This window comes from bacterium, from assembly GCA_030647005.1.
Taxonomy (GTDB): Bacteria; Patescibacteriota; Patescibacteriia; order JACPHY01; family JACPHY01; genus JAUSKG01.
Genome location: JAUSKG010000034.1, coordinates 1 through 57,671, shown reverse-complemented (window position 1 = coordinate 57,671; position 57,671 = coordinate 1). Strand labels below are relative to the sequence as shown.

At 62.7% G+C, this 57,671-nt stretch carries 44 protein-coding genes, 2 tRNA genes, 1 rRNA gene and 1 pseudogene (1 of these 48 running past the window's edge); 31 read left to right on the top strand and 17 right to left on the bottom strand.

The annotated features are described in order from the left end of the window. The 3 genes from Q7S96_05015 to Q7S96_05005 all read right to left on the bottom strand — a co-directional run. Nucleotides 1–254: the beginning of a hypothetical protein gene (locus Q7S96_05015; GenBank protein MDO8463594.1), read on the bottom strand. 511 nt of this gene lie to the left of the window's left edge; 254 of the gene's 765 nt are visible here — the first part of the coding sequence; the start codon lies at nt 252–254; its stop codon lies off the left edge, out of view. Nucleotides 255–434: 180 nt separating this feature from the next. Beyond that, entirely contained in the window at nt 435–1,847 is a 1,413-nt protein-coding gene (locus Q7S96_05010) for a hypothetical protein (GenBank protein ID MDO8463593.1), read from the bottom strand. Nucleotides 1,848–2,067: 220 nt separating this feature from the next. After that, entirely contained in the window at nt 2,068–3,789 is a 1,722-nt protein-coding gene (locus tag Q7S96_05005; protein MDO8463592.1) for a hypothetical protein, read from the bottom strand. Nucleotides 3,790–4,154: 365 nt separating this feature from the next. Between Q7S96_05005 and Q7S96_05000 the strand changes: the two genes are divergently transcribed. The 8 genes from Q7S96_05000 to Q7S96_04965 all read left to right on the top strand — a co-directional run bounded on the left by Q7S96_05000 (nt 4,155) and on the right by Q7S96_04965 (nt 18,577). Next, nucleotides 4,155–4,985: an undecaprenyl-diphosphate phosphatase gene (locus tag Q7S96_05000; GenBank protein MDO8463591.1), complete on the top strand. Its 831-nt coding sequence runs from the start codon at nt 4,155–4,157 to the stop codon at nt 4,983–4,985. A gap of 19 nt (nt 4,986–5,004) precedes the next feature. Next, nucleotides 5,005–13,026 (top strand): CARDB domain-containing protein, encoded by an 8,022-nt coding sequence (locus Q7S96_04995; protein MDO8463590.1) that lies wholly within the window; start codon nt 5,005–5,007, stop codon nt 13,024–13,026. A gap of 57 nt (nt 13,027–13,083) precedes the next feature. Next, complete coding sequence (locus Q7S96_04990; GenBank protein ID MDO8463589.1) at nt 13,084–13,548, top strand: hypothetical protein; 465 nt, start codon at nt 13,084–13,086, stop codon at nt 13,546–13,548. 369 nt (nt 13,549–13,917) lie between these two features. After that, nucleotides 13,918–14,169, top strand: a complete 252-nt coding sequence (locus Q7S96_04985; protein MDO8463588.1) for a hypothetical protein — start codon at nt 13,918–13,920, stop codon at nt 14,167–14,169. A gap of 49 nt (nt 14,170–14,218) precedes the next feature. Then, a complete protein-coding gene (locus Q7S96_04980) occupies nt 14,219–14,593 on the top strand; it encodes a hypothetical protein (protein MDO8463587.1) in 375 nt (124 codons plus the stop codon). Nucleotides 14,594–14,729: 136 nt separating this feature from the next. Further along, a complete protein-coding gene (locus Q7S96_04975; GenBank protein ID MDO8463586.1) occupies nt 14,730–17,399 on the top strand; it encodes a DUF5667 domain-containing protein in 2,670 nt (889 codons plus the stop codon). Between the two features lie 116 nt (nt 17,400–17,515). Next, nucleotides 17,516–17,914, top strand: coding sequence for a hypothetical protein (locus Q7S96_04970; GenBank protein ID MDO8463585.1), 399 nt, complete (start codon nt 17,516–17,518; stop codon nt 17,912–17,914). A 168-nt stretch (nt 17,915–18,082) separates the two neighbouring features. After that, the gene (locus tag Q7S96_04965) at nt 18,083–18,577 is read left to right on the top strand and encodes a hypothetical protein (protein MDO8463584.1); all 495 of its coding nucleotides are present in this window, start codon (nt 18,083–18,085) and stop codon (nt 18,575–18,577) included. Between the two features lie 98 nt (nt 18,578–18,675). On the opposite strand, the gene Q7S96_04960 is transcribed toward Q7S96_04965, so the two are convergent. Beyond that, nucleotides 18,676–19,581, bottom strand: coding sequence for a hypothetical protein (locus Q7S96_04960; protein ID MDO8463583.1), 906 nt, complete (start codon nt 19,579–19,581; stop codon nt 18,676–18,678). A 109-nt stretch (nt 19,582–19,690) separates the two neighbouring features. Here Q7S96_04960 and Q7S96_04955 point away from each other — a divergent pair, with 109 nt between their 5' ends. The 9 genes from Q7S96_04955 to Q7S96_04915 all read left to right on the top strand — a co-directional run bounded on the left by Q7S96_04955 (nt 19,691) and on the right by Q7S96_04915 (nt 25,677). Further along, complete coding sequence (locus tag Q7S96_04955) at nt 19,691–20,560, top strand: UTP--glucose-1-phosphate uridylyltransferase (protein MDO8463582.1); 870 nt, start codon at nt 19,691–19,693, stop codon at nt 20,558–20,560. Nucleotides 20,561–20,711: 151 nt separating this feature from the next. After that, nucleotides 20,712–22,181 (top strand): extracellular solute-binding protein, encoded by a 1,470-nt coding sequence (locus Q7S96_04950; protein MDO8463581.1) that lies wholly within the window; start codon nt 20,712–20,714, stop codon nt 22,179–22,181. 50 nt (nt 22,182–22,231) lie between these two features. After that, the gene (locus Q7S96_04945) at nt 22,232–22,801 is read left to right on the top strand and encodes a pilin (GenBank protein ID MDO8463580.1); all 570 of its coding nucleotides are present in this window, start codon (nt 22,232–22,234) and stop codon (nt 22,799–22,801) included. 246 nt (nt 22,802–23,047) lie between these two features. Continuing rightward, nucleotides 23,048–23,407 carry a hypothetical protein gene (locus Q7S96_04940; GenBank protein ID MDO8463579.1) on the top strand — a complete coding sequence of 120 codons (360 nt, stop codon included), beginning with the start codon at nt 23,048–23,050 and terminating at the stop codon, nt 23,405–23,407. 102 nt (nt 23,408–23,509) lie between these two features. Continuing rightward, nucleotides 23,510–23,914 carry a pilin gene (locus Q7S96_04935; GenBank protein ID MDO8463578.1) on the top strand — a complete coding sequence of 135 codons (405 nt, stop codon included), beginning with the start codon at nt 23,510–23,512 and terminating at the stop codon, nt 23,912–23,914. A gap of 83 nt (nt 23,915–23,997) precedes the next feature. Then, complete coding sequence (locus Q7S96_04930) at nt 23,998–24,453, top strand: hypothetical protein (GenBank protein MDO8463577.1); 456 nt, start codon at nt 23,998–24,000, stop codon at nt 24,451–24,453. Nucleotides 24,454–24,457: 4 nt separating this feature from the next. Further along, nucleotides 24,458–24,844, top strand: a complete 387-nt coding sequence (locus Q7S96_04925) for a hypothetical protein (protein MDO8463576.1) — start codon at nt 24,458–24,460, stop codon at nt 24,842–24,844. A gap of 1 nt (nt 24,845) precedes the next feature. Next, nucleotides 24,846–25,232 (top strand): hypothetical protein, encoded by a 387-nt coding sequence (locus Q7S96_04920; GenBank protein MDO8463575.1) that lies wholly within the window; start codon nt 24,846–24,848, stop codon nt 25,230–25,232. Between the two features lie 22 nt (nt 25,233–25,254). Continuing rightward, on the top strand, nt 25,255–25,677 hold the full coding sequence (locus Q7S96_04915) for a hypothetical protein (protein ID MDO8463574.1): 423 nt from the start codon (nt 25,255–25,257) through the stop codon (nt 25,675–25,677). 64 nt (nt 25,678–25,741) lie between these two features. Here Q7S96_04915 and Q7S96_04910 read toward each other — a convergent pair whose 3' ends face one another. Both Q7S96_04910 and Q7S96_04905 read right to left on the bottom strand, forming a co-directional pair. Then, nucleotides 25,742–26,290, bottom strand: coding sequence for a hypothetical protein (locus Q7S96_04910; protein MDO8463573.1), 549 nt, complete (start codon nt 26,288–26,290; stop codon nt 25,742–25,744). Beyond that, nucleotides 26,287–26,757 (bottom strand): hypothetical protein, encoded by a 471-nt coding sequence (locus Q7S96_04905; protein ID MDO8463572.1) that lies wholly within the window; start codon nt 26,755–26,757, stop codon nt 26,287–26,289. The genes Q7S96_04910 and Q7S96_04905 overlap by 4 nt, the downstream gene beginning before the upstream one ends. Before the next feature lie 408 nt (nt 26,758–27,165). Here Q7S96_04905 and Q7S96_04900 point away from each other — a divergent pair, with 408 nt between their 5' ends. Then, a complete protein-coding gene (locus Q7S96_04900) occupies nt 27,166–28,947 on the top strand; it encodes a DUF2079 domain-containing protein (protein MDO8463571.1) in 1,782 nt (593 codons plus the stop codon). A gap of 22 nt (nt 28,948–28,969) precedes the next feature. On the opposite strand, the gene Q7S96_04895 is transcribed toward Q7S96_04900, so the two are convergent. From Q7S96_04895 to Q7S96_04875, 5 genes are read right to left on the bottom strand one after another with little or no spacing between them, the layout of a single operon-like run. Beyond that, nucleotides 28,970–30,304: a hypothetical protein gene (locus tag Q7S96_04895; protein MDO8463570.1), complete on the bottom strand. Its 1,335-nt coding sequence runs from the start codon at nt 30,302–30,304 to the stop codon at nt 28,970–28,972. Further along, nucleotides 30,288–31,583 carry a bifunctional glycosyltransferase/class I SAM-dependent methyltransferase gene (locus tag Q7S96_04890; protein MDO8463569.1) on the bottom strand — a complete coding sequence of 432 codons (1,296 nt, stop codon included), beginning with the start codon at nt 31,581–31,583 and terminating at the stop codon, nt 30,288–30,290. Before Q7S96_04890 ends, Q7S96_04895 begins: the two co-directional genes overlap by 17 nt. A gap of 3 nt (nt 31,584–31,586) precedes the next feature. After that, a complete protein-coding gene (locus tag Q7S96_04885; protein ID MDO8463568.1) occupies nt 31,587–33,314 on the bottom strand; it encodes a hypothetical protein in 1,728 nt (575 codons plus the stop codon). Next, nucleotides 33,311–34,165, bottom strand: a complete 855-nt coding sequence (locus tag Q7S96_04880) for a glycosyltransferase (protein MDO8463567.1) — start codon at nt 34,163–34,165, stop codon at nt 33,311–33,313. Before Q7S96_04880 ends, Q7S96_04885 begins: the two co-directional genes overlap by 4 nt. A 14-nt stretch (nt 34,166–34,179) precedes the next feature. Beyond that, on the bottom strand, nt 34,180–35,790 hold the full coding sequence (locus Q7S96_04875; protein MDO8463566.1) for a hypothetical protein: 1,611 nt from the start codon (nt 35,788–35,790) through the stop codon (nt 34,180–34,182). A 56-nt stretch (nt 35,791–35,846) separates the two neighbouring features. Here Q7S96_04875 and Q7S96_04870 point away from each other — a divergent pair, with 56 nt between their 5' ends. Together Q7S96_04870 and Q7S96_04865 are read left to right on the top strand one after the other, a co-directional pair. Next, entirely contained in the window at nt 35,847–36,491 is a 645-nt protein-coding gene (locus Q7S96_04870; protein MDO8463565.1) for a hypothetical protein, read from the top strand. Nucleotides 36,492–36,586: 95 nt separating this feature from the next. After that, nucleotides 36,587–37,927: an FAD-dependent oxidoreductase gene (locus Q7S96_04865; GenBank protein MDO8463564.1), complete on the top strand. Its 1,341-nt coding sequence runs from the start codon at nt 36,587–36,589 to the stop codon at nt 37,925–37,927. A gap of 519 nt (nt 37,928–38,446) precedes the next feature. Here the strand turns inward: Q7S96_04865 and Q7S96_04860 are convergent. From Q7S96_04860 to Q7S96_04840, 5 genes are all read right to left on the bottom strand, one after another. Further along, nucleotides 38,447–38,521 (bottom strand) — tRNA-His (locus Q7S96_04860). Nucleotides 38,522–38,544: 23 nt separating this feature from the next. After that, nucleotides 38,545–38,616: transfer RNA gene (locus Q7S96_04855), tRNA-Arg, on the bottom strand. A 251-nt stretch (nt 38,617–38,867) separates the two neighbouring features. Continuing rightward, the gene (locus tag Q7S96_04850; protein MDO8463563.1) at nt 38,868–39,323 is read right to left on the bottom strand and encodes a hypothetical protein; all 456 of its coding nucleotides are present in this window, start codon (nt 39,321–39,323) and stop codon (nt 38,868–38,870) included. A 112-nt stretch (nt 39,324–39,435) separates the two neighbouring features. Then, nucleotides 39,436–39,942 carry a hypothetical protein gene (locus Q7S96_04845; protein ID MDO8463562.1) on the bottom strand — a complete coding sequence of 169 codons (507 nt, stop codon included), beginning with the start codon at nt 39,940–39,942 and terminating at the stop codon, nt 39,436–39,438. Nucleotides 39,943–39,994: 52 nt separating this feature from the next. Beyond that, entirely contained in the window at nt 39,995–40,969 is a 975-nt protein-coding gene (locus tag Q7S96_04840) for a tyrosine-type recombinase/integrase (GenBank protein ID MDO8463561.1), read from the bottom strand. A gap of 169 nt (nt 40,970–41,138) precedes the next feature. On the opposite strand from Q7S96_04840, the pseudogene rpsO reads away from it, so the two are divergent. The 9 genes and pseudogenes from rpsO to Q7S96_04795 all read left to right on the top strand — a co-directional run bounded on the left by rpsO (nt 41,139) and on the right by Q7S96_04795 (nt 51,060). Further along, a pseudogene (rpsO, locus tag Q7S96_04835) lies at nt 41,139–41,399 on the top strand (30S ribosomal protein S15). Nucleotides 41,400–41,546: 147 nt separating this feature from the next. Next, on the top strand, nt 41,547–42,089 hold the full coding sequence (locus tag Q7S96_04830; GenBank protein ID MDO8463560.1) for an NYN domain-containing protein: 543 nt from the start codon (nt 41,547–41,549) through the stop codon (nt 42,087–42,089). Nucleotides 42,090–42,199: 110 nt separating this feature from the next. Further along, the gene (locus Q7S96_04825) at nt 42,200–44,485 is read left to right on the top strand and encodes a polyribonucleotide nucleotidyltransferase (GenBank protein ID MDO8463559.1); all 2,286 of its coding nucleotides are present in this window, start codon (nt 42,200–42,202) and stop codon (nt 44,483–44,485) included. Between the two features lie 278 nt (nt 44,486–44,763). Then, nucleotides 44,764–45,003: a hypothetical protein gene (locus Q7S96_04820; protein MDO8463558.1), complete on the top strand. Its 240-nt coding sequence runs from the start codon at nt 44,764–44,766 to the stop codon at nt 45,001–45,003. Nucleotides 45,004–45,143: 140 nt separating this feature from the next. Beyond that, nucleotides 45,144–46,289 (top strand): hypothetical protein, encoded by a 1,146-nt coding sequence (locus Q7S96_04815; GenBank protein MDO8463557.1) that lies wholly within the window; start codon nt 45,144–45,146, stop codon nt 46,287–46,289. A gap of 813 nt (nt 46,290–47,102) precedes the next feature. Then, on the top strand, nt 47,103–47,435 hold the full coding sequence (locus Q7S96_04810) for a TraR/DksA family transcriptional regulator (GenBank protein MDO8463556.1): 333 nt from the start codon (nt 47,103–47,105) through the stop codon (nt 47,433–47,435). A gap of 21 nt (nt 47,436–47,456) precedes the next feature. Next, nucleotides 47,457–47,951, top strand: coding sequence for a signal peptidase II (locus Q7S96_04805; GenBank protein MDO8463555.1), 495 nt, complete (start codon nt 47,457–47,459; stop codon nt 47,949–47,951). A 68-nt stretch (nt 47,952–48,019) separates the two neighbouring features. Continuing rightward, a complete protein-coding gene (locus Q7S96_04800; GenBank protein ID MDO8463554.1) occupies nt 48,020–49,486 on the top strand; it encodes a hypothetical protein in 1,467 nt (488 codons plus the stop codon). 41 nt (nt 49,487–49,527) lie between these two features. Next, on the top strand, nt 49,528–51,060 hold the full coding sequence (locus tag Q7S96_04795) for a hypothetical protein (GenBank protein MDO8463553.1): 1,533 nt from the start codon (nt 49,528–49,530) through the stop codon (nt 51,058–51,060). A gap of 44 nt (nt 51,061–51,104) precedes the next feature. Here Q7S96_04795 and Q7S96_04790 read toward each other — a convergent pair whose 3' ends face one another. Then, complete coding sequence (locus Q7S96_04790; protein MDO8463552.1) at nt 51,105–52,559, bottom strand: hypothetical protein; 1,455 nt, start codon at nt 52,557–52,559, stop codon at nt 51,105–51,107. A gap of 166 nt (nt 52,560–52,725) precedes the next feature. Here Q7S96_04790 and Q7S96_04785 point away from each other — a divergent pair, with 166 nt between their 5' ends. Both Q7S96_04785 and Q7S96_04780 read left to right on the top strand, forming a co-directional pair. Beyond that, the gene (locus tag Q7S96_04785; protein ID MDO8463551.1) at nt 52,726–55,029 is read left to right on the top strand and encodes a hypothetical protein; all 2,304 of its coding nucleotides are present in this window, start codon (nt 52,726–52,728) and stop codon (nt 55,027–55,029) included. Between the two features lie 545 nt (nt 55,030–55,574). Further along, nucleotides 55,575–57,671 (top strand): 23S ribosomal RNA (locus Q7S96_04780); the annotation flags it as partial.

Genomic DNA, 57,671 nt, shown 5'->3' with positions numbered 1-57,671 from the left:
ATCGAGGTGCCGATGAGCATCGCGAGCGGGAACACGACCCAGAAGTCCGCGGGCGACCTCCATGCCTTCGCGTCGCGCCACGCGCGCGGTGCCGTCGCGACGACGGTGCGCCACTCGTAGGAGAGGTAGCCGACGGCGCCACCCGCGATGATGCCGATCCACCAGAGTGCTACCTGTACCTCGAGCGCCACGAGCGAGCCGACGCCCGCTCCGAGTGCGCTCGCCAGGAATACTTTTCTGCTCTCGCGTTCCACGGTACACCTCCTCAGATTGTGTTGTGAACGAACGCGGATGCGCCATTCGACGCACCACGTTCCACCGTATCAGTGATGGGCGCGATGGTCAAGGTGCGTCCCCGTCATGGAGAACGCCCCGATCCGTTGGGATCGGGGCGTCAATCGTGAGGGGAGTTCAGGAGCGCGGGAGGAGGCCGGTCATCCTGCGGGCGTTTCGTGTGGCGCGGTGTCGTCCGCGCGGATCATGGTCTTCGCACCTTGCGTGAGGATCTCTTCCGGGAGCTCACGGAGAAACGCGATGTAGCGAGCGCGCTCGCCGCCCCAGGGGAGCTCGAGTAGGGTGTTGAGCTGGGTCTGCGCCGTGAGTCGGAGCTCTTTGAGCTGGTCCGACCACGTTTGGAGCTCCTCGTTGGTGCGGTCGCCCTGGTGGAACGCGGTGTTGAGCGCGCGGGTGTCGCGCGTGTGCCGCAGGACCATATCCTTGAGCTGCTCGATGATGGCGTCGCACGCACCCGTGGCGCTCCCCATTTCTGGGGGATCGCTGCGGGCCGGCGCCTCGGGTGGCGGCGCGATGTCGGAGAGCACGCCCGGGCACGCGGTCTCGATCTCGCGCACGAACGTCGCGGTGAGCTCGAGGAGGAGCTGCCGGAGACCCCGGAGCACGTCACCGTGGTGCGCGAGCAGCTGCTGGTCGGCGTCCGGATCGAGGGATGATCCGGTCACCTGCATGATCGCGACGATGTCGTGGTGGAGCACCACACGCAAAGTCTGTGCGATACTGCGGTCCTTGAGTATTCCGTCGTGTCGGAGGTGCTCGATATCGGACCAGTTGAATAGGAGCGACGGCGCGACTCGGACGGGAGTGCTCGTGTCCTCCGGCGTGGAGGAGAGCCGTAGGAGTGCAGCGTACAGCAGTGGAACGGCGGTCACCGCACGAACGCGCGAGAGGATGTCCCAGCAGGCGCGGTCCACGAGGAGCTCGTCGAGTTCCCAGCAAGCAAGCATCACCTCGCGAGATTCGGCAGGGGACGTGGGGACGTCTTCGCGCCGGTGCTCGCGGAGCTCGTGGTACACGCGCTCGAGGCACTCCAGGACGTTTCGGAGGTTCTTGCCGGTGAGCTCATGCCCCCAACCACCGTCGTCTCGCGGGAGTCCTCCCTCGCACGCGAGTGCACCGTAGAACGCGACGAGTCGTGTGAGCGTCCCGAGGTTCTCTGGTTGCGGTCCTTGCCCAAAAACATCGGACGGACGGGCGATGAGCGGGCATACGTGCTTCGCGAGCGTCAGGCGCGCCGTCCGACGCACGTCTTCATCATGTTCCGGTCCTTTCAGGGGACTCTCGCACCCGATGTCCGTGAGGAACGCGATGATTGCTTCGCGAGCGTCCCTACCCTCCTGTGTGTCGCGCCGCGCCCATCTCCCGTGCTCGCCGGTCGCGAGTACGACGCCCTGTACGAGTCCGCGCGCGGCATGTCCCGACGTGCGGAAGTCGGCGAACTCGCTGAACAGGTATATGAGACCCTCGCCAGCTGCGCGCCGACCCTGCTGCGCATTGCGCCACGGCCGTTCGCGTAGTACCTTTTCGATCCAACCCTCAACTCGAGTACTCATGGTGCGCTCCTCGCTCCTTCTCCGCATCGCCGTTCTCGGGCAGTGCCTAGGAGCATGTGCAATGAACGCCGCGCGCGGCCCTCGTTGGGCAGCGTGCGGTGTGATGCGCCCCATGCGCATCACCAGCGAGATCGTAGCACGACGGCGCGGTATCGTCAAGTGCTGCGTGTCCAAATGAGAAGCGCTCCGACGTGATGTCGGAGCGCGGGGGTGTGGGACGCTACGTGCGCGTCACGGTGAGGTAGTGGGCGGCCCGGAGGATGGCCGATGCTTGGAGGAGGTCGAGCGTGCGTTTCGGATGGAGGGCCTTTTGGTATTGTTCTCGGACCACCGTCCAGACAGCGGGAGCGATGGTGATGGCGGTGCTGCCGGCGGGCTGCACGCACATGGCATTGCCCGCCGCGACGAAAGAACTCACGGGCACCAGTGCCAGGACCGTTTCCGCGATGTCGTCCCAGGATGCGGCGACAACCGCAGCGACTTCCGGCACGCGTCGGTCGAGCTCCTCCTTCCCGACGATTTCGGTGAGCGTCGCGTAGGTCGCGAGGAGGTCCAGTGGCGATGCCGTGCTGTGCGTCGAAGCGAGGAACGTGGCGGCGAAGGCGAGGCGCTCCTCGCTCAGTGTGACGCGCGATGCGAAGCCCGCAACATCGAGCCACTTGAGCCTCCACGCATCGTACCAGAAGTCGTTGTTCAATGCGTCTTCCTGGAGGAGCCGGAGAAACGCAGGCCATGCGTACGCGTAGTCCGTCAGGCGGGACCACGCGATGATTTTCAGCGACGTGAGCGCGGTGAGCTCGTGGCGACGAAAGCCCGAGCGAGCGTCCACAGCGTAGTTCACGCATCGCGCGAACGCCTCGTCATCGAGGAGCGCGCGGAGCTCGGTGACGAGCGGCGGCAGGTTTTCCGTCCAGAGCGCCATGCGTTCCTCGAACGTGGGCGGGAGGAGTGCGGGCGGCTCGGCGACCGCGTGCGGGTGCTCTCCCGATTCGATGCGCGGAGGCGTCTCCGATGGTGGCGCGGTGCCGGTGATGATGCCCGGGTGCACATCCTCTATATCGGACACGAGCATCGCAGCGAGCCTGCCGATGACCTCGCATTGGCTGGTTGCGATGAGGAGGGCAACGAGGTCATCACGGAGGTCTTCATGATGGGACGCGATGAACGCATGGTCCGTGAGCTGGCCATTGCGACGGAGCAGCTCGACTTCCCACCACGGGAACTGCAGTGGCGGGAGGTGGTATCGTGCGATGCTCTGCACCGCGCTGTAGAGGTCAGGGACCGCCTCGATGGCGCGCACATGCGCGAGGGAGTCCCACCAGCGCTGGGAGGAGAAGAGCGTATTGAGCCAGCGCATGGCGTGGAAAGCGTCTGCCTCGACGTTTGTATCCGAGGAGGGGTGGCGGTAGTGCCGCCGCAGCTCTTCGTACGCACGCTCGAGCATGTCGCAGACGATGCGCTGCTCCGGTTCGGAGAGCTCCGAGACGTACACGCGGCCACTCCCGGCAAACGGTTGCGCGCTGTAGAACGAAGCGAGCGTCACGAGTGTCTGGAGGTGCTCCGTCCCCTGCACGAGGATCGGCGCAATGCGCGTTGCGAGCGTCTTGCGCGCGATCCCGCGCGTCAGGCCCGACTCCCTGGAGTTCGGTAGTTCGCTGCCGATGTCGCAGAGGAACTCCACGATGGCGAGGCGCAGGTTGCGTCCCGTCATGGTGGAGAGATTTCTCCCCGCAGCGTCCGCGGTGATGTCAATGCGCTCGATGAGATCGCACGACTCGATTTCGCTCGTCTGCGGGTCTGCGAATCGCGCGAAGAACTCCGTGAGTCCGCTGGGGCGCTCGCGTCTCTGTGCGTCATGCGGCGGCCGCCAGGGGCGCTCGCGGAGGGCCTCCGTGAGGTCGGTGTAGGAATCGGGTGCTGCGTACCTGCATGGCTCTGCCATGGGTTCCATCCTTTCGCTCTGTGCCACCGCATCGCGGTAGCACTGTTGGAATGAGCCGAGTTCCAGCCGATGCGCGCTGCGCATCGCTACATGCAAGGTACCAGGTTGTCGTCCGGTTGTCAAGCGTCTGTGGTAGGATGGATATCCTAATCCAATATGTTTCGTCATCTCGACCCCGTTCGACTCGCGGACTCGCTCAGGGCAGGCTCCGCAACAGAGAGCGGAGAGATCTCTCTGGTGTGAAGTTTTCCCATAGAACGTGAGATTTCTCGGCTTCGTTCGCCCGCGCGCTCACTCCGCTCGAAATGACGAGAGGGAGATGCAGCGTGTAAAACAACGCGAGGGAATCTTACAGATGAATTCCTATGCTCGAAGCACTCGTGCTCGGTGCCATTCAGGGAATGACGGAGTGGATCACGATCTCCTCGGACGGGATGATCGTGCTCGCGCGCACGGTGCTCTTTGGCCACACGGATGTGCGGGAGTCCATTGACGTGGCACTCATGCTCCACTTTGGGACGATGGTTGCGGCCATCGTGTACTTCCGGCGGGATGTCGGCGAGCTCCTGCGGGAGCTCGGGCGTGTCATTACGCGTCGGGAGCGAGGCGCGTCTCGAGACCTGCTCTGGTTCCTCATCGGGACAACGCTCATCTCCGGTGCGCTCGGGCTCGTGCTCCTCGAGGGGTTTGGCCGCGCGATCCAGGTGATTGGCTCCACGAGCGGCGCGGCGACGATTCGGGTGATCGTGGGTGCGATCGGGGTGTTCCTCATCGCCACGGGCGCCATGCTCCTGTCCGCGCGCAAGCGGCAGGCCGCGGCGGTGCCGCGTCAACGGATCACGCTGTTCGACACGGTGCTCCTCGGGGTCATGCAGGGATTTGCGGTGCTCCCCGGGCTCTCGCGCTCCGGCCTCACGATCATGGCGCTCCTCCTCCGGAAGTTCGATGGGCAGCAGGCGCTCCGCCTGTCGTTCCTCATGTCCATCCCCATCGTGTTTGCGGGGAACCTCGTGCTGCTCCGCAACGGCGCACCGTTCGATGCGACGCTGCTCTGGGGCCTCCTCACCTCGTTTGCGTTCGGGATTGCGACGATCCACGCGTTCATGGCGTTCACCCGTCGCGTGAACCTCGGCGTGTTCGTCATCGTCATCGGCATGCTCACGATTATCGCCGCTCTTCTCTCGCGTGTGCTATGATGGAGATGAAAAATACGCTATGGATAAGCTCACCGTCGTGCGCGCGCGACAGGCAGTGCTGACGTTCATCGCAGCGTTCGTATTGCTCGTCCCGAGCGCAGCACACGCGGCTGCCGGCCTCACGCCGGCGAGCCGTTTTTATTTCTTCGATCTCACGTTCGAGCGCGTCGCGCTCGCGCTGACGATCAATCCGGAGAAGAAGGCCGCGCGTGCGCTCCGCTACGCACAGGAGAAGGTGGAGGAGGCGCAGGTGATCGCGGAGCGCGCACCGGAGCGTGTGCTCGTCGTGCAGGTGATCGCGCAGCGATATGTGCAGCTCGCGCAGGAGCAGGCCGATGTATCGGGAGTGGATGGCACCGCCGATGCGATTGATGCGGCGGTGACGACGCAGCTCGCGCAGCAGACCCGGGTGTTTACGTCCATCGCGGCGCAGCTCACCGCACCGGAACAGGGCGGCGATGCGGATCGCTCGGTCATCGCCGAACAGATTCTCGATCGTCTCGCATCCGTGCCAACACCGGCTCTTGCGCAACCGGAATCCGCACCCACCGCGACCGCGCCACCCGCGCCGGTTCCCGTCCCCGTCTCCACGCCAGCTCCGTTCGCTCCGCCTGCGCGCGTATCGAGTGGTGGAGTTGATGCGGTGCCGGTGGTGACACCCGCTCCCGAGCGAGTGCTCGAACGCACGATCCCTGTTGTCTCGGGCGTGCCAGAACAGGATGCTTTTGCTCCGGCACCATCCGTCCCCGATGCGGTTGCGGCCCCGGGAGTGGAAGCAGCAGCCCCGGCATTCGTCGGTGTTGCCGTGCCGGCTCCCGATCCGCCGCGTGGTTTTTTTGGACGGGTCGCTGCGCGATTGCGTCCGGCAAGCGGTACGCCGACCGTCACTCCCGTTCCGGTGTCGCCATCGGAAGTGCCACAAGCACCATCGTGCCCGGGATTCACCAATGATACTTGTGGTGGAATGTGCGGTGACGCGAACGAGCGTTGCGTTCGTGACGCGACGACCGCGGCGACGTGCTACGCGTGCGTCGTTGCGTGCGAACCGGACGAGTTTACCTCCTACGATCAGTGTGCGCAGGCGTGTGGCACCCTGCACACCATCACGACGCGCAATGGCAGCGATGGGTTGTTCTGTTGCAGCTGCGGGCCGGAGATCGTTGCCGCGCCTGAAGACGTGCCGGTTGTGGTGTCGCCACCTCTTTTGGAAACGCCCGATGACGTCGTGCTCCTCCCTCCTGAGGATGGCGAGCCGATTGCGCCACCACCAGAGGATGTGTCTGAGCCGGAACCCGAACCACAGCCCGATCTCATTGCTGAGTCCTACGACATCACGCCGGAACGTGCGATGATGGTGTACCGCAACGTCGGCGGTACGATTGCTGATGCGTACCAAGTACTGTTCCAATGGGTGAACGCGGAGGGTGCGGTGCAGGATGCCGTTGCGATGGTGCGCGTCGGCAGTGCTGCCGGCTCCTCCACGTTTGTGGACGCGGCAACAACGACCGTCGAGCGGACGCGTGGGCGCATGTTCAAGCGCGCGGAGCCGTTGTTGCTGAGCGCGTTTCTCGCCGATCGTCCGGCGGATGCAACCCTGCTCCAGATGGTCCTTGACGAAGGAGGTGCGATTGCCGAGGCGAACGAGGAGAACAATACGCTTGCGATCCCGTTTGCACTCCCCAATCTCCAGATCATCGCACCCACCATTGCCGATGGCGCGCTCACCTTTTCGTACCACAACACCAGCGCGACCGTCATCATGACGCCGTTTGCCATCGAGCTCCAGTGGCTCGACGCTGCGGGTGGGCGCCTCGGTGCGCCGCGCTCCATTGCGGTGGAACACGTTGCGCCGTTCGAGCGGGTCACCCTACGCTCCGCGCACGCCGTCGCGTCCTACACCACCGGTCGCATGTTCTCGACTGCACACGATGAACCGCTCGCGACGTACCTCGTCAACCGTCCGGCGGGCGCGACGCAGTTTCGCATCGCGCTCGATGCGGGTGCGGTACTCCTCGAGGAGACACGAGACGACAACGCGGCGGTCGTGCACCTCCCGCTCCCCGACCTCGCCATCACGGAAGCGGGTTTTGTCGGCGGTGATGCCGGTGCGTTTGCGGCACGGGTCTCCAACATCGGCACGACGCGCATCGGGAGTGCATTCCACGTCGCATTCCAGTGGTTGGACGGGGAACGCCAACCGCTCGGTTCCCCACGCTCCATCGCGTACCCCGCACTCGATGCCGGTGCGACGACCGGCATCTCTTCGGCAACGTCCACGGTATCCTACCGGAGCGGTCTGCTCCGGAGCATGGAGACACAGTCGCTCGCCGCGTTCCTCACCGACCGACCGGATGGCGCGGCATTCCTTCGGGTCGCACTCGACAGCGCAGGGACGCTCGACGAGTCCGATGAGTTGAACAACATCGCGGTGCTCGACGCACCCGCGCTCCCGCCGCCCCCGCCGCAACCATCCGCACTCGCAGACCTCACCATCGTGGGTGCATCGCTCACCGCGGACGATCTCGTCTTCACCGTGCAGAATGACGGCGCAGGCGCAACGGATGGCGCGCGCGTGCGCGCGGACATCGTGTGGCGCACGGCAGATCGGCAGGCGACGGGCCAGCGCTACTTCGTGGACCTCGCGCCGATCGTCGCGGGTGGACGCATCACACTCCATGCGCGTGATGTGCAGGTGTCGTACGAGTTCCGGGGCGGGTGGTGGGGTCGCACGCAGGTCTCGACGATCGCCCTCACCGAGGTGCTCCGGATGCCACCGCGCGATGCGACGCACCTCCACCTCACGCTCGATCCGGACCATGTGATTCGCGAGACGAACGACGGGAACAACGCGGTGCTCCTCGAACGTCCGCGCGCCGATCTCCGCATTGCGGACGCGCACCTCGTGGATGCATCGCTCACGTTCGCGGTGGTGAACGATGGGCCGGGCATCACGGGCGGTGATGTCTCCGTCGGCCTCCTCTGGCTGGACGGCAGCGGCACTCCCATTCCCGGCGGCGAGCGCGTCCTCACGATGCTCCCCATTGCACCTGGAACATCCGCGCGCATGAGCGCGGCCGATACGATGCTCTCCTTCGCCTACGCCAATCATCGTCCCCAACCATCGAGCCAATCGCTCGCGCAGTTCCTCCAGCAGCGACCGAGCACCGCAACCGCACTCCGCATCACGGCAGATGTGACGGATGCAATTCCCGAGCGGGATGAGGAGCACAACATCGTCACCCTGCCGCTCCCGCTGCCGGACCTCCAGCTCGTTGCCGCAGCAACCGGCATCGAGGCGAGCGGCGACACGTTCCGTATCACCATCGCAAATCGTGGTGCAGCGCGCGCCACGCCCGCCACGCTCACGCTCCAGTGGGTGGATGCCGCCGGCGGGGTACTCGGCACGCCGACCGTCACCCGCGGGACGGGCTTCCTCAGCCCCGGGGCCACCGAAGTTCGCACCTTGCGCTACGACGGGTACGGGTACGATGAGCGCTCGCTCGCGTTGTCGCCGACGGGGGCTGCGGCACTCCGCGTGACGATTGATGCGGGCAATGCCATCGCGGAGTCCTCGGAGGAGAACAACAGCGCGGACGTTGCTGCGCGACGGAAACTCGCAGACCTCGTTGTGCGCGACGTTGCCGTCACGCGCGACGGCGCGACGTTCACGGTGACGAATGTCGGCGACGCGCCCGCCGGAGATCGTGAGGGACGCATCCGCATCGCAGTGCACTTTGCCGGTTCGTACGGTCGGTACTGGTTGGACACCGCCGCGCTCGCATCTGGTGCATCGCGGACGTTCACCGCAGCAACCACCACGCTCACGTCACCTCTGTGGACCGCGACCGGTCTCGCACAGGAGCAGACACCCTTGGCGGGCCTCCTCGCCGATCCGCCAGCGAACGCGAGCGGGCTGGAGATCACCGCTGATCCTGAGCATGTGCTCCGCGAGCACGATGAGCAGAATAACACCGCGCGCGCGGCACTCGTCATCGTGCAGCAGCCCGATCTCGAGTTCGGCGAACCTGCGCTGGGCATGGACAGCTTCTCGGCGACGCTCTGGAACAAGGGGAAGCAGGACGTCCAGGCATTCGTGTGGGAGTTCGCGTGGCTCGATGCGGAAGGCACGGTCGTGGGCGCGTCGGTCCGCGTGGACGGGCCGCAGCTCTCCTCGCGCAGTGGCCGTTCGATCATCATCGAACGCGGTGTGGGTCGCGCGGGCGAGCTGCTCGCATCGCCGCCGGATGCGGCGCGCACGCTCCGCGTGACGATGGATCCGGATCATGCAATCGCGGAGAAGAACGAGGAGAACAACCGCGTGACCTTCGATCGTCCGGACCGGAGCGCGCTGCCGGATCTCACGATCACCGGTGTCCCCAAGCTCTTCACGAATGCCGACGGTGATATCTATGGACTCGATGTCCGCAACGTCGGCGAGATTGCATCACCCGTGTTCTTCTGGTCTATGCAGTGGGCCGATGCTTCCGGTACGCTCCTTGGCGCGCCGTACATCGGTCGCGGTGACGGTCTCCAGAAGCAGTTTCTCCACCGCTACCAGCTCCTCTTCGCGTACAAGGACTCCGGCTACGGCCCCGAGGTGCAGTTCTTCAAGGACCCGCCCGCGGGTGCAACGCAGATTCGGTTTACGGTTGATCCGGCGGGCAAGCTGACGGAAGCGGACGAATCGAACAATACCTTCGATGTTCCCTTTGCCGGTGCGCCGCTGTCGGATCTCAAGGCGAATCTCATCAGCGTGACCGACGACGAGCGACTCATCGTGAACATGCAAGTGGAGGGAACAGTTCCCGCGCCGGCGTACACGTGGGAGCTCGCGTGGTTGGACGCCTCCGGTGCGCGCATTGCTGTACCACCGTACCGCCAGCCGCACGATGCGCAGCGCGCGGGGAGCTTCTACGCCATGATGAGCGACGTCGGTGATCGGACGGGGACACCGCGGCCGTTTGGTGAGTACGTGCTCGATCCGCCAACAGGTGCCGCAGGTATCGAGCTCATCGTGGACCCGGACAACCGGATCGCAGAGGAGCGCGAAGACAACAATCGTCTTACGTCGGACCGATGGCCGCTCGGGGTCGCCGATCTCGCCATTGCCGATGCCGCACTGACGGATGCGGGACTACGACTCGTCGTGCGTAATGACGGTGCCGTGCGCACGGTGGGTACGAGTGCGACGATTGCATGGCTCGATCGTGATGGCACCGTTCTTGCGGAAGAGACGCGGGACTTCATGGGGCTCTCCCGCGGCGCGGCGAAAGACCTGGGGACCATTGGTTGGACCGGATACTACGCAAACTTCATCGCCGCGCCTCCCGTGCACGCGATGCAGTTGCGCATCGTGGTGGATCCGAAGGACGCGGTGACAGAAGCCAACGAGCAGAATAATGCCCGCGTGCTCACGCGCCCGGTCGTGGCACCAGAGCCGGAACCGGAACCAGAACCCGAGCCGGAACCCGAACCAGAACCGGTCACCATCGGGCCGGACCTCGTGATGGTGCGTGTCGTTGCGTCACCTGCCGTGCCGATGACCGGGCAGGCGGTGTCGTTTACGGCGACGATCCGGAATAGCGGATCGGCGGATGTTGCGGCGACGACTGCGTGGTTGGTTGTGGATTTGAACAATGACGGTGTTCCGGATGCCTTCCCGTCCACGGAGGCACTCCCGACGCTCGCGAAGGCGGCGGAAGGAACCATCACGTGGGCCGACGCTTGGGAGGCCACGTCCGGCAACCACGCGTTCGAGGTGTGCATAGATGTCAATAAGGAGATCGCGGAGTCCGATGAGTCGAACAACTGCAAACAGGTGACCCTCACGATTGCGCGTCTGCCCGCGGAGACGGCGACGCGCATCGCATCGCGCGCGCGGGATACCGTCGGCACGATACTCGGTGCGCTCACTGGCGCGACGCAGGTAGGTGCGGCCGCACTCCCGGACCTCCTGCTGTCCTCCGCAGCGTGGGAGGAAGATGGTACGCTCGCGTTCGTCGTGCGCAATGACGGGGACGCGGAGGCACCGTCGTCCACGCTCCAGCTCGCGTGGGTGGATGACCGTGTGGTTCCTCTTGGTGCGGTGCGTACACTCACCCTCCACGCGCTCGCCGCAGGCGATGCGAAGTCGCTCGGGACCGGCCTACTCTCCGTCACCTACCGCGAGCGGTTCCTCCTCATCTTCACGCGACATCGGACGGAGAATCTCGCGGTATTCCTCGCGCACCCGCCAGCGGGCGCCACACACCTGCGCATCGTCGCGGACGGTGATGGTCGCATTGCCGAGCAGCATGAGCTCAACAACGTCGCGACGCTCCCGGTTCCGGTGGCGAGTGTGCAGGCGGAGCAGCCGCCGCTCCCCAACCTTCGCGCCGTGTCCGCGACGTATGCGGACGACGCCCGCGCCGTCACCGTCACGGTCGTGAACGATGGCGCGGCAATCGGTGACATCGGCGTACCGTTGTCGTACTGGTTCACCTGGACCGACACGCTTGGGCTGTCCGTAGGTGCGGTGCGGTTCTGGCACGATGCGCCCGCGCAAGCGTTCGCGCCCGGAGATCCACAGACGATTACCTTCGCAGGTGACCTCGGCGCGACGTTCTTCCCGCACCGTGGGAGCGGCGCGGGGCAGACCTTCCCGCAATTCCTGCGCACCGTGCCGAGCGGGGCGGTGGAGCTCCTCATCACCGTGGATGGGCCAAACGCAATTGTTGAGGTGAACGAGTCCGACAATGACGTCACGATCACCATTCCCGAGGAGGCCGAGGGTCGCATACCGGAACCCGCAGTGCCTCCACGCGAGCCGACCATCGTTGACGAGCCCGAGCTGGTGACGGATGTGCCTGAGGAACCGAGCAGCCCGAAGGAGGCAGGAGTCATCACACCGGATATCGCGCCAGTCGCGGAGCGCACGCCGGTGGTGCGCGTCGCGCCGCTCGCGGTGACGGCGACGGTTGATCCGGCATCCGGTCCCGCGCCGCTCTCCGCAACCTACCACGCGGCGATCACCGGCGGTCGCAAGCCGTACACGGTCTCCTGGCGTTTTGCAGACGGCGTCGTTGGTGCTTCGCCGACCATCCAGCGTCGGTTCGATGCCGGCGGGCTCATTGCCGCCACCGTGCAGGTACGCGATGCCGACGGGCGGGAGGCACAGGCCCGCACGACGCTCGCGGTGTTCGAGCCGGATCGTCCGGTGGATCTTGCCATCCTCGACCTCAGCGTGGACGAGAGCGGCGCGCTCCGCATCATCCTCACGAATCGCGGTGGTGTGATCAGTCCCGCGTTCACCTGGCGGCTCCAGTGGCGGGGTGGGAGCGGGCTGCCGCTTGGGCAGCACTACCTGCGCACGCAGGATGCCCTCGAACCGGACTGGCGGTTCCAGATGACGTCCGCGATTCCGGACACCGTCGGCCTCCCGCGGCCGCTCGGCGTCTACGCGACCACCCCACCGGAAGGCGCGGCGATCCTCGAGCTCACCGTTGACCCGAACGATGCCATCGCGGAGCTCGATGAGCTGAACAACCGCGCGGTGCTGAGTGCCTGGCGCAGCATGGTTGGGCTCAATACGATGCCGGTTGCACACGCGGGCGAAGATCAAACCGTGCGCGATGACGATGGCGACGGAGTGGTCACCGTCACCCTCGATGGATCGCGCTCGCGTGATGCAGACGGGTCCATCGCGCGCTTGCGCTGGCGCGTCGGTCGGGAGTACATCGGCTCCGGCGCGCAGCTGGAGTACGCCGCGCCGATTGGAACGACGTCCGTCATCCTCGAAGTCGTGGACAACGGTGGCGCATCAGCGGCGGACACCGTGCAGATCATCGTGGAGCCGTCATCCCCCAAAACCTCCGATGCCCGCGAGACGGATGTCGTAGCGGTCGCAGACGCACCGGAATCAGTCGGCATCACCGCCATCATCCCATCCGCATGGGCCGACATCGCGCGTTCTTTGACGCTCCCGCGCCAGCTTCAGGGGGAGCCCGGATGGGAGGGGGTAAACCCCTCCCCTACGGAGACGCATAACGCGACGATGGAATGAACTCCTCCCCTCCGAAGTAACGGCGTAGGGGCGGGTTTTATACCCGCCCGCGTGAGTATGGCGTCTCAGCGCAACTACGTGGCGAGCAATCGGATTCGGGAGGTGGACTTCCGCGCATCACGGGAGGCGCGCGCACTCGCGAAGCAGATCCTCACGGGACCTCTGGAGACCGAACATCGGCAGCGCGTCGCACAAGAGCTGTGCGACGCGCTGTGCGACGGGGCGGCGATGGACATCATCGCCCGCGTGACGATATCCGACGCGCACCAGTACCACAAGAAGCGCGGCGGGCGGACGGTGTTCAAGCAGTACGGGTACTACAAACCGGCAACGCGCTACGTATACATCACCAATCGTACCGCCGTGCGCGGCCAGCTCCTCGCGGCAAAGACGTTCCTCGACACGCTCCTCCACGAGTGGGTCCACCACTACGACAGCGTGCGCCTCGGCCTGGATTCCATCCACACGAGCGGGTTCTACGCGCGGCTCCAATCGCTGAAAGCCACGCTGCGCATTCGGTGAGCGCTGTCATTGCGAGGAGTCCGCGACGTGGAAATCCCGGTCATGCAGTGCACCCGGCTTTCACCTTGTACACGGCATGGCCGGGATTGCCGCGTCACTCGCGGACTCGTTCCTCGCAATGAAAGGAACATGGCACTCCATCGCTGTCATTGCGAGGAGTCCCCGATCGAAGCAATCCCGGTCATGCAGTGCACCCGGCTTTCACCTTTGTGCTGGTATGACCGGAATTGCCACGTCGCGGACTCCTCGCAATGACAGAGAATCGTGGACTCCCTCGCAATGCCGCAACGATTGACACCGCGCGTGTGATGTGCTACGGTTGACACTGCGGACTTTACCGCAGGTTCCCTGAGGAACAAGGGAGGCACCATGTCGTGGTTTGCGATGTTTGGTATCTTCACATGGGTGTGGGCACTGGTAGCGTGGGAGATCTACTGGGTGCGGCGGTACTGGTCAAAAGAGGATGGGCCCGAGCGGTTCCTCTTCCTGGTGATCGCTCCGATCATCGCGGTCAACGCGGTCGGTATCATCGCCATGCTCGCGCTGCTCCTCTGCGCGCCGTTCATCGAGCTATTCTTCGATCTCGGCTACTTCTCCACACTCCCGATCGGGAACGGGTAGGAGTACGCTCTGAGGAGACGGGGCTGTCCTTTCCAGAGGGAGGTGGACCATGTTCCAGAGTGCAACGACGCGGGATGACCCCCCGCTCACCGAAGTGGAAGAAGCGGTGCTCGAGCGACTGTTCGATCTCGCCGGCGCGGTGACGGAGGACGAGATCGCGACGTGGTTCAGCGAGGATTTCGTACGCCTGCTGCCCGCACTGCGCCGCTGTCGTATGCGCAAGCGCATCGCCGAGTGCAACGACTACGATCGTCGTGCCGCAGTCGCTATCTCGCGGCTCGTGAGCGACGAGCAGCGGATTCTCAGCGCGCTCGTGGCGCGGCACCCCCACACGCGGTTCTTCGGGTTTGATGAGGCACCGCGCCTGAGGCGTGCGTGCGAGCTCGCAGCGTTGCGCGCACCGCCCACGCCGAGCAATGCATGACGATTCGAGCGGACTCCTCACGGAGTCCGCTCTTCATGTTCTTCGTCTTGACGGGGAAAGTGTGGTATACTAGAGGAAAGACAAACATCACTGCCTGGGGATAGCGCACCGCGCGATCGTCCCGGCGACCACATCTATGCAGGGAACTCGCGACGTATACGCAGGCGGCCTCCACACGAGTTCGGGCGCGCTCCTCGTTTTCGCTACGACGCTCGCCGTAGCGTTTTTTATTGGCCTGACGGTGGTTGCTCCGCCTGCGCACGCACAGGAGCCGGATGCTCCGGCGGCGGAGACGGCGGATGAGAGCGCAGCGGTCGAGGCCGCCGTTGATGCCGCACTCGAGGAGGCGGCGACTGCGGACATTCCCGAAGCGGTGACGAGCGATGCCGAGGTCAGCGCGGCAGACCTCGGTGCTACGGATGCGCGCGTGCTCCAGGACAGCCCGCTCTATGCATCAAAGCGGCTCTGGCGCGGGTTTCGGACCGCGATGACGTTCAATCCGGTCAAGAAGGCCGAGCGCAAGTTTCAGTACGCCAACCAGGAGCTCGCGGACGCGCAGAAGCTCGCGGAAGATCGCGGCGGCGACGCAGGTGCGTTCGCTGACGTGGAGCGTGCCATGCGTCAGGCGCAGGATGGGATGCGGGAGATCGCGGCAGATGCACAGCAGCTCCGCGAGCGGAAGGATCGCGATCCGGAAGCGGTGGAGCGGTTCCTCGATCGCGTCGCGAATACCTCGTTCACGCAGCAGAAGGCGATGGAGCGCATTGCCGAGTACGCGCCGGAGGAGTTCCGTGCGCAGATCGCCGAGCGTCGCGATGGTATCCTCGAGCACGTGGGAGGTGTCATGGGCGGCGTTGATGATCCCTCGCTCCTCCGCGGGCGATTCGAGCGCGCGCTCGAGAACCAGCGTGGTGGCGAGTTCAGGAACTTCAAGAGCGTCGAGGTCCTCAAGCAACTCGAGCAGCAGGTGCCGGAGCAGGCCCGCGAGGCCATCCGCGCGGCGCAGGAGCACGCGGTGTCCCGCATGGCTGAGCAGATCGAGGAGGATCCTGAACGCTTCGGCAACTACGTTGAACATTTGTCCGGCGATGCGGTGCGGCACTTCGAGATTCTCGACGACGTGCGCACGACGCGAGACCTCCCGCCGGCATTCCTCAAACAGATTGACGCGATGAAGGCGAAGGCCGTGGAGAAGTTCAACACGGAGTTCTCCGGAGCGAGCGAGGGTGCGCGCGAGCACCTCCTCCGCAGGTTCGAGGAGGGTGACACGACAGCCGTGCGTGTCGCTGAGCAGTTCAAGCATTTCGTGCCGCCGGAGGTGCGCGCGGAGATCGAGCGGCGTGAAGATACATCCATCGAAAAGTTCAAAGCGCAATTCGCCGGTACGACGACCGCAACGGGTGAAGCGGCAGAGGCGGTCGCCGGTGAAGCGCAGCAGCTCATGCGGAAGCTCCGCGAGAATCCGGAGCCCACGGATTTCATCCTGCTGCAGAAACTGGAGGAGAAACTCACGCCGGAGCAGCGCGCGTTCGTCCAGGGATTGGAGCGCGAGGGCACGGCGCAGTTTGAGCGTCAGTTCCGCGAGGGCGGTGAGCAGTTCCTCGATCGGTTCGTGGACACGAGCGCCCCGCAGTCGCTCGAAGTACTGGAGGGGTTGCGTGCGCGCGGCGTTCCCGGACTCGGCATTGACCGCGCCATCGCGGTGCAGCGTCAGCGATTCCAGGAGCACCTCAACGACCTCGAGAATCCCGAGATCCTCGGGCACATCAAGGAGGCCATTGAGCTTGACCCGAATCTCAAACAGCAGTTCGAGGCAGGCGATCCATCGTTCTTCATGAGGATCGGCGAGCAGCGCGAGGAGCTCATGCGGAAGGGTGCGGAGCGACGGATGGAACTCGAAGTGAAGATGCGAGAGGCGTTCGAGGGTACGGAGGGGGATATTCCGGAAGACATGGGACTCCCGCCCGAGGCCATGGAGGAGTTCAAGCGCCGTCGGGAGGATTTCCACCGCGCGATTGAGGGCGAGGGCGTGCCGCCGGAGTTTGCACCGGGTTCGTTTGGTACGCCAGGGTTTGATCGCGCACCAAAGCCGCTCGACGGTGCACCGCCATTCGAGTTCCGGGAGCGCGATGGCGCTCTCGAAGCCGAGTTTCGCCGCGAGGGGCGCATGCCCGAGCAGTTTGGTACGGACCCCACTTCCCCGCCGTCGCCAGGTGCATCGGAGCGATTCCGCGCGCTCATCGAGGAGAAGCGTGAGGAGCTCTCCGGCGAGCAGCCGCACGATCCGTCGCGTCCGTACCTGCCGTTCACGCCCGATGGGCGGCCGAGTTTCGGCAACGATTTCCGTCCCAATGGGGTTGGGTCTGATGGACAACCGCTCATGGGACCGAACGGGAAGCCGATGCTCTTCCGACCACAGGGTGAGGGCGACGCGAGCCCCCCACCGGAACCGCGTCACGACGTGGAGACAGCCGTTCCGGCGAGACCCGTCGGCGATGAGCCGCAAAAGTTTGATTCGTTCGTCGCCCCGCCGGAACCGCGTATGCGAAAGGACGACCTCCGGGGATTCCGTCCATCGGAACCGCAGCAGCCCGTCGAGATGCGCCGCGAGGTTCCGTTCGAGCGGTTCATCGAGGGCCGCGGGGACGGAAGTCGCCCCGAGCCCCCGCGTTCATTCGATGCACCGGATGCACGCGGCCCGGCTGGCGGTCCCGGTCCAGGACCAAACGCTGGCGAGCAGCACGCACCCGCATCACCGCTCGGCATCCTCGCACCCCTCAAAGTTATTGCCGCGCTCGTGCCGTAGCCCGTAATTTTTGGTGCTCCCGCACCAGCTTCGGAGACGAGTACGGTCCATCCTTGACACATTTCGGACGGCACGGTACGGTGGTGGCATAGCCCTTTTAATGGAGGAAACAGTCCATGCACGAACGATTGCGCACGGCGGAGATCATACGACTCCGTGGCGCGATTGCTGCGGGATCCCTTGACTACCGCACCGTGCACCGCAAACTTGCGGAACTTCTCCTGGAAGATGGCAAGCACCTTGCAGCAGCACAAATGGCGATCGCCGCAGCAGACCTCGCTTGGGCCATCCGGCCCGCACCCGAGGTGCTCGACACGCAGGAGCTCATTGCATTCGCGCAGCGCGTGGCACCGAAGGACGATTTTGGCATACGCCGCGCATGCCAGCTCCGTGAGGAGCTCATCACCCGCCTCCTTGAGGATGTCGAGCACACGCTCCCGCCCACCGATGGGACGTTCGCGTCCCATTGCACCGTCATCGCAGCAGTGCGGCCACTCAGGATCGTTTCCACGTAGCCGTCCATCGCCCTCCATTTCCATCGTCCCTCCTGTCCATCGCCCATCCTGCGGCACCGCTTGCTCACCCTCGAGCCCACTCGAGGGTTTTACTTTGTACGAGCCCTTGACACCACGGAACAAACAGTGCTACGGTGGTGGCGCACCTTTCCAGAGAGGAGGTCGTGCATGGGAGTCGTCATTTATCTCGCGCAGCGCGCAGCGGAGCTTTTCGAGCTCGCCTCCACTCATCGGAGACGCGGCGCATACCGTGATGCGCTCCAGTGTCTGCAGATGGGGATCCGATGTTTTCCGGCGAACGAATCGTTCCTGCTCTACGCCGCCGCGCTCGAGTGTGATCTCCATACACGTCTCACCGCGGGTTCGTTCCTGTGCGATCGCATCTGCGTCGCGGTGCGTGAAGGCATGTTGGTGCGCGATCTCGAGCAGCCCATTCGGGAATGCATCACCGCGTATTTCGATGCCGATGGGTGCGAGGGCGCGGAGATGGTGACGCAGGTGATCGCCGGTATGGTGGAGTGCCACGAGAGCACGATCGCCGCGATCCTCGTGTTCGGCTACGCGCCGGAGCACCTCGTGCGCGAGTCGGTGGTGCTCCAGCGACGACTCGCGGAGTGCTACGATCGCGCGCAGCGGCGCTCGCGCCTCCGCATGGTGCCGTAGGATGGCACATCCAACAGACGACCCCGCTCTCGCGGGGTCGTTTCTCTGTGTTTCTGGTTTGTCCCTCCGAAGCTGGCGCGGGAGCGCCGAAGATCGTTTTAGCTCGCGAGCGGCAGCGCGCGGTCGCTCGCATCGAGCAGTCGCTTCGCGAGGATATCGTTGATCGCATCGAGTGCCGCGCGCTTGTACCACGCGTCGTCCTCGAGGACGATCGCGGCGAGTCGCGCCTGGTTCGTCGCGTGCGCGCGCACGAAGGTCTCGCGGAGGTTGTACGCGCGGGAGATCTCCGCCGGCTGCATCGTTGAACGCTTCACGCGGTCCTCGTGCTTCGTGACACCCTTCGCGTACATGTCGCGGATGGCCTCGAGCTCGCCGGTGCCCATGCGCTCCCACTCGGTGAGCGTGGACTCCGGGATGGGACTCCGCTCCACCTGGCCGCGCACCATTTCGAGCGCGGCAATCGCGAGCTGCTTGAACGCGCGATCCTCGGCGATGATGCGCTCCATCGTCGCCGCATCGTCCATGTCCTTCGCGCGCGTGAACGCATCGCGTCTGCCCTGGATGTTTGAGATTTTTTGCGGTTCGACCGCCGTCCCCGCGCTCAGCTCGCGGAGGATGCGTTCGTACCCCTTTGCGGTCTGCGCGAGCATCGTCGGGCCGTGGTGCTCCCACGCCTGGAGCCGTTCGGCAAACTCCTTTGCCTCGCGCGCCTTGTGGATGCTCGTTCCGGCGTTGGGCGGTGTGATCTCCGTTGGTTCGATCGCTTCCGCCGCGTCGGTCAGCGTCGTGTCCTCCGCGTCGTCCCGTTCGCGCTCCGTCAGTGTGACGTCAAACCCGGGCGGAACGATATCCACGGCATCAATGTCGGGCTCCGTGAGCTCGGCGATGCCGAGGATTTCTTCGAGTTCTGCGGCGATGTCATTGCCGCGTGCGGCCGGGCGTTCACGGCGTGTCCGCTCCGGTTTCGGCTCCTGGTGACGATCAAATGGGAGGATCGACGGCATAGGGTGGGCGTGCATGATGAGCGACTCGTGCGCGGGGTCTCCTTTGCGCTATACTATACCATAGAGGATGGGGACACACGAGCTCCCCGCATTTCGTCACATACGCTCCATGTCCATCCGCAAGGCCATCATTCCTGTCGCCGGACTCGGCACGCGATTCCTGCCCGCGACGAAAGCGCAGCCGAAGGAGATGCTGCCCGTCGTTGATCGTCCGATTATTCAGCACATCGTGGAGGAGGCGGTGGCGGCGGGCATCCGCGAGATTATTTTTGTCACCGCCATCGGCAAACGCGCCATCGAGGACCATTTCGACCGCAACTTCGAGCTCGAGTACCGCCTGGAGCAGCAGGGCAAGCGCGCACTCCTCAAGGAAGTCGCGCGGATCGGTCAGCTCGCCTCGTTCGCGTTCGTCCGCCAGTCCAAGCCGCTCGGCGACGGTCACGCCATCCTCTCCGCGCTCCCGTTCGTGGACGCGGACGAGCCGGTCGCGGTGCTCTTTGGCGACGACATGATCGTCGCGGAACGCCCGGGGATCGCGCAGCTCATAGATACCCACGACGCGTACGGTGGATCGGTCATCGCTGTGACGCAGGTTCCGCGGCGCGAGACACACCAGTATGGTGTCATCGCGGGAACGCCCGCGGGCGATCGCGTCCATGCTGTTGAAACGTTCGTCGAGAAGCCCCACCCCGCGGACGCGCCGTCGCGCTTGGCGGTTATTGGACGGTATGTCGTCACGCCGGACGTCCTCCGGATCCTCACGCGCCAGCGCGCGGGGAAGGGCGGTGAGATCCGACTCGCAGATGCGTTCATCACCGCACTCGACCGCAGCATCCCAATTTTCGCGCGTGAGATTGACGGCGATCGGTACGACTGCGGCAACCCGCTCGGGTTCCTCTCGGCGAACGTCGCACTCGCGCTCAAGCACCCGGAGCTCAAGAAGGATTTTCGACGATTCCTGAAGAAGACATTAGCGTAGCCCATTTTGCAAAACCTCATGACCATGTCATTGCGAGTCCACGAAGCAATCCCGGTCATCACCGGAAGGATGCGTATACTGTTGTTGTCGGATTGGTGCGCCGATGACCGGGATTGCCACGTCGCGGACTCCTCGCAATGACACACTTAGTATGCAACACAGACAAGAACAAAGAGGCAGCTGGTCACGGCTCCGTGCGATTGCGCTCATCGCCGTGTCCGTAGTGTTCCTTGGCGCCGGGTGCGTGCGGGACGCGATTCCGCAGGAGGTCGCAGCGCGGCTTCGGCCGGTCAATCTTGTCTGGTGGGGGGTCAATGAGACGAGCGATGACGTGCGCCCGCTCATTGACGCGTACCGGCAGATTCACCCGCATGTGCAGATCACCTACCGGAAGCTCCGGCTCGATGAGTATGAGACCGCACTCCTCGACGCGCTTTCCGAGGGCGACTTCGCCGGACCGGACATCATCTCGATTCCCGCGACGTGGACGCGGCGGTACCAGTCGAAGCTCCTCCCCGCGCCGTCCGTCGTCACCATGCCGTTTGTCACGCTCACGGGTACAGTGCGCAAGGAGCAGGTGGGCGAGCTCCGCGCGACAACCACGCCCAACCCGCAGACGCTCCGCGACCTCTTCCTGGACGTCGTCGTGTCGGATGTCGTGCTCCCGCGCGAGGGGGGAGATGCCGTCTACGGTCTGCCACTCTACGTGGATACGCTCGTGCTCTACGCGAACCGTGACCTCTTGAACGCGGGGGGTATTCCGGTGCCTGCAAAGACCTGGGCAGAACTCCAGCAGCAGGTGCCGCGTCTCACGCGCGTCGCTGCGGATGGCGCGATCCTCCAGTCCGGCGTCGCGCTCGGGACGATGGGGAACGTCCCGCGGTCGTTCGATATCCTCTCGCTCCTCATGATGCAGAACGGGACGCAGATGATCGCGCGCGGCGTGCCGTCGTTCCACCTCCTACCGGCGGGCATCACGGGACGCACGTCGCTGCCGGCGGCAGACGCGCTCGCGTACTACGCGGATTTCGCCAACCCGAACAAGCTCGTCTACTCGTGGAACGATGACCAGCCCGACGCGCTTGAGGCGTTCCTCCAGGGGAAGGTGGCGTACTTCTTTGGCTACAGCTACCACCGTCCGATCATCCGCAGCCGCGCACCGCAGTTGAATCTCTCGGTGAGTGCGGTGCCACACATTGCCGCCGCCGTAGACCCGCAGACCGGGAGCGTTATCGGGAGTGATGTCGTGCCGGGTGGACAGGGTGCGGCAATTACCTACGCGGATTTCTGGCTCCAGGCGGTCTCCGAGCGCACGAGTGCCCCGAACGAGACGTGGGACTTCCTCACCTACATCACGACGCAGCCGCAGGTGACGCGTCGGTTCCTCGAGCAGGCCAAGCGTCCCACCGCACTGCGATCGCTCGTGGGCGAGCAGCAGCAGGACGTTGACCTCAAGGTGTTCGCAAACCAGCTCCTCACCGCGCGGACGTGGTACCATGGAAAGAACGCGGAGGGTGCGGAGCAGGCGTTCGTGCAGCTCGTCCGCGATGCGTATTCGGATACCATTGAAATCAACCGCGCGCTCCAGCTCGCCGCGCAGAAGATTCAGCAGACGCTGTGATGATGCCTAGAACGTCATTTCGACCGAGTCCGCGAGTGGAGAAATCTCATATGCTGCGACGCCTGCTGACGCTTGCGGTGATTGCTTCGCTCGCGACGCTCGTCGTCGCGCCGCTCGCGGTGTGGGCGCAGGGCGTGGATACGGATCGGAAGCGCGCGACCGTCGCGGTGCAGAATACGGAGGGCGAGTGGGTGAACGCGAGCGAGCCGACGGGGCAGTGCCGCGCGCGGTTCGATGCGCCCACCGAGGAGAATCCGCGACCGATACTCTTCACGAGCGCGAACTGCTTCTGCTACGGGAACTGCGTGCTCGCGGACTTCGTGGTCATCGTCGTGCAGGTTTCCAAGTTTATCTTCGGCATCTCCGGATCGCTCGCGCTCCTCATGTTCACGATCGGCGGGTTTCTCTGGGTGACCTCAGCCGGCAGCGCGGAGCAGGTAAAGAAGGGGCGCGAGACGCTCGTCCACGCGACGATCGGCATCGTCATCATCTTTGGCGCGTGGCTCCTCGTGAACACCATCCTCGGCGCGCTCACCGGCCAGCTTGGAGCAACCACGCCCGCGAAGCTCTTCACTGGTGACTGGGCAGTAGAGTGGTCCACGCTGCCAAAGACGGAGTGAGTTGATCACCCCCCCCCTGTCATTGCGAGGAGCGAGTCCGCGAGCGACGCGGCAATCCCGGTCATACCGATACCAGGTGCGAGCTGTATGGTGTAGCGGAGGCCTTCAGGCCTCCATCCGGCCGTTCGTTGTAGGCGGATTGGTCGCGGGTAGGCGGATGGAAACCTAAAGGTTTCCGCTACGCCCCCATTGTGACACTTGTACACAGCCACGTAGAGTTCATGGTATACTAAGAATGTGCTGCATATGATTCTGTGGATGCGTGCGAAAGTGCTGTGGATGATGGCGGTGGCGGCACTCGTTCCTGTTGCGGCTCATGCAGCGGGCACAACCGCGAGTACAACGTCCCTCGAGAACCCGATCGGTACGTCGTCCATCGCGGTGCTCATCGGGAACGTCATTCGTGCGGGATTTGGGCTCGTGGGCTCCATCGCGCTCCTCATGTTCATCTACGGCGGGTTCCTGTGGTTGACCTCTGCCGGGAGTCCTGAAAGAGTGAAGAAAGGGAGGGATGTCATGGTGTGGGCGGTGCTCGGGATTGCGGTCATGTTCACCGCATACGCCGTCACCACCTTCATCATCTCGCGACTGGGGTCTGCTTCGTGAGTATTGGTTCCATCATAACCACGCATTGTTAACAGGCACGCGTCGTCGTCCCGCGATCTCCAGGAGCTCGCCCGAATCGGCTCAGTGCCACGTATCGCTTCTATGCACATCGCATCACTGCGCAATCGGAGTACTCTCCGGAAGGTTGCCGCCACTGCGGTCGCCGCCGGAGCTGCAACGGCACTCATGTTGCCGCATGCAGTCGGTGCCGTCGGCACACTTGACATTGGCATCAATGAGGTCGGGAACACGATCCAGCTCGGCACGCGCGATGTCCGTTCGACGGTTGCCTCGATCATCAACGTCGCCATGGGACTCCTGGGCATCGTTGCAGTTGTCATCATCCTCGCGGGCGGATTCCTCTGGATGACCGCAGGCGGTGAAGAGACCAAGGTGACCAAGGCGAAGCAGCTCATCTTCTCCGGCATCATCGGCCTTGCGATCATCCTCTCCGCATTCGCCATCGCCAAGTTCGTCATCAACTCCCTCGTCACTGCGACGACCTAAGATCACCGTTTCGTATCGCGCGATCGGAACGCGCCCCGATCAAGATCGGGGCGCGTTCCTCGCTCTCCAAAAACGTTCCCGCTATGCGTGTTCGCGCAACCGCCATCGCCACCGCAGTACTCCTCGCCACGCTTGGCGCGACGGTGTTCTTGCCGCCTGCTGTCTCCGCTCAAGCTTCTGTATCTGTAGCACCGTGCACCTGTCCGGAGCTAGGCGCAGCGGGAGAAGCAGCTCGCGCAACGCTTTCCGCGCGTTGTCTCGCGGAGTGTGGGCTTAAGGATAGCGCAGCAAAGGCGGTGCTCGGTGAAGCGCGTCCGCTCGAGGTCATCGTTGGTGCTGTCATCTACAACGTACTCTCGCTCGTCGGCGTCGCGTTCCTCATCCTCATGATCTACGCCGGTATCCGCTGGATGACCGCCCAGGGCGCGCCCGACCAGGTGAAGAAGGCCCAGGACATCATTAAGGCCGCCATCATCGGCATCATCATCATCGGCCTCGCCTTCGCCGCAACGGCGTTCGTACTGAGCATTTTTGCGTGAGCGTATGCGCACCATAACGCGCTACGGCATCGGGATCGTCACGGGGGCGGTACTCATCGTGCAGCCAGTCGTCGCGCGAGCGGCGGGTGTGTTTGATGAGGCACTCAAGAAGTTTTTAGAACTCGATGTTACACGGAGAGCTCAGACAGACATTGATTTTGTTATCGCGGATATCATCCTCACCGGCCTTTCGCTCGTAGGCGTGATATTCTTTGTGCTCATGATCTACGGCGGATTTCTCTGGATGACCGCACGCGGGGATTCCCCGCAGATCGAGAAGGCGAAGCAGACCATCACCAGCGCCATTATCGGACTTGCAATCACACTCGGCGCGTATGCGATTGCGTACTTTGTCGTGCAGGCCATTGAGGCCGCTTCGGGGATCTCGTAGTATGCGGAAACACCTACGGCACTTTCTGCTTGCACTGGTGATGTTCGGTATGGTGCCCGTGCGTGTGTATGCTGGTTCGATACTGGAACGCCTGCAAGACGTAGGAGCGGAAGCTGGGTGGGGAGGCGTGATCACGGACAAGTTTTCCCTGGCGGTATTCATTGGCCAGATCGTCATGGCCGCCATCTCATTGCTTGGTGTCATTTTTTTCGTGCAAATGGTCTACGCGGGTTTCCTCTGGATGACCGCGCGCGGAGAGGCACCGCAGGTTGAGAAGGCAAAGGAGACGATTCGCCGCTCCATTATTGGTTTGGCAATCGTACTCGCCGCATGGTCGCTCTCCTTCTTCATCATTGACCGTCTTGTCGCTGCGTCTGGCGTGGTGTAGTGCTGCAGCAACCTCCTGACGTATGCACGCACCACAGCACACACATCTGGGAATGCGGATGATACGGACGGTCTGCGCGAACATCTTCGTGTGGTGCGCGGTGTTTGCGGTTCTTCCCTCTATCGCGGTGGCATCCCTTAAAGACGATATCAAGGAACAGCGTCAGCAGATCGGTCTTGGTGCCGGATACATTACCGATCCCTCCTCGCCTATCATCCTTGTCACACGGATCGTCAACGGGTTGCTCCAGCTCGTTAGTATTATCTTCTTTGGACTCGTGGTGTATGGCGGATTCCTCTGGATGACCGCAGGGAGCGAAGAGACCAAAGTGACCAAGGCGAAGGAGACCTTCAGTCGCGCACTCATTGGGTTGGTAGTCACGCTCGCCGCTTTTGCAATCTCAGCGTTCGTTTTGAGTCGCGTGAGAACAGCAACGAGTGGATAGCTACGGTTATGCATGAAGAGACACCCCCCGAGATTGGGGGGTGTCTTCTATCCTACGGTATAATTTACTGGACGAAATTGCAGGTGCCTTGGCCAAGTCGTACACGCGCAACGCCAAGATTTTCATCCATGGTGAGCGGAACCTGGCGACGTCCGTGGCACTCGCCAACCTTCACGCCGGTTGGAATTGCACCGCCCGGAACGTGCACGGCGTTCGTGAGTGTTGCCTGGATGGTGTGCAACCCCGGGCGGTGGAGCAAGATGTATACTCTGCTCTTGGGCCAGAGGATGGGTCCGCGGTGTGAGTGGAGCTCGACCGGCCGATTGTCCACGAACAGCTCGGTGATGGGGAACGTTGAGCCGTTCCACACCTCCAGGCACATCGCCCCCGTACAAAACTCCTCGCGCGAGTCAATGTCCCCGCGGAGCGGCGGACGTGTGTGGAGCTCGGTCGCGGTCTGCGCAGGAGCCGGCCGCTGTGCGAGCTGCGCCGTGAGCGTGGCGTTCCGGGCTTGGATGCCAGCGAGCTGCAGGCGGAGCTTCGTGAGTTCCTGCTGGTTTGCGGTCCCGCACGCCGTGAGGAGGAAGACGACAATGACCATGAATCGCATCATCGCGCCGCCTCGCTTCGCTCGAACTCCTGCGCGAGTTGCGCGCAGACGTCAGACCATGTTCCCGTCGCGCACTCCGTGAGCGTTTGGACGAGCTGCGCGTCCTGCGTGGGGAGGCCCATCGCCTGTCCGTTCGCCTGGAGTCCACGGATGTGGTCGGCGAGGATGCCGATGGACGCGTAGACATCCGCGAATTGGTGCTGGCTGGATGCCATCTCCGCGCCGACGAGTCGCAGGGACTGCACGTATGCGGCATCCGCGCGCGCCCACTCGATGTCGCGGATACCGGCCGCGAGCAGCTTCCATTGCGCACCCGGGTTTTCGGTTGAGGGGAAGTACCCGGAGTCCGAATGGAACTCCGCGTACCCGTTCGCCGCTTGCGGCGAGACGATCCGCGTGGTGCCACACGCACTCCCAATGAGCACTGCGATGCAAGTCACCACGATGGTGTGTGGTTGAATCGTGAACATCTCCGTTGCTCCTTTCTCCGTTATCCCGAGGGATGACGTGACGAGGTATCTCACGCGCTACAATATGGGTGTTGGTACTTGGAAAGGTGCCATTCCCAATGCTCCATTCTGACGCATCAGGATGTCTCACCGTAGCAGAAATATGCTACATTGTCAATAGGGTTTGACAGTTTGATGGAGAATATCAAGATTAATGCTCAGTTAACAGTAAAATGGACTCTGCACCACAACCACACTTCTGTCATTGCGAGGAGTCGGCGACGCGGCAATCCCGGTTATACCAGTACAAGGTGAAAGTCGGGTACCCTGCACGACCAGGATTGCCGCGTCTCTCGCTGACTCGTTCCTCGCAATGACAGCACCGTAGGGGAGGGGTTTACCCCCTCCCGTCCATCGTCAGCGCGACCTATGACACAACCTCATCAACATGATGCAGATGCTCCATGGATGACCATCACGTTGCGCCGCCTCGCGCTCGCGGGCATGATCGCGCTCTTCACGCTCGCGGTGAGCGCGGTGGGTTTCTTCAAGTATCGGTACCTGCTCTACAACGGGCTCGACCTCGCGATCTACACGAACGTGCTCGCGAACCTCGCGGCCGGCAATGGGTGGTGGTCGGACATCCAGCAGCACAGCTACCTCGGTGATCACGTGGAGCCCGTGCTACTCTTGCTCATACCGATCTTCCGGGTGTGGTCGGATGCGCGGCTCCTCGTCATCGTGCAGGCACTCGTGCTCGGACTCACTGCGGTGCCAGTGTACGCGTTGCTCCGTCGGTCACGATGGTCACTGCTCCTCACCGCGCTCTGGCTCGGGAATCCGCTGTTTTGGAACGCCGCACTCTTCGAGTTCCACGCGCTCGCGTTCGCGCCCGTTCTCCTTTTGAGTGCGGGGTACTTTTTCCTGCAACGTCGCTTCTTGCCGTTCATCCTGTTTCTCATACTCGCGCTGTTCGTACGGGAGGACATCGCGCTCATCGCGATGATGTTTGGGGTGGTGGCGATTGTTTTACGATTTTCCTCCTTCTCCTCACGCCTCTGTCATTGCGAGCCAAGTCCGCGAGGCGTGGCAATCTCGGCCAATGCGCGTGACCGTTGCGTAACCCCTATGACCGGGATTGCCGCGTCGCGGACTCCTCGCAATGACAGCAAGAAGTGGTACTGGATGCTCTTACCTCTCCTCCTGGGCATCGCGTGGTTCTCCATCGCAACGCGCATCGCGGCAGTACATAGTCCGGCGGGCGCGTACCCGTTCCTCGTGTACTACGGATGGCTCGGCGAGTCGTTCGGTGAGGTGATCGTGAACACCATTGGACATCCCGTGCTCGTTGCGCAGCACCTCCTGCGTCTCTCGAATCTCGATTTCGTACTCGGGCTTCTTCTTCCGTTTTTGTTCCTTCCGTTCCTCGCGCCCGCGTGGTTTCTCCTCGCGTTGCCGCCGGCGGCCCAGGTGCTCCTCACGGCGAGCGGCGGCTCCAACCTCATGGTGCAGATGCACTACGGGCTCCTCTTTGTCCCCGCGCTCGTGCTCGCCACACTCCGCTCCCCCCTCTTCCAGAGGGGGGATACAGGGGGGTGGTATGGAGGCCGCGTCGCTACATTCTTCGGACACTGGTTCCCGCTCCCACACCGCGCTGCGATGATGCTTGGCGTGAGCGCATATATCGCCGTCGCGTTTCTTCTCGGCCCATTCCCAGGCATCGCACGCGCCGCGGTCTTCGGTGCAACGGATACGCAGCGCGTGCAGGCGCAGGCCACGGATGTGCTCCTCGCCGCAGTACCCGACAACGCGGTCATCTCCGCGAGCGCGTCCGTCATCACGCGCGTCGCCGCGCGTCGCGGCACGACGTACCTCCCGAACGCTGCACTCGGCCAGCAGCAGTACGCGTTCGCGCCGTATGTGCTTCCGTCCCAAACGACGCACGTCCTCGCAGTCATTGCGGACATGGCGGAGGAGTACACCGCGCTCCTCCACGTTTCCTGGACCAAGCCCTACGCCGCGGACGCGCCAGCACGGTTGGCGCGTCTTCTCGAGGATGGCGGGTTCCGCGTTGCTGCGGAGCGCGATGGCGTGTTCCTCCTCGCGCGCGGCGCGGACGGCCCCGCACCCCCGCTCGAACTCTTCACGCCCGCAGAGCGCATCACGCACCGCATCATCGGGCCGCTGCGCGAGGTAGAGGCGGCACCTTAGAGCACGATGCCGGTCATGTCCTTCAGAAATGTATCGTGAGAAAGAGGTTGAGCGCAGCACTGCAGATGATGAGGATCCTTGCGAAAGCAGGGAGGCGGTAGTTGTGGAACGATGCAAGGAGTACGAGAAAGAGATACGGAAGGAGGTCAAGCATATAGCGCGGTCCGACCTGCGTCCATCCCGGCCAGTAGTACAGGAGGAGTAACAGGAGGATGGGAACAACGGTCATCGCCGCCAGGCGCACCGAGCGCTCCTCGCGAAGTGATTGTCTCGTTTTCCTTGAGAACAGGTAGAGGAAGATGGGTGCCGTCACAAAGAAGCTCACGCCCGGGTCTCCGACGGTGACGTACGGTGCGGTGAGGTGGTACGTTCTTCTGGAGCTCGTTGCAATGGGAAGCGTGACAGGATCCAATGACCTGACGAAGTAGTAGTAGAGATTCGTCGGAATATTCTCGATACGGAAGAGGCCGTAGTGCAGCAACTCGTAGCGGTCCTCGGCGGTTGCGGTGCTCGCATTGGCTAAGCGGTAGCCGTTTTCGAATATCGTCCCAAAGCGGACAGCATTGTATCCGAGGAGCAGCACGCCCGCGAGGAAGATGGGTACGAGAAGCTGTGCGAGGGAGACGTACTGTTTTCGGGATGGGAGACGACTGCTTTGGAACAGGATATCGCCCACGAAGAAGAGCACGCCCACACCCGCAGTCACTCTACTTGCAAAAACGAGTGCGCACGCGATGCCAATCATCCACCACCGTCTCCTGCCAAGCCATTCCTGGATTGCGAAGAGTGTAAAGAACACCGCGATGGCCTGAACGAAGTACCAGCTGTGTGATACGAACGCAACGAGGTGGTACGTTGAGGCAAAGACAAATGCGAATGCGAGCCACAGCGCATCTCGATGCGAGTATGACCAGTGCCGTGCGATGGAAACGCAGAGCATGAAAATCCCCAGTGTGAGGAAGAATTGGAGATATCCCTGGAGGAAGAATCCATGGAACACACTCGCAACGTGGACAAACGGCATGAGCAGGATCGCTGGAAGTGGGCTCAGTGGCCAGTAGTACCGTCCGTGGATGAAGACCGTATCAATGAGGGTTTCTCCGGGTGCGTCAAAGAATGGATTGAGAAAATAGGCGACACCCTGGAGGAACGACTGTGCGAGGTGCGCGAACTGTTGTTGTGAAGTGATGGAGAAGTTTGTATGGAGCGTCACAAAGAAGAGTGACAGGATGCTGACCGCGAGCACGATGATCTCGACGAACATGCGTGGAGGTGTCCCCCTGCGGAAGAGTCCGGGGAGGTACCGGTCGGCGCGAGTTGAGAGATGTGCGAAGAATCCTTTAGCGCGTTGCAACATAGCAGCAGTTGTATCCAAAGAGGAACGGCCGTACTCGGACGGAGGAATATCCCGCTCGCCGGAGCATCTCGTGGAGCTCGCGGGGATGGAAGAGTGTTTTATGTTCCTCAATCTCATGGGCATCAATGAGGCGAAGGAACGCAAGGAGGTGGAGTATGGGTTGCGCTCGCGGTGTTGGAGTGGTGAGGATGAGGCATCCGTTGTTCTTGAGGAGTGTTCGGCATTCGTGTAGGAAATGATCCGGGTCATCGAGATGCTCAAGGACAGCAAGCGCAATGATGGTGTCAAATGTCTCGCCGTCCAATTGCGCCACCATTTGCTCGGCTGGAGTGCGGAGGATGCGGACATTCCGGTACTGTGCAGGACGGACATCAGGATCAACGCCTGTGTACGTGGAAACCCGTGTGCGCAACTTCCATGCGAGCGATGCTTGTCGTCCGCAACCGACATCGAGTACGGTTGCGGATGCGTGCGGCGCGAAGACGCGCCAGAGCGCTCGTTCCCGCCATGCGCGGATGCAGAGATCTAAAGGACCGTAATGGAGATCGGACACTCTGTACTTCACGAGTAATAGCACTGCTCGAACGCCATCCCGCACACGAATCTTTTTTCCCTCATGGTACGAGCGCGGCGTGTAGGTGATGGAAACCTCCGGGATGGTGATGCCGAGCGTCGCGATTTTTGCCGTCACCTCGATTTCGGTGCCAAAACCGTGCTCTCGGAGATCTAGGAATGTATAGAGCTGCGTATTGATGAGCTTATAGCACGTTTCAACATCGGTGAGACGTTGTCGAAACAGGAGGTTTGTCAGAAGGGTGAGTATGCGATTGCCCCAGAGGAACGTCTTACTGGAGCACGCATTCACGATGTCCTTGTCGCGAGACCCGTAGATGGCGGGGGCATGAGTCAGATGCGCTGCAGTGACGAGTGTCTGGATGTCCTGCGGATCATATTCGAGATCGGCATCCTGGATGATGATGTAGTCCCCATGTGCATGTTCCAGCGCAGTGCGGATGGCGGCACCCTTGCCGCGGTTTGTCGGATGCGTGAGGAGGCGAATCGAACCGTCACAACGGGCATCCGCAAGCGTGTGCGTGATCCACTCTCGTGTTCCGTCAGTTGATCCATCGTCAACAAAAAGGATACTTTTTTCAATCTCGTTGTTATCCACCGCGAGGCGCAAGCGTACGAGCGCATCGTAGATGCGTGCGATGGTGCGTATCTCATTGAAGCTCGGGACGATGATGGTTATTGTTCTTATGGGAGATGGGAAGCGCATACGTTATCGGGGTGTTTCTTCGGTGGATGGTGGCGCGAGCTCGTAGACCTCGGCGCCGTCGTTCGCGTATGCGAGGTGCACCCCCGGGAGATCTGTGGGATGGAGCACCCATACATCGCGATGGGTATCGGTGACGAGAAAATAGCGGACGTTGAGATTGCGCAGGAGCAGCAGTGCATCAGCGGGTGACATCCGCGCCATGAGGATATCCAGAAGTGCTGCGCGTTTCACCGTGGCGTTTGTCGTCTCGTGCATGTGTCCGTACGCAACGGGCCGCGCGGCGTATCGCGGAACAAAGTACCCATCAATACTTGCCGCGACGGTCGCGTCGCGTTCGTCCGCGTGCGCGCGGATCCAGTGCATTGCGTCAATGGTGGCATTCGGGTAGAAGAAGTAATACAGGAATGTGGGGGTGTGTGCATTGCGCGGATCGTACCGGAGGAGGTCCGCGCCAACGACGGTGATTGGCGACAGCGCGAAGACGACGATCGCGGTGATCGCGCCCGTGAGCCGCGTCCAGCCGTACCGCGCGATGGGCTGCGGGAGGTGCGCGCGCAGCGTCGCGAGGATCGCCGCGAGCGCTGGCGTACCCGCGAGCACGAGCGCAACCTGAAATCCCTCGCTGAGCTTGCGCTGCCATGGGAACGGCGTGACAAGGAGGACCACATTCGCCACGAGCCACGCGATGAGGAGCCGATCGGTGCGTGTCATCGTGCGCAGACGTAGAACGATTCCCGCAGTGGCGAGCGGAATGAGCGCGCCGTAGCTGATGAGGACGACCCACCAGCGCGGCATCGGGAGGATGTTTTGTCGAAGGTGCCACACGGTGATCGGGTCTGCGTGGATAAGCCAGAGTTGGTACGCAATCGCTGGCGCACCCATGAGGAGTACGACCACCGTGAGTGCCACGAGGCGCTTCGGGATGCGTCGCGCAACGATTGTTTCGATGGTGATCCATGCGGCGAGTACACCGAAGATCGTCACGACGTAGTACGGCTGCATGTGAAAGAGCGCGAGTGCCGCGATGCCGGCGAGCACGGCATCGCGGATGTGGCCGGACAGCGCGTAACGGTACCCCAAAAGGATGATGCCAAGGAGGAGCCAGAGCGATGCGATGAAGTGCGGCGACGTGTACATCGCGGTGAACGGGAATGCCTCCGCGACGAGCAAGTCCATGAGGACTCCCGCTTCCTCTGGCGGTGCATGCGTCGCGTATGAGGTGAGTCCGTGCACGATGCCACCAAACCCCGCAGCAAACGCGATGCCGAGGAGTGCGATACGCCGGAGCGTGGACGCGCTCCAGGTGCCAGCGCCGCGCTCGATGAACGTCGTGACGAACACCGCGAGGAATGCGACGAACGGGATGATGAGGACGAGGCGTACCGCATGGAACGCCACGATCGCGGGGAGGTGGAGCACCGTCGCGATGAGTCCCATACCCAGCCAGAACGCGTGGAGGCGCGGGAATGGCGGCAGGTCTGACGTGAAGCGATTGACGAAGAGGAGGCGTCCCTCGCGTACCTGCTCGATGTATGAGGCGTAGACCGAGAAGTCCCCGACGTTGATGGACTGGAGGCCGGTGAACGTGGCATCCGGAGGCGTGTTGCTCCAGCCGTAGAGGAGCGGCAGGCCGGTGATGACCACGAGCGCGAGTCCAACGAGCAGCGCGAATCGTCGCTCGCTGCGTGCGAGCGTTTTCCAGGTGGGGAACGGCATTGTGCGGCCGGTCATAGCGGTGAGCGGAGGATCGTCCGGCAGTTGCGCACAATGATCCTGAGGACTTTCGCGATGGCAACACCCTCGCGCGGTTCATGCCATGCGATCGGAATCTCAACGATGCGGAAACCGGCGCGCTGCGCACGGATGCAGAGCTCCGTATCAAAGAACCACTGGTCGTCCCGGATGAGCGGGACGATGTCGCGCACCACCCGAGCGTTCACCGCTTTCGCGCCGCACGGCGCATCGGTCATGCGGAGTCCAAACCGGAGCCGGAGGAGGAGCGCGTTCGCACGCGAGATGATGTGGCGGAAGGTGCTCCGGTGCGTCTGCGATCCCGGGAGGTACCGCGACGCCGCCGCGATGTCCGCGCCACTGCGCACCGCGGCGATGAGCTCCGGGATGTGTCGAAGATCAGTGGCGAGATCGGCATCGAGGAAGAGGAAGATATTTTGAGGGACCTCTGCAAAACTCCCTTGTTTGTCATTGCGAGGAGTCCGCGACGTGGCAATCCCGGCCATGCAGTGCACCCGGCTTTCACCTTGTACCGATATGACCGGGATTGCCACGCCTCTCGGATTCGGCTCGCAATGACATGCCGTTGTTGTTTCGCTTGCAGCTTTTCGCCACGCGCTCATTACCGCGTGGCCCTTGCCCGGGCGATCGAGCTCGAGGAGTGCGAGGTGCGTGCCATCGTGTACTATCGCATCCCGCACGACATCGCGCGTGCGGTCCGTCGAGGCATTGTCAGCAACGATAACGCGCCACGGCTCGTGGAGCGTCGCGTGGAGGAACGTGAGGAGTCGCTCGATGGTTGCCGCGATGATGGGCTCCTCGTTCCGTACTGGGAGGATAACGGTGAGCATCCGAGCGTGCGTGATTACAATGCGTACACACGCGCTTCGTCGTCGCCGTAGACCTGCGTCGCGTCGAGGTCGGCATCGAGGAGCGCGGTGAGTTCGGGTTGGTCCGCGGTGACGATTGCGTAGGACGCATCCGTCACCGCGATGATGCGCTGCGCGATGCGGCCATCGGGGATATCACCCGCACGAATGGCGAGGAGCTCGCGGTAGCGTTCGCGGTTGTGGTAGTACGCGAAGCGTGGGTCGAGCCCCACGAGGTAGCGGTGGCGTCGGTCATGGAAGAAGAGGAGGGGAAAATCATCCCAGTCCGCGTGGAAGATGATGGCATTTTCCGGTGCGTGCTCCGCAATCCACGCGCTCGCGCCCGCGAGCGTTTCCACGGAGTATCCGGTGGCAAAGCGCTCGCGCTGCGCGCGGATGCCACGGATGGCGCCCACGGTGAATCCCGCAATGGCGACGAGGAGCATGATCGTCGCGAGCGGGCGTCGGAGCTCACCCGGCCTCCGCCAGGCAATCGCGACACGCGGCGGCCACGCCCACTGGACCGCCGGCTGGATACCCACGGCGATGAAGGCGATGAGGAGCGGTGTGAGGAACTCGATGTGGCGGCGCGCGCCGAGCGTCAGTGCGAAGAACGTCGCGGCGAGGAGTGCGGTCGCGATCGCGTACGCGGTCGTCTGTCGCCCGTTCGCATCAGTCCCACGCACCGTCCGCATGATGAGCACCATGAGTCCGTACGTGGCGATGAGGAGGAGCGGAATGAGGAATCCGATCGCGGAGGCGAGCTCCATCACGGAGAGTGGCACCCATTCGCCACCGGGAATGGCCTCGGGGATGCCGCCGATGACTGCGATGTTCAGGATTTGCTCGCGCGCCATCGTGAGGTTCGCAGGAAAGTACGGGTTGACGATGAGTGCGACCGCATTGCCGCAGAGCGCGGTGAGGATCATTCCGCACATGCGGAGGAACGGCTTGCCGATGCGTAGCGTGGGCGCGGTGCCGTCAACGATCTCCACGACGCACTGCGCGAGCGCAAAAGCGCACACCGCAACGGTGAGCACAGGCCAGTGGCTTGAGGTCCACGTCGCGAACAGCGTGGCGAGGAAGATGCCGATGTGCGACCGCTTCGCTGCCGCGGTCATGCCGAGGAAGAGAATAGTGAACGCGAACCCCTGGGACTTTGCGAGGTTCGCGCGGAGCATGAATGACGAGCTCCCGAGGAGGAGCGCGGTGAGCCAGAACGCGCCGCGGACGTTGAGCGTGCGGAGGAGTGCGGAGAACGTGATCGCGAGGAGCCCGACCGCGGCGATCGTTGCGATGCGGAGGCCCGTTGCGGTACCAAAGATGTTCACGAATGGAACGAGGACGAGGTGGTAGACGAAGTGGAGGTCTGCGAAGGTCTCGGGGAAGTTTGTGAGCGTGAGCCACGGGAACGTCTGCTCGAACACCCCCTCCGCCGCGAGCTCCGCCATGCCGGCGTGGTAGTAGGAGTCGGGGTCCGGGAAGTGGCCGGGCACCTGCACGATGATCGCAATGATCACCGCGAGCACCATGAGAACGCACCCCTGGAGAACGGGGTGCCCGAGTGCGCGTTTCCACGAATCACTTGGTGTTTCGACAGCGACCATCTTTCTCCAGTATAGGCCACCCCATGCTCCATGTCGAGGTGGTATACTGAGGGCCTATGCACCTCGTCCGTCTCCTCATTGGCATCTTCCTTTCGGTCATCGCATTTGTTGGACTCGTGTTCGTGCGCGATGCACACGTGACCATGTGCATGATCGGCGCACTCGTGCTCGCCGTGGGGCTCGTCATGCCGCACGCGACCGCTGTGTATCTCGTGTCCATCGGAACCGGGTGGGTTCTCTTCTTCACCGTGCATACCGCGACGACGTTCCTCGTCGCCGCGCGGCTGTTCGATCGGTTGGATATCGTGGACACGACACTCGTCGGGTTTGAGGGTTCGTGGCTCTACCACACGCTCGTGAACTTCGTGCTCCTCGCAGTGTTCGCGATGCACCTGGATCGCATGCGCTGGGTGGTGGGCGGCTACCTCGCCGCGCTCATCGCTGCGCCGCTCATGCTCGTCCTCCATGCCTACGGGCGTCCGCTCTGGACGGCGGTGGAGTCGCCGCCCCTCATCATACTCTACGCGCTCATCGGGCTCGTGCTCCTCGTATCGATCTTTTCGATGCGCTACCAGCGGACATTCCCGCGGTTCCTCCAGGACCTCCGCGTGCTCGCCGTCACGTCGCTCGTCTTCTACGCCGCGGTCACCCTCGTGCCCTACGCGATCCTCCTCTTCCGCGTGAACCTTCCGCGCGCTTGACCGCGTCGCACATCCGTGCGAGCATCGGAACGAGCGGCCTCGGTGCCGCGTTGTTCATGGTTCCTTCGATTGTCCCTCCAGAGGAGGAGTGTGCCATGTACGATCTTGCAGTCATCGGCGCTGGTGACACCGGCACTGCGAGCATCTACGTCGCATCCCGCTACACGAGCATGCAGCGCATCGCGCTCATCGAGCGTGAACAGGATATCGCCACGGGCGCATCGAGCCCCCAAACGAACTCCCAGACGCTGCACTTCGGCGACATCGAGTCCAACTTCGATCGGGCAACGACGGAGCGCGTGCGGGATGCCGCAGAGCTCGTCGCCGCGTTTCTCGATCGGTATGGGCATGCGGCGATGTACCGGAAGGGGCATAAGATGCTCCTCGCCGTGGGTGCGCACGAAGTCGCGCAGCTCAACGCGCGCTATGAGGCCATCCATGATCTCTTCCCCGACATCCGACTCATCGGGCGCGAGGAGATCGCGCAGTTTGAGCCACGCGTGATTGCGGGACGTTCTCCACGCTGCGCCATCCGTGCGATCATCTCCACCGATGGGTACATCGTGGACTTCGCGAGTATCGCGCGGGCGTTCGTCCGCCTCGCGCGGAAGAGCAGTACGACGGCGGTGGACGTGTTCCGCGCAACGCCAGTGACCGCGCTCGCGCGCGAGGAGGATGGATTCCGCATCACGACGCGCCGTGCCACGATCCACGCGCGCACGGTCATCGTGGCCGCAGGCGCGCACGCACTCCGGTTTGCGAAGGAGATGGGCCTCGCGGCGCACCTCGAGATCCTCCCCATTCGGGGGCGGTTCCTCCAGACGCGCATTCCGCATCTCCTCCGTGGCAAGGTGTATACGATGCAGCACCCCACCCGCCCGTTCGCGGCGATCCACGGCGATCCAGAAGTACACGACCTGCGTGTGACGCGCTTTGGTCCCACGGCGCTCGCGGTCCCCGTGCTCGAGCGGTTCCGCCTCAAGACCGCGTGGGATTTTCTCCGGACGATCGTGTGGAGTATTCGTGGTCTCCTCTCCTACGTCGCGGTGCTCTGCCGGCCAGACCTCATCGCCTTCATCGTGCGGATGGCAGCCATCGAGCTCATTCCGGTGCTCGGTAGGCGCATCTTCCTTCGCGCCGCGCAGAAGATCGTGCCCACGCTTCGGTCGCGCGACCTCACCTGGGCGCGTGGCGCGGGCGGCATACGGCCACAGCTCGTTGATACGCGGGCCATGGCGCTCAGCAACGCCGAGGGACGCATTGTCGGGAACGGTGACATCTACGAGATCACCCCCTCCCCGGGCGCGAGCGTCTGCCTCGGCATCGCGTGCGAGGACATCGCGCAGGTCTGCACGTGGGTCGGCGCGACCTTCGACCGCGAGCGGTTCCTCGCAGACCACACGCGCCAGCATCCACGCGATGCTGCGTCTCCCTGAGTACCACGCACCCCCAACGTAAGTTGGGGGTGCACTCTTTTTTTCTCCGCTATCCACTGGTGCGCTTGCATGCCTCCGCACTACGATGGAGACATCACCTATGCTCATCGAAATTGCGGCGTGGCATCTTGTCACAGCGGTCTCCTCCGTCATCGCGGCCTCCATCTACCACTCGCTCGACGAATGACGTGCTTGCGACAGTACTATTCCGATTGCTCTCGGCTCGCTGTACCAGCTCACCTCATACCTTCCCACCTCCTCTGTCGTCATTGCGAGTCCGCGAAGCAATCTCACACGATACAAGGGATTGTTGCTGGTGAGACGACGTTCCGATGTCGTCCTGAGGGCATCTGCGACCGAAGGATCTCACACGGTTCATGGATAGTGTGGGGTCTCTCGCTCGTCAAACCTCACTCGAGATGACGCAGGAGCGTCACTTCGCGGACTCGCAATGACGGACGGGAAAAAAATTCTATACGCCCAACAGCAAACACTCCGACATTACGTCGGAGTGTTTGCTGGGGCGGCCGAGGGGAATTGAACCCCCGTCCCCGGGACCACAACCCGGTGTTCTGACCATTGAACTACGGCCGCCGTACGGTGTTTCTTGTCACCTATGCCCCCGGAGAGAATCGAACTCCCATAGCCGGCTTAGAAGTCCGGCGTTCTATCCATTGAACTACGGGGGCAACATTCCGAGACAAACCTCCCGGTTTTTCTCGGCCTCTTTTCCCTACGCCAAGGTCGCTCGTCTCCGGACTTCGCGGGGGTCGGGCAAAGCCCTTCTGCCCCCGCTCGTCCTGCGGCTCGCTCGCGTTCAGATGCGGGAGCGACGATGCGCCGGTAACGGGCATGGACCACATCATCACCGTAGCATACACGACATACTGTTCAATGGCAACACCCGCTCCGGAGGGGAGCGGGTGTCGGTGTAAAGCTGCTACTGGTGCGGCGCGGTGATCGTTACAGAGTAGTACGTCCCCGGTGGTTGATCGAGACACGAGCACCACTCGGCCTCCGTGAGCGGGAGCGTGAACGTGTAGTTCGGAAACTCTTGCCCCGCGAGCGTCGTGACGTGGATCGTCCAGCGCTTGTGTGTCCAGCGCTCACCCGCGCGTTCTTCGACGGCATGGATAGAGGTGATGCTCTTGAGCCCGAGGATGTGCCGGCCACCCGCACCTCGTTGGTGTGGGGCCTCGCCGACGAAGGTCGAGAGCGTCACCAGGGCTTTTCGGTCCGGGACCCAGAAGTGATCCGGGAGCGTGCAGTGGCTGTGCGCGGGGTGGTGGATGAGCATCGAGTGCGTATCGGGCAGCTCAGGGTGCTCCAGTCGAACGACTTGCCGGTGCTGTCCTAACTCCACCGAGTGTACGGTCATGTACTTTGCGAGTTCCATGTTTTCTCCTCGAAAGGACTCCGTGAGCATGGTAGCTGGATCACCGTATCCTGTCAACTGCCTCAAGGAAACACCCGCTCCGGAGGGGAGCGGGTGTCTGCGGGTGCGGTGCTCACGCGTGTACGAGGGATAGCGTGATGCGGTAGTGCGTCCCGGGTGTTTGATTCTTGCACGCGAGGTATTCGTTCGGGGTGAGAAGCAGGGCGAGGGTGTACCGCGGAAGTCGGAGCGGCTCGCCGCTGGCATGCCATGTGCCGATGTGGAGAACGCGGTTGGTACGAACCTCGCGGTGTGGCGGGAGTGTTGGGCGGTCCTGCACGAGCTCTTCCCACACGAGTCGTTCGAGTGCGAGGAGCTCATTCGTATGCCCGCCGCTGTCACGAAAGGCATGAAATCCCTCGTAGGGTACGGGTTCTACCAGCACCGTGATGGTGTCCGGGAGGCCTCCGGCGTTCCAAGGGATCCCAAATCGCAGGGAGGTCGTGAGGTCTAGGACGAGCGTTGAGGTGGTCTGACTCCCCCAGTGATCGCTTTGCGTGGCGGATATGGTGAGATATTCGGTTCTGCCCCCAAGGGTGTAGTGGGCTCCCTCGATGTGTAGCTGCTTCTCCAGTTGCATGGTTCCTCCGTGGAAGATGCTGTCACCATGGTAGCAGGTGCAGTGCGTCCTGTCAATCACGGGGCGTCGCGCGTCGTCGGTGGCGGCGTTGGTGCACCGCGCGGAGCTGGCGGTTGGTGACGTGCGTGTAGATCTGGGTCGTCGTGATGGAGGAGTGGCCGAGCATGGCCTGGACATCGCGGAGCTGCGCGCCGCCACGGAGGAGGTCCGTCGCAAAACTGTGGCGCAGCGTATGTGGGTGGACGTGCTTCACGATTCCCGCTGCCCTCGCGTACTTCGCCACGAGCCGCTCCACGCTCCGCGCCGAGAGTGACCGCACTTCCTCCGGCGTGCGACGTACTGCCCGATCGTGCCGCACGAACACGAACGGCGACGGATCGCGCCGCGCGTCGAGGTAGCGTTTGAGTGCGCCCGTCGCGGTGTCCGACAGGAACACGATGCGTACCTTCCCACCCTTTCCGTGCACCGCGAACTCGCCGCGTTTGAGGTTGATGGCATCGCGTTCCACCCGCACGAGCTCGCCCACGCGCATGCCGGTGGAGAAGAGTACTTCGAGGATCGCAGCATCGCGGAGGCGGAGGATGCGTCCCGTGCCCCGTGTACCTTCCGTCACGTCCGCGAGCGGCGCGGCGAGGAGTCGTTCTACTTCCTCGGGCTCCAGGAACGCCACTTCCCGCTCGTTCTGTTTGGGGAGCTCGATCTTCTCTGGCGCGAGCGATGCGATGTCGCGCTTCACGCAGAACTTGAGGAACGAGCGCAGGATGACGAGGTGGAGGTTCTGTGTCCCAATGGTGAGCGTCTCCGCCGCGCGGCCCGGCCGACGGTGGAGCCACATGCGGAAGGCCCGCACGAGCTCCATCGTGATGTCCTCCGTGGATTTTGCCCCACGCTTCGCGGCAAACGCGAGGAATCGATCGAGCACGAACCCGTACATCGTGAGCGTCGCTGGCGCACGACCGCGCTCCACCTCGCAGTACTCAAGGAACTGCCGGACTGCGTGTTGGAGGGGGAAGGACTTGATGGTCATACACCGTGTGCAGGGTGCTCCGAGGATGCGTCGTAGAGGAATTATACCGAATCGTACCGGTTCTTGCTCTTTCCTGACACTGTGCTACGCTAGCCGCAGGTAATAATCATTGGCGATTGCTCGGCACCGCGCTCCATTGGCGGGTGCTTGGCAACTCGCGACACGGTTTATGGTTGACAAGAAGTTCAAGGAGCGACTCATCAAGAAGTTCCAGACGCACGAGGGTGACACCGGCTCCCCGCAGGTACAGATTGCGATCCTCACGGAGGAGATTCGGTTTCTCGTGGATCACCTCAAACTCCACAAGAAGGACTTCTCGTCCCGCCGCGGCCTCCTCAAGAAGGTCTCGGAGCGTCGTCGGCTCCTCAAGTACCTCGGTCGTGAGAATCCCGAGGCGCACGATGAGCTCGCGAAGCGACTCAAGCTCAAGACGAAGAGCGCGGTCGAAGCGGCGAGTGCAGAACCCGAGCCGCTCATTGGCGCCACGAAGAAGCGCATGAACCAGGCCATCAAGCACGGCGCAGGTCTCCGGAATGTTCCGGAAGTGCGCGGTGCCAATGCGTCATAACGCACGCGCATGATCAGACACGAGGAACAACGGGTCGCGGTGTTCATTGATGCGCAGAACCTCTACCACTCTGCGCAGCACATGTTCGGCGGCAACCCGAACTTCAAGGCCATCCTGGAGTCCGCGGTCTCTGGACGCAAGCTCGTCCGCGCGATCGCCTACGTCATTCGCGGCTCGTCCGGCACCGAGCAGGCGTTCTTTGATGCGCTCACGAACCTCGGCATCGAAGCGAAGGAGAAAGACCTCCAGGAGTTTGCATCCGGCGCGAAGAAGGCGGATTGGGATGTCGGTATCGCCGTGGATGCGATTCGCATCGCGGACCTCGTGGATGTCGTGGTGCTCTGCTCGGGCGATGGTGACTTCATTCCGCTCATCGAGTACCTCCAGCACGAGGGACGGCTCGTGGAGGTCTGCGGATTCCGTCCGACCACGTCGGGCAAGGTGCAGACCATCGCGGATGGATTCACAGACCTCAATGATAAGCAGTTCGTTATCATGAAGGGTCGGAGGCGGTTGATACGTCCCACCGCGGGACGAGAGACGGCCTCGTGAGTATTGTAATCAATGGCTGACCGCTAGACGGAGAGCACCCTCTGGTGTTCGGGTCTATCGGTCAGCCCATTTATGAGTTGAGGGGCATTGCGCGCTCAACTCCCATGTATATGGCTGACCAGATTCGTTCGTACGAGCTCCCATGGGGTGGGCGAACGCTCACCGTCGAGCTCGGGAAACTCGCCGGACAGGCAAACGGTGCCTGCCTCGTGCGCTACGGTGACACCGTTGTCCTCGCGACTGCGGTGCTCTCGCCGTCTACGCGCGAGGGGATTGATTTCTTCCCGCTCATGGTGGACTTTGAGGAGAAGCTCTACGCGGCGGGGAAAATCAAGGGATCGCGCTTCATTAAGCGTGAGGGGAGGCCGACGGACGAGGCGATCCTCGCCGGACGGCTCATTGATCGCTGTATCCGACCGCTCTTCCCGGAGGGGATTCGCAACGATGTTCAAGTCGTCATCTCGACGCTCTCCTGGGACGCGGAGAACGATTCCGATGTCCTCGGTATCACCGCGGCATCCATCGCGCTCGCGATTTCCGACATTCCGTGGGATGGCCCCATCGGCGGGATTCGCATCGGACGCATTGCATCGGACGATGATGTGACGCGGCAGGAGTGGGTCATCAACCCCACGTACGCGGCGCGCGACAAGAGCGTCCTCGACCTCGTCATCGCCGGAACTGCAGAGCAGGTGATCATGGTGGAGGCCGGCGCGAATGAGGTTCCGGAGGCGATCATGAAGGAGGCCATCCGTTTTGGCGCGAAGCACCTTGGCCCCGTCGTTGCACTCGTGCGGAAGATTCAAGAGGAGGCCGGCAAGGAGAAGGTACTGCCGGTGCCGGCTGCGGGTGCGGCGGACCTCGATGCGGCTGCGGCGGTCACGGAGACGTTCGTCACCGCGCGCGCTCGCACGGTGCTCAAGGCAGGTATTGCGGAGACCAAGCAAGATCGCAATGCGCTCGTGAAGAACCTCATTGATGAGCTCGACGCGCATCTCGTGGAGCGCGGTGTCGCCGAGGATCTCCTCCCGCAGTGCCGTCGCCTCGTCAAGCCGATCATTGAGCGGGTTATCGTGGGACTCATTCTCGACGAGGGCTACCGCATTGACGGCCGCAAGCTCAACGAAATTCGACCGCTCCACTCGGAGGTCGCGCTGCTCCCGCGCACGCACGGGTCGGGGCTCTTCCAGCGCGGGCAGACCCACGTGCTTTCGACCGTCACACTCGGCTCGCCTGGCATGGAGCAGATCCTCGACACGATGGAGTACGACATGAAGAAGCGCTACATGCACCACTACAACTTCCCGCCGTTCTCGGTGGGAGAGGCGCGGCCGATGCGCGGCCCGGGTCGGCGCGACATCGGGCACGGTGCGCTCGCCGAGCGTGCGCTCGAGCCGGTCATCCCGTCGAAGGAGTCGTTCCCGTACACCATCCGTGTTGTCTCTGAGGTCATGTCCTCGAACGGATCGAGTTCCATGGGCTCCACGTGCGGTTCAACGCTCGCGCTCATGGATGCGGGCGTGCCGATCACGGCACCCGTCGCCGGCATCGCCATGGGCCTCGCATCCGATGACACCGGCCGTTGGAAGGTTCTCACCGATCTCCAGGACCTCGAGGACGGCAAGGGCGGCATGGACTTCAAGATCGCGGGAACGCGAGCCGGCATCACCGCTGTACAGATGGACACCAAGACGAAAGGCCTCGCGCTTGAGATTTGTGACGCGGCGATTGACCAGGCACGCGAAGCGCGATTCCAGGTGCTCGACAGCATGGCGGAGGTCATTGCCGCGCCGCGTGCAGAGCTCTCGCAGTACGCGCCGCGCGTCGAGACCATCCAGATCAACCCCGAGAAGATCCGTGAGGTCATTGGCCCAGGTGGGAAGGTTATCAACGCGATCATCGACAAGACCGGCTGCGAGATTGATATCGAGCAGTCCGGCCAAATCTTCATCACCGCGGTGACGGCGGATGGCATGGAGCGCGCGAAGAAGTGGATTCGCGACCTCACCCGTGAGGTGGAGGCCGGCGAGATCTTCCACGGGCCAGTCGTCCGGATTCTCGATTTCGGCGCATTCGTCGAGGTGCTCCCCGGTCGCGACGGCATGGTGCACATCTCCGAGCTCGCGCCGTACCGCGTGAACAAGGTGGAGGATATCGTGAAAGTCGGCGACATTGTTCCCGTGAAGGTGAAGGAGATTGACGACATGGGCCGCGTGAACCTCTCGATCGTGGAGGCCGTGCGCGCCGGCGAGGAGTTCACCTTCCCACCGGCACCCGAGCGTCCCGTTGGCGGATTCGATCGCGGTGGTCCGCGTCCCGGCGGCCACAGCGGCCCGCCACGCCACGGTCCCGGTGGCGGCCCCCGCAGGAGCGGCCCGCGTCCCCCACGACGATAACGCGATTGCAGACGAACAGCCCGCGCACCATGCGTGGGCTGTTCGTCTTTCGTCTGTTGTACTCGGATGCACAGCGAGCTTTTCGTCGCGAGATACTCGCAGCGAGAAGCTCAATACCACCCCCTCCTACTTCCCCTCAAGATGAGGGGGAGAGCCGGAAGGGTGTTATCTGATCCTCCCCCCTCATCTTGAGGGGGAGCGAGAGGGGGTGCGCTCGGTTGACAGGATCACATGCGCATGCGAGGATCAAAGCAGTTCGTTCGTTGTGGAGGTGCATCATGGACGAGAAGAAGAGCGAGCTGGAGATGCGGTGCGAATCGGCGGCATTGCGGGCGCTCATCGCTGCCTATGAGAAGGAGGCCGGAGAACTGCGCAGGAGCATTGGTAGTGCACGAGCGGATCTCACGAAGCTCGAGGAGCAGTGTCCCCATCCTGGGGTCGAGCGCGTCGGTGGGTACGTCGTGCCCGGTCAGTCGTGCGCTATCTGCGGGTTCGAGATGCTCTACGTGGGCGATTGATCGAGGATGATTGTCCAGACCGGCGCATTGGTCGTCACGATCATGAGCGGTGCCCCACCATGGAGCACCGCTTTCTCGTGACGCGTGCATGCGGTATGGTGCTTGGGAGATATATGACATGGTCATGGCACTCACGAAACATGAAGAGGGCGGTGTTCGCGCTCGTGCTCGCGTGCGCTGCGCTTGCTATCGGCACCACCCAGTGGCATCGAGTGTTCCCGTATCGCGATCACATCGCACCGCACGTGTCCGCACGCGCTGCGGTGTACGCGCATGCGCATCTCACCCCGCGGGTCCGGAGCGCGCTCCAGGATCACCTCGCGGTACTCGTGGGTGGGGATGATGCCACGCTCCTCGCGCAGATCATCGGGGACCCGTCGGTGGAGGAGGTTGGTGTGGAGTTGGGAACGGACAGCGCGACGATTTTCCTATGGGGCCCTACGGTTGGTATTGCACCAATCGTACCAAAAGACCCCGTATTCATTGGGCAAACACCGATCATCGTGCGTGATCTCCGCGGCGAGGTTAGTCGTGAGCTTGGTCCTCCGCATGTCCGCCCACTCAACGTAGTTGTCCGTACACCAGAGTTGTTCAGTGTGCTCGGCATCCAAGCAGATGGGTACGGAGGTATCCCCGAGACGATCGCGCTCCAGGGAACCATCACGCGCGACGGCGTACTCCTTCGTACTGCCGATCTTGCGCAACCATTTCCGCGCGGCCGTATCATCACCGTGTCGGCTCCGCTCACCTACGGCTCGCTCGTCGCGAGCGGCGTGCCACTGCGTATGATGCCGGAGCCGTTCTCCTCCTTCCTCGCGACGCAGCAGTTCGTAGACGTGTACGCGAACTGGCGGGAGCAGTCCATTGCGGTGCGCGCGGATACCGCGAATATCACGAGCGATGCGCTCTCGCGCGCCGCTGCGATGATTGCACCCGCGCTGCGCCCCGCGCTCCTCGACGGGTTCGTCACGCAGGTGGCAACCGCGGATGCATCGGCGATCACCGTCGAGCGTGACGGCACGACCATGATCGCGTATGACGCGCAGCACGCTCCCGTGCTCGCGCTGCGAGCAGACGCGGATGGCGTGCTCGTCTCCAACCGACCGGAGCTCGTCACGAGCAGCGAGCAATCGCTCCTCCGTCTCCCGCGCTCGTGTTCGATGCGTGGAAGCGATGCGATGACATTCCAGGCAATGGTTCATCCACAGGTCGTTGTTCTTGGCATGTTTTATGCATCGCTCAGCGAAGTATCTATCTGTGGATTGATTGAACCAAGGAATGAATAATGCGCTCTGTTGAGCGGAGCGATCTTGTTGATAACAAAATGTTTTTTTGCAGTGGATAATCGAAAGTAGCTCAAGCAATCGTGGTTGATTTCCAAGTGTCGCAGCAACGAGCTTCCATTTTTTTTGTTGCAACACAGCGAAAATGATATTTTTTGACCCATTATATTGCTCGATTGACTGTAATCCGTTCGCTTGGTATATTGGATAAGTACGAAGGGGAAACACATGTAGGGATCTCCCTGGGAGAGTCCGAGTGAGGCGAATTGCTTCAGTCGGTATGTCATGTTCGGTGCTCGCTCATCGGGAGTTCCTTCCGCTCTACTGTTCCTCATACCGGCCCGAATGCTGAATAGGGCCAAGTGTTGGTAAACCAAAAGCACAACGGGTGTAGTCCCTCGTTTCAACTTGTGGCCACCCAGCGAATGGTTGAGCGGCGCACTTCTCAGCAAAGTGCAAGAACGATATTGGTACGTGCTCGTTTCCGCGGATCGGTGCCTCGGCTGGGTTCATCCGAGCCAGCGATCCGCGGACACAGCCAAGGCCAATGATCGTCAAGAGGCGCAGGATTGTGCTGAAATCATTACCGCTATCAAAACGGCGGCGCACATCCAAGCGCCTCTTTCTTTTTGCGCCATTTTTCCGTACTGGACGGTCCCTCTGCGAGTCGCTATGCTAGAAATCTCACAGCACTTGTTGTGAGTGGGTCCTCCACGTCATTTTGAGGGGGTGGGATGGGGATGGGTGGTTTCGCATGTTCCCTCCGAAGCTGGTGCGGGAGCACCAAGGATGGATATGCACGCAACAGCAACTGCTATGGATACGGGGCTCCTGAAGACGATTGAGGAAAGATTGCTTACGCGGAAGCAAGAACTCGAACTCGAGCTCAAACGCTACGGGAAGTTTGAGGACTTTGGTCGCGGTGAGGATGAGAACGCCGCAGAAATTGCGACGTACTCGGACAACCTGTCCCTCGGGCAGGCACTGGACCACGCGCTCCGCGATGTGAACAATGCGCTCTCGCGCATCGCCGCGGGCACGTACGGGATGTGCCGATACTGCAACGAGCAGATTCCAGAGAAGCGACTGATCGCGCGTCCAACCTCCAGCTCCTGCGTGCGCTGCAAGACGGAGAAGAAGGGAGGATAAACGTAGAACGATGAACGCAGAATGCAGAACGTAAGATGGGGAACTGAGAAAAGGATGGTTGCGTGCGGGTTGATTGCTGTCGCCATTGCCACGGATGTCGTGTTGAAGATGGTCGCACGTCAGATGCTCCCCGTGGGGGAGCATTTTGCGTGGGGGACGCGCGCGGGGTGGGTGGGGTTTATGCCGAGCACGAATGAGGTCCTCGCGTTCTCGCTGCCGATCCCGAATGCGGTCATTTGGCCGGTGGGCGTTGCGGTTGTCATTGCGCTCATTGTCCACGCGGTGCGGCGTCGCATGGCGACGGGACGATTTGATGTGCTGCTCCTCGCCGTCATCCTCGGTGCGATCTCCAATCTCACTGAGCGCATTGCTCTCGGCGGAGTGACGGATTATCTCAGCGTCACAAGCATGTTCCCCGCGTTTAACATCGCAGACCTCCTCATCATTGGTGGTGTGATTGGGTGGTGGTTTGCGTCGTATTTCCAAGCATGCAATGACCCTCGGAGAGGGGTTTGACATCGGTAGGGAGCCGTGGTACGGTGCAGCCGTGCTCTTTGCACAATCGAGTAAACCTGGAGGAAGCAATGGAAGATGGATTCGAGCCGATTCGTGCGTTGATTCGGGAGTGCCTCGAGTACCCGGGAGTTACGCAGGATCAGATCAAGGAGCTCCTGCATCTCAAGTACGCCACGATCGTGCACGGGTGGTTGCACCGCGGGACGAAGCACAAACGCCAGAAAGAGTGGCCCGGCATGCAGGACAAGGTGCAACGGTATCGTGACCGACTCCTGCGCGACCTGAAGCGGCACGGGCCGCTTCCGGAGGACTGCGATCGTGCCTGGCAAGAGCACTGCTCGGCGTTCCTCGATCGCGAGCGGATGTCCGCGGAGAGGTTCGCAGAGCATTGCGGCGTGCCCGACTATCAGGTGCGACGATGGCAGCGTTTCGGTGAGGTGCCGGGTGATCGTCAGCGTGCGCGCGTGGAGGAGTTGACGGTCTACGCGTTCGAGCCGCGGTACATCCTGCGAGCGGTGGAATGCGCACGGATGCGATTCCTTAGTCCGCTTCCCCGTCCGCTCGACGACATCGGTGATCGGGCCGTGCTCGCGGGTGTCCTGCGTGCGATTCGTGATGGCGCGGGCCTCACGACCGAAATTTTCGCCCAGCAGGCGAACGTATCGAAGCTGCGCCTGGACGTGCTCATGTCCGGCGCGGCGGCAAAGGCGCGCATCCATCTCCGCGTGGAGAATATCGCGGACGTGCTCTGCGGCGTCGCCCACTACCTGACGCGCACTCCGTACGTGGAGATCAACGCACTGCACGATAACGGGTGCGCACGGGCACTGGAGATGATCAGGAATCGCCCGACGATGCCGAAGGCCTGGCAGATCATCCCCCGCGGTCGTGTTGCCTGGGTGCGCATCAGTCAGTTTTTGGGGGAGGGGACGCATCCGAACCTTCGGTACCGGTCAACGCAGGGTGAGCGCCTCGCGATTCTGCTCGTGCGTTTCTGCATTGCGTATGAGCAGTCCGGCGAGACACCGGTGACGGTCGCGCAGCACTCCGATCTCACGCAGAACTCGATCATGAGCTGGATTCGGGGGCGGGTGCTCCCGGGGCCGCAGCAGATCGAAGCGTTGCACAAGGCGATCGCGTGGCTGGAAGATGAAGACAAATCTGCGTCTCCGGTAGCCAACGCGCTCACCGAGGCATTGCCTCGCGCGCACGCGGCGGAGATTGGCGGGCCTCCCGCAAGAGTAGATGACGCGGTCGAGGTGCCCGACGACCACACGCCCACGGACGGTGCGTACGACATCCTCGTTGGCATCGCATCAATCATGCGCGGGCTCAAGCAGATGAGCCGCGCGGGTTGGAAACCGGACGCACGGGCGCGTCGCATCATCGTGACTACGATGCGAGATCTCGCTGCCATCGGCGAGTTGACCGATGCGGACATCGTGGGGCCGGAAGTGGTCCCCGAGGTCGCAGAGACGCTGCGTACCCTGCTCCCGTCGCTCACGACGGTACGCGATGCTCGCGGACGACGGTAGTTCGTCACAACCGAAAACCCTAAAGAAGGTGAGGAGTCGTCATGAAGGTATCACCGGTTCTCTTTCAAGCAACCGCCGAGCTGCTCGTTGGACCGCTCGGCGCAGAGCTGTACACCGATCCGGGCAAGTGCGTCGTGGAGATCATTCGGAATGCGATGGTGGCGTGCATGGGCGGCGGGACCCAGGAGCTCTGGGAGCCATCACGGATCCACGTTGAGCTCAGCATCGAGAAGCGGCACGCGTTCACGGGAGAGTCCGCGCTCGTCTGCTTTGACTCCGGCACCGGCTTCACGCAGGCCGATTTCGATCGGTTCTGCTCGCTCGGGGCGAAGCGTCGGGAAGGAAAGCGCGGGAGATACCGTGGCGCATCGGACAAGGGGATCGGTCGTACCGCAGCGTTCGCGCTGCGCCGCGATCGGTATAGCTACGACACGGGGTTCACCGTCTTCACGCGCACGTCGGTGTCCGGTCGTGTGACGTGCTGGCGCATCACGCCAACGGCGGCAACGACACCGCCGGGTGCGCTCCCGCAATCATTCGAGCCCGACGCGTTGGAGCTCGGTGCGTACGCGGGCCATCGCGGGCGATTCTCCTGCATCGTCGTGGACAACCCGGTCTTCGGGTCGCACAACGAGCTCCGAGATGCGGTTGCACCCTGGCTTCCACGCAAGCGTGATCGCTGCGGCACGCTCCTCATCGGCGGGAAGAAGTTCGTCCCGCCACCGCTCGTGTCCGCACTCGTGATCGCCGTGCCGGATACCGCCATCGAGGCCTACCTCGAGCGCGTTCCGGACCCCGCGAGCGAGCGGAGCGGCATCTGGCTCGTGGATGCAGAGACGGGGTTCCGTGTGGGATTCTGTCCGGCACTCGGTCGGCACCTGCCATACCCGCTCGGCCGTCCGGATCTCCGAGGCGACATCTTCGTCCCGGGACTCCTGGAACAGCAGGACACGTCGCGCAGCGGGCTGCACGATATGTTCCTCAGGGGGAAGGCATGGAGGAAGATCGCAGACCTCCTCCAGGCCGAGGTTGCCCCGCAGGCGCAGGCACTCCTCGAGGACGCCGATATCATGGCCGGATCGAAGGTGGCGGAGGTCATCACGCACGACATCCGCGCCGCGTTCGAGCATGCATGGGGGAAGGCAACCGCCTCGCCACCTATCCGCAATCCCGAGGGTTTGGGTGGTAATGGCGGAAGTGGTGGCGGTGGAAGTGGTGATGGCGGAAGTGGAGGCGGTGGAAGTGGAGGCGGCGGAAGTGGTGGAGGTGGCAGTCGTGACCGTAAGCAAGGCAGCCGCATCATTCCCCTGAACGTCGGCGACCAGACGTGGTTCTTTGGCTCCACGCGCGCAGCACCGCACGTCTTCGCGGTGATCGGCAATAGCGAGGATCACCTCATCCTTCTCAACACGTGCTACGGTATCTTGCCCACGGGAAAAGCCGCACTCCTCGAGCACCTCACGATGAGTATGCTCGCGGCGGTCGGACAGGCGCAGCACCCCTGGAACAGCGAAGAAGCGAGCGAGTTCGTCGGCAAGCATCGCCACGCACTCCTCGCGAAGCGCAAGGCATGAAAAGACCCCCCGGATCCCTTTGGGACCGGGGGGTTCTCTTGTGCCTACGGCTGCTCTCGCGGCGTGTAGAATACGTCGAGGAATGCAAGGATTTCTTCTTCACGGAGGAGCGTCTTCCATTCGTCCGGCAGGGGCTCCGTCGTCCGCGTGTAGCAGCTCGAGATGACGTTTCTCCCCATACTGCCTTTCCATGCGAGGTAGCGATCCACGAGGGCACGCGTGGGCAGTCCGACGACGGCGAGCATGAATTGCTTCCTCTGGAGACCATGCGCAGCGAGGATGCCGCTCGTATGTGCACACCGTTGGACTTTGCCGATGGTCGTGCGGAGCCATGTCTTCCCCGTTCGTGCCTCGTTGACCTGCGCACATCGCTCGATGAGTACGGCGGTGAGCTTGACCGCGAGGATGTCCTCCGGTGTGGGTTCGCGCAGCGGCTCATCGTCACCCGTTCCCGCATCCGAGGTCGGCTGCGTGGCACGCTCCGGTGCGGGTGCCTCCGCCACGCGTGCATCCTCCGGCAGCTCCTCCGGGAATAGCGGGAGTGCCGGGAGGTGCTCTGCGAGCGGAAGTTGTTCCGCGAGCTGTCCCATGGCGTGGAGACGCTCCCGGATTCGTGTTCCCTCCTTCTGGATGGGCTTCACGAGGTGCTGGACGGAGGATGCCGTGACTTCGAGCTGCGCGATGCGTGCCTCGAGCCATCCCAGCCGTGCGAGGCCATCGGCATCGAGCCGCCGCGTGCGCTGCTTCGCCTGGAGGACATCGCGCTCGCTGTGGTGGGCAGCCATGGCCTCGTCGATCTCGGCGATGCGATCATGCGCGTCCATGCACCACCGCTCGCGAGCGCGCGCAGCAGTTTCGAGTCGCATCTGCTCCAGGATACCGACGGGCGTATCTGCGCCGTGCGCCGCGGTGTGCATGCCGGCGATCGTGGACTGGAGCGCCTCGTGCGCACCCGCGATCGTCGCGGTGAGATGCGTGAGCCGCGCGATGCTCCCCGCCACCTGCGCCCCTTCATCGCGCATCGCCGCTGTGGTGCTCCGGAGACCGTCGAGCGCGAGCTGGTCACGCTCTGTGCGTTGCGCACGTTCGCGTTCGAGCGTCTGCGTCGTTGCAGCGTTGTCCTCATGCGCGGCGCGGAGCGACTGGGTGAGCGTGGTGATCTCGCGGAGGAGATCGTTGATGGCCACGGTGTCCTCCGCGCGTTGCGTCGGCACCGTGTGCTCGGCCTCCGGCTGCGCGCGGAGTGTGTGCTCGAGGTTTTCAAGTGCGGCGGCAAGCTCCGCGATCGCATCATCGAGCGGATCGCCTTTCGCGATGACCCAGAGGAGGCGATCGAAGCGTTTGGTGATCGCGTATGCTGCGCTCTCGCCCGAGAACTGATTTCCGACGAGCTCACGGAGCATGTCGCGCGCCACCATGAAGTCGCTGTAGGTGATGGTTCGTGTTGCGGTCTGCGCGGCAGTTGGTGGTTGCTGCGCGCCCTCATCGTGTCCGGTCATGGCACCTCCTCATCGTATTGGTGAAAGGACTGCGCATTCAGGATACCCCCGCGTGCGCTCCGTGTCAAGGGAGTCCATGGTAGCGAGGTTGACAGGGAAATACCGCCATGATACGGTGCGCGCGATAGGTATTGGTCTTTCACAATACAACGAAAGAGGAGGACGCATGCGGAATGTGACGAAGGAGCGGTGTGTGCATGCCGTGCTCACGCAGCTCGCGCCGTACTTCGATGCCGAGCGCGCCACGGTGGCGACGCTCGGTGGAGATGGTGTCGAGTGTCGCGTGTGGTCACGGCTCGGCATCCCCATCGGACACTGCTGGTTCATCGAGCGTGATCGTCGCAAGCAGCGCGCGCTCCTGCGCATGGAGCGCGGCGCGCATCACTACTGCGGCGATCTCGACGGGTTTCCGGCCATCTTCCGTGCGGCAGTTCCCGAGACGGGACTCGACGTGTTCCACTGGGATATCTGCCAGACGATGGAGTCGCACATCCAGGACCTCCACGCCGTCCTTCCGCTCATAATGGCGAGCACCTCGCGGGTACTCCTCATCACGAGCGCGGATCAACGGGTGCATCGCGTGCACCGTACGCGGGAGCACCTCCACGCGTGGTGGGAGATGCTCCTCGGTGCCACCGAGGCGGCGCGGTTCATCGCGCACCTCACCGCGAGCTACGCAGAGGTGCGCACGCGGGGTTGGTCGGAGGGCGATGAAGAACTCGCAGCGATGCGCGAGCTCAGCGTGTACCTCCACATCCTGCTCGTGAGCTGCGATGCGCAGCGCGGTCTCGACGCGCTCGCACGTTCGCACGATCCATCCACCGCGCGTCATGCCTTCCCAGACGGAAACATCCCCAAGGTGACCTTCCTTCCGGATGTGCTCGTGCGGTACGTGTACTACTCGCGCCACCACGAGACGCACCCGGGGTTCCGGATGCGTACGCTCGGGATGCGCCTCGGACAGCCCGAGGAGCCCCTGGTGCTCACGGACGCGGCTGCGGCACTCGCGCAGCTCGTCATGGCAACACCGCTCTCCATGATCGTTTCCGGAAAGCGGGGGCGATTGCAGCAGGTAACGGTTCGGGGAAATCCCGACGATGAGAAGAAAGAAGAGGAGGAAGTCATGAGTGCAGTTGCAGATGAGTTCCCAACATCCCGTGAGCAGAAGCGTACACTCGACGATCAGCAGGTCCGCGAGTGGCTCGTAGCTCGCGCGCAGCGGTTGATCCTTGGCAGTGACGCAAGGACCGCGGAAGGCATCGAGACCGTCGCCGGCAATGTCCTCAACGAGCTCGCGCGATTCGATCAGCTCGAATCCGCCGTCCAGCAAGCAGGCCTGCTCCTGGAGCAGGCAGAGGCCTCCGCCGCGCAGCTGATCAAGACCGCGCTCAATGGTGGTGCTCCCGCACCCCATGGGTCCGTCGAGATCGCTGCACTCGCGCCGCAGCAACCGTCGGACGCACCACTCGCTATCGGTGGGATCCGCAACCTCACGAAGGTGTCGCGCCAGAAGGCCGAGGATCGCCTCACCGTGATGGCGGCCAAGGGCGAAAAGCAGCTCAAGGACGAGTACGAGGCACTCAAGGCGGAGTTTGGTGTCGCCGTTCGTCCCGCGTCAAGGAAGTTCCTTCGCGCGTGCTACTCCAATGCGAAACGGACGGCCGCGCATGGCAAGGTACCGGATGGCACGCCACCCCCGCAGGGCGGTCGTGTCAAGGCGACGAAGCCCACGAGCGACCTCACTCCCGAGCAGATGGACGAGGTGCGGATGGACTGCGTCTTCGCCCTTGCGGAGAGCAGCAGCGCATACGAAGCACGGCGTGCGGCATGGGCCGCGCAGCACGGGTGCAGCGAGCGCTACATTGACATCCTCCTCCGGCGCACGCGCGGGAAGAAGTTCGCGGAGGAGTTCGTCGTACGGTGCTGTGCGCGGGTGAGTCACCAGAACCATCGTCAGCAGCTCGCACGTCGGCTCATCGCCGCGTACGCGAAGCACGCACCGCCGATCGCGTTCTCCGAGGATACCGTGCTCACGGACGCGAAGCGCAAGCACCAGCAGCTGCTCGCGTCAGAGAAGGCCGCACGGAAGCAGTCGGGAAACGGCGCGAAGCGGGAAGCAGTCGCACCTCCGAAGGCCCCCGCTGCCGCGCAGTCCGCTTTACTCGTCTGGGAAGATCGGTGTGCCATCCAGCTCGCGATGCTCGCCGCGCACGCAACGCGCGACAACGAGCAGATCAAGAAGGCGCGCCGCGATCTCGCCGCCAAGTACGAGACCGAGGAGGCGAACGTTCGTCTCGTCGAGGGTGTCGCGCTCGGCGAGCGTGCCATCGAGGAGGCGGTTGACATGCTCCGCACCACGCCCAAGCACTTGCGCCCGCAGCTCGCCCGCTCGCTCGTGGCTCTCCACAAGGAGATCGGCACCGAGCACTTCCCACAGAAGTCGGCGCGCCTGCTCAATCGGTTGCAGTAGCATCCGATGCATCGTCCCTCCGCTCACCACGAGCGGAGGGACCTCTTTTTACTGGCATTTTCTCCATATCGGTGAGGCCCTTGACAAGGTTTTGATGACCATCTACCTTGGAGATAGGTGATCGTAAATCATCTGAATCCTTTCCCCACCGCTCTGCGGTGTGGAATGCCATCCGCCGCATACATCGTGCGGCACCATCGGCAGGAACCTATGCAACGGAAGCTCGAAGTCATCATTCGCTCCCGTCCGTGAGTCCTCCTTGGTGCTTGTAGGAGTGACATCGCTGGGAGCCGGCGATGTTTTCGTTTCCCCGAGTCCGCGACGTTCGCAATTGGAATACGACGGTTCAGTAATGGACCTGCGCATTCCGGTTGTGACGGACGCACGTTCACAATCGAAGAGTGTTGAGTGCATCTTCCGCATGTTCGTGGTAGACGAACATGCATACACCATTGCATGAGAGGTTCTCAAAGTCGTCAGCGAAGCTACCGTTGACGCAATGGCGGAGCGCAGTGTCCGATGTTCGCATCGGCCGCATGTATTCCGTCGGGACAATTAAGGGCGTAGGGTGGATGCCTCGGCACCAGATGCCGATGAAGGACGTTGCAGGCAACGATATGCCTCGGGGAGCTGCCAAGCGAGCTATGATCCGGGGATTTCCGAATGGGGAAACCCGATATCGTGTTGAGCGATATCACCCACTGCGCAAGCAGCGGGAGGGCACCCGGTGAAGTGAAACATCTCAGTAACCGGAGGAAAAGAAAACAAGCATGCTCACTGCGTTCGCATAGCACGCACCATGCAAAACGACGAATGCGCAACAGAGGATTACTCCTCCGTTCTGCGTTCTGAGTTCTGCATTCTGCGTTTGCGAGCGTAGCGAGTCATGTCATTCCCTTCGTAGTGGCGAGCGAACGGGGAACAGCCCAAATTGCATGGAGCGCAATTGACCGGCCATCGTCGTACCGCAAGGTGCTTCGATCAGTAGGTTGATTGCACACGGGACGGTGATGCGCCATGCGAGGTTATGCGCCGGAGAGGTCGCGTGCGTCCAGCCACGCGGATTGGAGAATGCCCGTGAGGGCGTCTCCTCCTAGTCGAAGCTCCTGGAACGGAGCGCCAAAGCAGGTGATAGCCCTGTAGACGAAAGGAGGAGTATACCAATGCTCTCCGTGCGAAAGTAAGGCGGGACACGTGAAATCCCGTCGGAAATAGGGACGACTACGTTCCAAGGCTAAATACATCTGGTGACCGATAGTGAAGCAGTACCGTGAGGGAAAGGTGAAAAACAGCCCGGTGAGGGCAATGAAATACATCTGAAACCCTACGCTTACAAGGAATCGGAGCCCGTTGCTTTACCGCAGTGGGTGACGGTGTGCCTATTGAAGAATGAGCCAGTGAGTTCGTCGTTGTTGCTCGTCGAAGGCCTACGGGCCGAAGGCAGAGGGAAACCGAGTCTGAATAGGGCAACCGAATTGTTGTTTGCGCACGGACCATTGCGGTTCGTGCGCACGCAGCGATTCACGGCAGCTGCGACGAGACCCGAAACCGGGTGAGCTTGCCATGGGCAGGGTGAACCTTGAGTAAAATCAGGGGGAGGCCCGAACCCGTAGGTCGTGTAACGCCTTGGGATGACCTGTGGCAAGAGGAGAAATTCCAATCGAACTCGGTAATAGCTGGTTCTCCCCGAAATAGCTTTTGGGCTAGCGCGTCTGTGCCCCCTGGGGGTAGAGCTACTGATTGGAGCTTCCGGGAGCAATCCTAGGGCCTCCAACCAAACTCCGAATACCAGGCAAGGTATACAGACGTAGTCAGTACGTGGGGGCGAAGCTCCACGGCACAAAAGGGAAACAGCCCAGATCCCAATCTAAGGTCCTTAAATCTCGGCTCAGTGGGAAAGGAAGTGGGACGGCTCTGACAACCAGGAGGTTGGCTTAGAAGCAGCCACCCTTCAAAGAAAGCGTAACAGCTCACTGGTCAAGCTATCCTGCGCCGAAAATATACCGGGGCTAAGTCGAGTACCGAAGATGGGAATGGCATCGCTTCGGCGATGACCATGGTAGGGGAGCGTTCCTCGCTGCGTTGAAGCCGGACCCGCGAGGGCCGGTGGAGTGCAGGGAAGTGAGAATGCTGGCATGAGTAGCGACAAGGGAAGTGAGAACCTTCCCCACCGTAAGTCCAAGGTTTCCTGGGCAACGCAAATCGTCCCAGGGTGAGGCGGTCCTAAGGCGAGCCCTCGAGTTATTGGGGGATAGCTGATGGATAGCAGGTGAATATTCCTGCCCTTCCGACCGTGTTCCCGCTGCTGACGCATCGTAGTGGTCTTCGGGCCTTTTGGCTATAGGTCTGCTTTGCGGGTTCCCGCAGAGCGCAGGGCGAGTCGCAAGATGAGTCCAATGAAGACAAGAGCGGTGCCGAGAAAAGGCGGCGATTGATAGCGGTCGGAATCCGTACCGGAAACCGACACAGGTGGACGGGCACGATTGTGCCAAGGTGTACGGGAGAACCCTCGTTAAGGAACTCGGCAAAAAAGAGGCCGTAACTTCGGGATAAGGCCTGCCCCGTCGCAAGACGGGGTCGCAGCGAGCGATGCAAAGTGACTGTTTACCAAAAACACAGGTCCCTGCGAAGCCGAAAGGCAA

Bases quoted from the DNA above. Each gene is read 5' to 3' on its own strand.
- Q7S96_05010 (MDO8463593.1), bottom strand. From the start codon at position 1,847: ATGAGTACTCGAGTTGAGGGTTGGATCGAAAAGGTACTACGCGAACGG.
- Q7S96_05005 (MDO8463592.1), bottom strand. From the start codon at position 3,789: ATGGCAGAGCCATGCAGGTACGCAGCACCCGATTCCTACACCGACCTC.
- Q7S96_05000 (MDO8463591.1), top strand. From the start codon at position 4,155: ATGCTCGAAGCACTCGTGCTCGGTGCCATTCAGGGAATGACGGAGTGG.
- Q7S96_04995 (MDO8463590.1), top strand. From the start codon at position 5,005: ATGGATAAGCTCACCGTCGTGCGCGCGCGACAGGCAGTGCTGACGTTC.
- Q7S96_04990 (MDO8463589.1), top strand. From the start codon at position 13,084: ATGGCGTCTCAGCGCAACTACGTGGCGAGCAATCGGATTCGGGAGGTG.
- Q7S96_04985 (MDO8463588.1), top strand. From the start codon at position 13,918: ATGTCGTGGTTTGCGATGTTTGGTATCTTCACATGGGTGTGGGCACTG.
- Q7S96_04980 (MDO8463587.1), top strand. From the start codon at position 14,219: ATGTTCCAGAGTGCAACGACGCGGGATGACCCCCCGCTCACCGAAGTG.
- Q7S96_04975 (MDO8463586.1), top strand. From the start codon at position 14,730: ATGCAGGGAACTCGCGACGTATACGCAGGCGGCCTCCACACGAGTTCG.
- Q7S96_04970 (MDO8463585.1), top strand. From the start codon at position 17,516: ATGCACGAACGATTGCGCACGGCGGAGATCATACGACTCCGTGGCGCG.
- Q7S96_04965 (MDO8463584.1), top strand. From the start codon at position 18,083: ATGGGAGTCGTCATTTATCTCGCGCAGCGCGCAGCGGAGCTTTTCGAG.
- Q7S96_04960 (MDO8463583.1), bottom strand. From the start codon at position 19,581: ATGCCGTCGATCCTCCCATTTGATCGTCACCAGGAGCCGAAACCGGAG.
- Q7S96_04955 (MDO8463582.1), top strand. From the start codon at position 19,691: ATGTCCATCCGCAAGGCCATCATTCCTGTCGCCGGACTCGGCACGCGA.
- Q7S96_04950 (MDO8463581.1), top strand. From the start codon at position 20,712: ATGCAACACAGACAAGAACAAAGAGGCAGCTGGTCACGGCTCCGTGCG.
- Q7S96_04945 (MDO8463580.1), top strand. From the start codon at position 22,232: ATGCTGCGACGCCTGCTGACGCTTGCGGTGATTGCTTCGCTCGCGACG.
- Q7S96_04940 (MDO8463579.1), top strand. From the start codon at position 23,048: ATGATTCTGTGGATGCGTGCGAAAGTGCTGTGGATGATGGCGGTGGCG.
- Q7S96_04935 (MDO8463578.1), top strand. From the start codon at position 23,510: ATGCACATCGCATCACTGCGCAATCGGAGTACTCTCCGGAAGGTTGCC.
- Q7S96_04930 (MDO8463577.1), top strand. From the start codon at position 23,998: ATGCGTGTTCGCGCAACCGCCATCGCCACCGCAGTACTCCTCGCCACG.
- Q7S96_04925 (MDO8463576.1), top strand. From the start codon at position 24,458: ATGCGCACCATAACGCGCTACGGCATCGGGATCGTCACGGGGGCGGTA.
- Q7S96_04920 (MDO8463575.1), top strand. From the start codon at position 24,846: ATGCGGAAACACCTACGGCACTTTCTGCTTGCACTGGTGATGTTCGGT.
- Q7S96_04915 (MDO8463574.1), top strand. From the start codon at position 25,255: ATGCACGCACCACAGCACACACATCTGGGAATGCGGATGATACGGACG.
- Q7S96_04910 (MDO8463573.1), bottom strand. From the start codon at position 26,290: ATGATGCGATTCATGGTCATTGTCGTCTTCCTCCTCACGGCGTGCGGG.
- Q7S96_04905 (MDO8463572.1), bottom strand. From the start codon at position 26,757: ATGTTCACGATTCAACCACACACCATCGTGGTGACTTGCATCGCAGTG.
- Q7S96_04900 (MDO8463571.1), top strand. From the start codon at position 27,166: ATGACACAACCTCATCAACATGATGCAGATGCTCCATGGATGACCATC.
- Q7S96_04895 (MDO8463570.1), bottom strand. From the start codon at position 30,304: ATGTTGCAACGCGCTAAAGGATTCTTCGCACATCTCTCAACTCGCGCC.
- Q7S96_04890 (MDO8463569.1), bottom strand. From the start codon at position 31,583: ATGCGCTTCCCATCTCCCATAAGAACAATAACCATCATCGTCCCGAGC.
- Q7S96_04885 (MDO8463568.1), bottom strand. From the start codon at position 33,314: ATGACCGGCCGCACAATGCCGTTCCCCACCTGGAAAACGCTCGCACGC.
- Q7S96_04880 (MDO8463567.1), bottom strand. From the start codon at position 34,165: ATGCTCACCGTTATCCTCCCAGTACGGAACGAGGAGCCCATCATCGCG.
- Q7S96_04875 (MDO8463566.1), bottom strand. From the start codon at position 35,790: ATGGTCGCTGTCGAAACACCAAGTGATTCGTGGAAACGCGCACTCGGG.
- Q7S96_04870 (MDO8463565.1), top strand. From the start codon at position 35,847: ATGCACCTCGTCCGTCTCCTCATTGGCATCTTCCTTTCGGTCATCGCA.
- Q7S96_04865 (MDO8463564.1), top strand. From the start codon at position 36,587: ATGTACGATCTTGCAGTCATCGGCGCTGGTGACACCGGCACTGCGAGC.
- Q7S96_04850 (MDO8463563.1), bottom strand. From the start codon at position 39,323: ATGGAACTCGCAAAGTACATGACCGTACACTCGGTGGAGTTAGGACAG.
- Q7S96_04845 (MDO8463562.1), bottom strand. From the start codon at position 39,942: ATGCAACTGGAGAAGCAGCTACACATCGAGGGAGCCCACTACACCCTT.
- Q7S96_04840 (MDO8463561.1), bottom strand. From the start codon at position 40,969: ATGACCATCAAGTCCTTCCCCCTCCAACACGCAGTCCGGCAGTTCCTT.
- Q7S96_04830 (MDO8463560.1), top strand. From the start codon at position 41,547: ATGATCAGACACGAGGAACAACGGGTCGCGGTGTTCATTGATGCGCAG.
- Q7S96_04825 (MDO8463559.1), top strand. From the start codon at position 42,200: ATGGCTGACCAGATTCGTTCGTACGAGCTCCCATGGGGTGGGCGAACG.
- Q7S96_04820 (MDO8463558.1), top strand. From the start codon at position 44,764: ATGGACGAGAAGAAGAGCGAGCTGGAGATGCGGTGCGAATCGGCGGCA.
- Q7S96_04815 (MDO8463557.1), top strand. From the start codon at position 45,144: ATGAAGAGGGCGGTGTTCGCGCTCGTGCTCGCGTGCGCTGCGCTTGCT.
- Q7S96_04810 (MDO8463556.1), top strand. From the start codon at position 47,103: ATGGATACGGGGCTCCTGAAGACGATTGAGGAAAGATTGCTTACGCGG.
- Q7S96_04805 (MDO8463555.1), top strand. From the start codon at position 47,457: ATGCAGAACGTAAGATGGGGAACTGAGAAAAGGATGGTTGCGTGCGGG.
- Q7S96_04800 (MDO8463554.1), top strand. From the start codon at position 48,020: ATGGAAGATGGATTCGAGCCGATTCGTGCGTTGATTCGGGAGTGCCTC.
- Q7S96_04795 (MDO8463553.1), top strand. From the start codon at position 49,528: ATGAAGGTATCACCGGTTCTCTTTCAAGCAACCGCCGAGCTGCTCGTT.
- Q7S96_04790 (MDO8463552.1), bottom strand. From the start codon at position 52,559: ATGACCGGACACGATGAGGGCGCGCAGCAACCACCAACTGCCGCGCAG.
- Q7S96_04785 (MDO8463551.1), top strand. From the start codon at position 52,726: ATGCGGAATGTGACGAAGGAGCGGTGTGTGCATGCCGTGCTCACGCAG.